General features: G+C 72.0%; 49 protein-coding genes and 3 pseudogenes (2 of these 52 running past the window's edge). 29 read left to right on the top strand and 23 right to left on the bottom strand.

What is annotated here, in order from left to right:
• From ABB07_RS24715 to ABB07_RS42035, 4 genes and pseudogenes are all read left to right on the top strand, one after another.
• A protein-coding gene (locus ABB07_RS24715; protein WP_208900764.1) for a GNAT family N-acetyltransferase crosses the window boundary here: on the top strand, nt 1-381 show its 3' portion. The gene continues 9 nt to the left of window position 1, outside the view; 381 of the gene's 390 nt are visible here — the last part of the coding sequence; its start codon lies beyond the left edge, outside the window; the stop codon is at nt 379-381.
• 121 nt (nt 382-502) lie between these two features.
• A complete protein-coding gene (locus ABB07_RS24710) occupies nt 503-1,513 on the top strand; it encodes a ribokinase (protein ID WP_208900763.1) in 1,011 nt (336 codons plus the stop codon).
• Between the two features lie 14 nt (nt 1,514-1,527).
• Nucleotides 1,528-1,890: pseudogene (gene rbsD, locus ABB07_RS24705) on the top strand (D-ribose pyranase); the annotation flags it as partial.
• 121 nt (nt 1,891-2,011) lie between these two features.
• Nucleotides 2,012-2,377: a DUF397 domain-containing protein gene (locus tag ABB07_RS42035; protein WP_208900762.1), complete on the top strand. Its 366-nt coding sequence runs from the start codon at nt 2,012-2,014 to the stop codon at nt 2,375-2,377.
• Nucleotides 2,378-2,384: 7 nt separating this feature from the next.
• Here ABB07_RS42035 and ABB07_RS24695 read toward each other — a convergent pair whose 3' ends face one another.
• The 3 genes from ABB07_RS24695 to ABB07_RS24685 are packed head-to-tail and all read right to left on the bottom strand — an operon-like array spanning nt 2,385 to nt 5,514.
• Nucleotides 2,385-3,218 (bottom strand): sugar phosphate isomerase/epimerase family protein, encoded by an 834-nt coding sequence (locus ABB07_RS24695; protein WP_208900761.1) that lies wholly within the window; start codon nt 3,216-3,218, stop codon nt 2,385-2,387.
• Nucleotides 3,215-4,366: a dihydrodipicolinate synthase family protein gene (locus tag ABB07_RS24690; protein WP_208900760.1), complete on the bottom strand. Its 1,152-nt coding sequence runs from the start codon at nt 4,364-4,366 to the stop codon at nt 3,215-3,217. Before ABB07_RS24690 ends, ABB07_RS24695 begins: the two co-directional genes overlap by 4 nt.
• Nucleotides 4,363-5,514: a Gfo/Idh/MocA family protein gene (locus ABB07_RS24685; RefSeq protein WP_208900759.1), complete on the bottom strand. Its 1,152-nt coding sequence runs from the start codon at nt 5,512-5,514 to the stop codon at nt 4,363-4,365. The genes ABB07_RS24690 and ABB07_RS24685 overlap by 4 nt, the downstream gene beginning before the upstream one ends.
• A gap of 223 nt (nt 5,515-5,737) precedes the next feature.
• Here ABB07_RS24685 and ABB07_RS24680 point away from each other — a divergent pair, with 223 nt between their 5' ends.
• Nucleotides 5,738-6,796: a LacI family DNA-binding transcriptional regulator gene (locus ABB07_RS24680; RefSeq protein ID WP_208900758.1), complete on the top strand. Its 1,059-nt coding sequence runs from the start codon at nt 5,738-5,740 to the stop codon at nt 6,794-6,796.
• A 21-nt stretch (nt 6,797-6,817) separates the two neighbouring features.
• Nucleotides 6,818-6,985, top strand: a pseudogene (locus tag ABB07_RS40985) (LacI family transcriptional regulator); the annotation flags it as partial.
• Here the strand turns inward: ABB07_RS40985 and ABB07_RS24675 are convergent.
• Both ABB07_RS24675 and ABB07_RS24670 read right to left on the bottom strand, forming a co-directional pair.
• Nucleotides 6,971-8,188: an FAD-dependent monooxygenase gene (locus ABB07_RS24675; RefSeq protein ID WP_208900757.1), complete on the bottom strand. Its 1,218-nt coding sequence runs from the start codon at nt 8,186-8,188 to the stop codon at nt 6,971-6,973. The pseudogene ABB07_RS40985 and the gene ABB07_RS24675 sit on opposite strands and share 15 nt — an antisense overlap.
• 166 nt (nt 8,189-8,354) lie before the next feature.
• Nucleotides 8,355-8,621, bottom strand: coding sequence for a hypothetical protein (locus ABB07_RS24670; RefSeq protein WP_208900756.1), 267 nt, complete (start codon nt 8,619-8,621; stop codon nt 8,355-8,357).
• Between the two features lie 415 nt (nt 8,622-9,036).
• Here ABB07_RS24670 and ABB07_RS24665 point away from each other — a divergent pair, with 415 nt between their 5' ends.
• From ABB07_RS24665 to ABB07_RS24655, 3 genes are all read left to right on the top strand, one after another.
• Nucleotides 9,037-9,969, top strand: coding sequence for a bifunctional helix-turn-helix transcriptional regulator/GNAT family N-acetyltransferase (locus tag ABB07_RS24665; RefSeq protein WP_208900755.1), 933 nt, complete (start codon nt 9,037-9,039; stop codon nt 9,967-9,969).
• Between the two features lie 62 nt (nt 9,970-10,031).
• Nucleotides 10,032-10,832, top strand: coding sequence for a sugar phosphate isomerase/epimerase family protein (locus tag ABB07_RS24660; RefSeq protein WP_208900754.1), 801 nt, complete (start codon nt 10,032-10,034; stop codon nt 10,830-10,832).
• Between the two features lie 160 nt (nt 10,833-10,992).
• Nucleotides 10,993-12,246 carry an MFS transporter gene (locus ABB07_RS24655; RefSeq protein ID WP_208900753.1) on the top strand — a complete coding sequence of 418 codons (1,254 nt, stop codon included), beginning with the start codon at nt 10,993-10,995 and terminating at the stop codon, nt 12,244-12,246.
• A gap of 39 nt (nt 12,247-12,285) precedes the next feature.
• Here the strand turns inward: ABB07_RS24655 and ABB07_RS24650 are convergent, their stop codons facing one another.
• Nucleotides 12,286-12,903 (bottom strand): hypothetical protein, encoded by a 618-nt coding sequence (locus tag ABB07_RS24650; protein WP_208900752.1) that lies wholly within the window; start codon nt 12,901-12,903, stop codon nt 12,286-12,288.
• A 111-nt stretch (nt 12,904-13,014) separates the two neighbouring features.
• Nucleotides 13,015-14,844: a glycoside hydrolase family 3 protein gene (locus ABB07_RS24645; protein WP_244189500.1), complete on the bottom strand. Its 1,830-nt coding sequence runs from the start codon at nt 14,842-14,844 to the stop codon at nt 13,015-13,017.
• A gap of 360 nt (nt 14,845-15,204) precedes the next feature.
• Between ABB07_RS24645 and aroA the strand changes: the two genes are divergently transcribed.
• Nucleotides 15,205-16,440, top strand: coding sequence for a 3-phosphoshikimate 1-carboxyvinyltransferase (aroA, locus tag ABB07_RS24640; RefSeq protein WP_208900750.1), 1,236 nt, complete (start codon nt 15,205-15,207; stop codon nt 16,438-16,440).
• 114 nt (nt 16,441-16,554) lie between these two features.
• Here aroA and ABB07_RS24635 read toward each other — a convergent pair whose 3' ends face one another.
• The 4 genes from ABB07_RS24635 to ABB07_RS24620 all read right to left on the bottom strand — a co-directional run bounded on the left by ABB07_RS24635 (nt 16,555) and on the right by ABB07_RS24620 (nt 23,022).
• Entirely contained in the window at nt 16,555-16,959 is a 405-nt protein-coding gene (locus ABB07_RS24635; protein WP_208900749.1) for a hypothetical protein, read from the bottom strand.
• 136 nt (nt 16,960-17,095) lie between these two features.
• Entirely contained in the window at nt 17,096-20,827 is a 3,732-nt protein-coding gene (locus ABB07_RS24630; protein WP_208900748.1) for an ABC transporter ATP-binding protein, read from the bottom strand.
• Between the two features lie 90 nt (nt 20,828-20,917).
• Entirely contained in the window at nt 20,918-21,949 is a 1,032-nt protein-coding gene (locus tag ABB07_RS24625) for an esterase-like activity of phytase family protein (RefSeq protein ID WP_208900747.1), read from the bottom strand.
• Between the two features lie 149 nt (nt 21,950-22,098).
• On the bottom strand, nt 22,099-23,022 hold the full coding sequence (locus ABB07_RS24620; RefSeq protein WP_208900746.1) for a serine hydrolase: 924 nt from the start codon (nt 23,020-23,022) through the stop codon (nt 22,099-22,101).
• Nucleotides 23,023-23,113: 91 nt separating this feature from the next.
• On the opposite strand from ABB07_RS24620, the gene ABB07_RS24615 reads away from it, so the two are divergent.
• Together ABB07_RS24615 and ABB07_RS24610 are read left to right on the top strand one after the other, a co-directional pair.
• Entirely contained in the window at nt 23,114-23,482 is a 369-nt protein-coding gene (locus tag ABB07_RS24615) for a hypothetical protein (RefSeq protein WP_208900745.1), read from the top strand.
• 72 nt (nt 23,483-23,554) lie between these two features.
• The gene (locus ABB07_RS24610) at nt 23,555-25,792 is read left to right on the top strand and encodes a glycosyltransferase family 39 protein (protein ID WP_208900744.1); all 2,238 of its coding nucleotides are present in this window, start codon (nt 23,555-23,557) and stop codon (nt 25,790-25,792) included.
• 69 nt (nt 25,793-25,861) lie between these two features.
• On the opposite strand, the pseudogene ABB07_RS24605 reads toward ABB07_RS24610, so the two are convergent.
• A pseudogene (locus ABB07_RS24605) lies at nt 25,862-26,158 on the bottom strand (hypothetical protein); the annotation flags it as partial.
• Between the two features lie 62 nt (nt 26,159-26,220).
• Nucleotides 26,221-26,646 carry an ATP-binding protein gene (locus ABB07_RS24600; RefSeq protein ID WP_208900742.1) on the bottom strand — a complete coding sequence of 142 codons (426 nt, stop codon included), beginning with the start codon at nt 26,644-26,646 and terminating at the stop codon, nt 26,221-26,223.
• A 205-nt stretch (nt 26,647-26,851) separates the two neighbouring features.
• Between ABB07_RS24600 and ABB07_RS24595 the strand changes: the two genes are divergently transcribed.
• Nucleotides 26,852-27,703, top strand: coding sequence for a helix-turn-helix domain-containing protein (locus tag ABB07_RS24595; protein WP_208900741.1), 852 nt, complete (start codon nt 26,852-26,854; stop codon nt 27,701-27,703).
• Between the two features lie 8 nt (nt 27,704-27,711).
• Complete coding sequence (locus ABB07_RS24590) at nt 27,712-27,927, top strand: DUF397 domain-containing protein (protein WP_208900740.1); 216 nt, start codon at nt 27,712-27,714, stop codon at nt 27,925-27,927.
• 27 nt (nt 27,928-27,954) lie between these two features.
• On the opposite strand, the gene ABB07_RS24585 is transcribed toward ABB07_RS24590, so the two are convergent.
• Together ABB07_RS24585 and ABB07_RS24580 are read right to left on the bottom strand one after the other, a co-directional pair.
• Complete coding sequence (locus tag ABB07_RS24585) at nt 27,955-28,788, bottom strand: helix-turn-helix domain-containing protein (RefSeq protein ID WP_208900739.1); 834 nt, start codon at nt 28,786-28,788, stop codon at nt 27,955-27,957.
• Nucleotides 28,785-29,597, bottom strand: coding sequence for a helix-turn-helix domain-containing protein (locus ABB07_RS24580; RefSeq protein ID WP_208900738.1), 813 nt, complete (start codon nt 29,595-29,597; stop codon nt 28,785-28,787). Before ABB07_RS24580 ends, ABB07_RS24585 begins: the two co-directional genes overlap by 4 nt.
• Before the next feature lie 361 nt (nt 29,598-29,958).
• On the opposite strand from ABB07_RS24580, the gene ABB07_RS24575 reads away from it, so the two are divergent.
• On the top strand, nt 29,959-30,384 hold the full coding sequence (locus ABB07_RS24575; RefSeq protein ID WP_208900737.1) for a hypothetical protein: 426 nt from the start codon (nt 29,959-29,961) through the stop codon (nt 30,382-30,384).
• 43 nt (nt 30,385-30,427) lie between these two features.
• Here ABB07_RS24575 and ABB07_RS24570 read toward each other — a convergent pair whose 3' ends face one another.
• The 3 genes from ABB07_RS24570 to ABB07_RS24560 form a co-directional block, all read right to left on the bottom strand.
• Nucleotides 30,428-32,116 carry a thiamine pyrophosphate-binding protein gene (locus ABB07_RS24570; protein WP_208900736.1) on the bottom strand — a complete coding sequence of 563 codons (1,689 nt, stop codon included), beginning with the start codon at nt 32,114-32,116 and terminating at the stop codon, nt 30,428-30,430.
• Nucleotides 32,117-32,139: 23 nt separating this feature from the next.
• Entirely contained in the window at nt 32,140-33,108 is a 969-nt protein-coding gene (gene speB, locus ABB07_RS24565) for an agmatinase (RefSeq protein WP_055706451.1), read from the bottom strand.
• Nucleotides 33,109-33,173: 65 nt separating this feature from the next.
• A complete protein-coding gene (locus ABB07_RS24560) occupies nt 33,174-34,634 on the bottom strand; it encodes a sodium:solute symporter family protein (protein WP_208900735.1) in 1,461 nt (486 codons plus the stop codon).
• Between the two features lie 176 nt (nt 34,635-34,810).
• Here ABB07_RS24560 and ABB07_RS24555 point away from each other — a divergent pair, with 176 nt between their 5' ends.
• Complete coding sequence (locus ABB07_RS24555; protein ID WP_425264757.1) at nt 34,811-36,307, top strand: PucR family transcriptional regulator; 1,497 nt, start codon at nt 34,811-34,813, stop codon at nt 36,305-36,307.
• 75 nt (nt 36,308-36,382) lie between these two features.
• Nucleotides 36,383-37,171: a phosphatase gene (locus ABB07_RS24550; protein WP_208900733.1), complete on the top strand. Its 789-nt coding sequence runs from the start codon at nt 36,383-36,385 to the stop codon at nt 37,169-37,171.
• Nucleotides 37,172-37,201: 30 nt separating this feature from the next.
• Here the strand turns inward: ABB07_RS24550 and tesB are convergent, their stop codons facing one another.
• The 3 genes from tesB to ABB07_RS24535 form a co-directional block, all read right to left on the bottom strand.
• Entirely contained in the window at nt 37,202-38,071 is an 870-nt protein-coding gene (gene tesB, locus ABB07_RS24545) for an acyl-CoA thioesterase II (protein WP_208900732.1), read from the bottom strand.
• 36 nt (nt 38,072-38,107) lie between these two features.
• Nucleotides 38,108-39,265 (bottom strand): acyl-CoA dehydrogenase family protein, encoded by a 1,158-nt coding sequence (locus ABB07_RS24540; protein WP_208900731.1) that lies wholly within the window; start codon nt 39,263-39,265, stop codon nt 38,108-38,110.
• 231 nt (nt 39,266-39,496) lie between these two features.
• Complete coding sequence (locus tag ABB07_RS24535) at nt 39,497-40,096, bottom strand: SACE_7040 family transcriptional regulator (RefSeq protein ID WP_208900730.1); 600 nt, start codon at nt 40,094-40,096, stop codon at nt 39,497-39,499.
• Nucleotides 40,097-40,205: 109 nt separating this feature from the next.
• Here ABB07_RS24535 and ABB07_RS24530 point away from each other — a divergent pair, with 109 nt between their 5' ends.
• The 11 genes from ABB07_RS24530 to ABB07_RS24480 all read left to right on the top strand — a co-directional run bounded on the left by ABB07_RS24530 (nt 40,206) and on the right by ABB07_RS24480 (nt 54,085).
• Nucleotides 40,206-41,822 carry a carboxyl transferase domain-containing protein gene (locus ABB07_RS24530; protein ID WP_208900729.1) on the top strand — a complete coding sequence of 539 codons (1,617 nt, stop codon included), beginning with the start codon at nt 40,206-40,208 and terminating at the stop codon, nt 41,820-41,822.
• A gap of 11 nt (nt 41,823-41,833) precedes the next feature.
• Complete coding sequence (locus ABB07_RS24525; protein WP_208900728.1) at nt 41,834-43,750, top strand: acetyl/propionyl/methylcrotonyl-CoA carboxylase subunit alpha; 1,917 nt, start codon at nt 41,834-41,836, stop codon at nt 43,748-43,750.
• Nucleotides 43,747-44,691 carry a hydroxymethylglutaryl-CoA lyase gene (locus ABB07_RS24520; protein WP_244189499.1) on the top strand — a complete coding sequence of 315 codons (945 nt, stop codon included), beginning with the start codon at nt 43,747-43,749 and terminating at the stop codon, nt 44,689-44,691. Before ABB07_RS24525 ends, ABB07_RS24520 begins: the two co-directional genes overlap by 4 nt.
• Nucleotides 44,692-44,696: 5 nt before the next feature.
• Complete coding sequence (locus tag ABB07_RS24515) at nt 44,697-45,857, top strand: acyl-CoA dehydrogenase family protein (protein ID WP_208900727.1); 1,161 nt, start codon at nt 44,697-44,699, stop codon at nt 45,855-45,857.
• Nucleotides 45,858-45,982: 125 nt separating this feature from the next.
• Entirely contained in the window at nt 45,983-47,029 is a 1,047-nt protein-coding gene (locus tag ABB07_RS24510; protein ID WP_208900726.1) for an ABC transporter substrate-binding protein, read from the top strand.
• A gap of 49 nt (nt 47,030-47,078) precedes the next feature.
• A complete protein-coding gene (locus tag ABB07_RS24505) occupies nt 47,079-47,900 on the top strand; it encodes a siderophore-interacting protein (RefSeq protein ID WP_208900725.1) in 822 nt (273 codons plus the stop codon).
• Between the two features lie 162 nt (nt 47,901-48,062).
• Entirely contained in the window at nt 48,063-49,505 is a 1,443-nt protein-coding gene (gene desA / locus ABB07_RS24500; protein ID WP_208900724.1) for a lysine decarboxylase DesA, read from the top strand.
• On the top strand, nt 49,489-50,766 hold the full coding sequence (locus tag ABB07_RS24495; protein WP_208900723.1) for a lysine N(6)-hydroxylase/L-ornithine N(5)-oxygenase family protein: 1,278 nt from the start codon (nt 49,489-49,491) through the stop codon (nt 50,764-50,766). The genes desA and ABB07_RS24495 overlap by 17 nt, the downstream gene beginning before the upstream one ends.
• Nucleotides 50,763-51,293, top strand: coding sequence for a GNAT family N-acetyltransferase (locus tag ABB07_RS24490; protein ID WP_208900722.1), 531 nt, complete (start codon nt 50,763-50,765; stop codon nt 51,291-51,293). Before ABB07_RS24495 ends, ABB07_RS24490 begins: the two co-directional genes overlap by 4 nt.
• Nucleotides 51,290-53,068, top strand: a complete 1,779-nt coding sequence (locus ABB07_RS24485) for an IucA/IucC family protein (protein ID WP_208900721.1) — start codon at nt 51,290-51,292, stop codon at nt 53,066-53,068. Before ABB07_RS24490 ends, ABB07_RS24485 begins: the two co-directional genes overlap by 4 nt.
• A 324-nt stretch (nt 53,069-53,392) precedes the next feature.
• A complete protein-coding gene (locus ABB07_RS24480; RefSeq protein ID WP_208900720.1) occupies nt 53,393-54,085 on the top strand; it encodes a LysM peptidoglycan-binding domain-containing protein in 693 nt (230 codons plus the stop codon).
• Between the two features lie 201 nt (nt 54,086-54,286).
• Here ABB07_RS24480 and ABB07_RS24475 read toward each other — a convergent pair whose 3' ends face one another.
• Nucleotides 54,287-55,888: a beta-N-acetylhexosaminidase gene (locus ABB07_RS24475; RefSeq protein WP_208900719.1), complete on the bottom strand. Its 1,602-nt coding sequence runs from the start codon at nt 55,886-55,888 to the stop codon at nt 54,287-54,289.
• 62 nt (nt 55,889-55,950) lie between these two features.
• Between ABB07_RS24475 and ABB07_RS24470 the strand changes: the two genes are divergently transcribed.
• Nucleotides 55,951-56,826, top strand: coding sequence for a DUF4429 domain-containing protein (locus ABB07_RS24470; protein ID WP_208900718.1), 876 nt, complete (start codon nt 55,951-55,953; stop codon nt 56,824-56,826).
• A gap of 40 nt (nt 56,827-56,866) precedes the next feature.
• On the opposite strand, the gene ABB07_RS24465 is transcribed toward ABB07_RS24470, so the two are convergent.
• Nucleotides 56,867-57,246, bottom strand: partial view of a purple acid phosphatase family protein gene (locus tag ABB07_RS24465; RefSeq protein ID WP_208900717.1) — the 3' portion only. Its footprint extends 1,186 nt past the window's final position; only the last 380 of its 1,566 coding nucleotides appear in the window; its start codon lies beyond the right edge, outside the window; it ends in the stop codon at nt 56,867-56,869.

Here is a 57,246-nt window from a genome sequence, read left to right as displayed (position 1 = left end):
CGCGCCGCCGTCCCCGCCGACGCCGATGACGTCTACCGGCTCCTCAGCGGGTTCGTGACCAGCTACCGGCCCGAGCGTGGCCTCTTCGACCGCGTCACCTTTCCTCGTGTTCTCGATGCCGCCGCGAGCGGCGGTGCCGAGTTCCTGGTCGCCCAACAGAAGGTGCGTGTGGTCGGGTACGTCCTAGGGCTGCGCCTGCCCACCCTTTTCGCCGGCCGGACCGTCCTGGAGGTGCTGGAACTCGCCGTCGACGCGCCCTTGCAGGGGCGCGGTACGGGTTCCGCGCTCATCCGCAAGAAGGTGGAAGCGACGGTGAACGTACCGGTAAAGGTACCGGTGAAGGTGGTCACGAAGGACAACGTGGCCGGCTTCAGCGGCTGACGACGGGCGACGTGGGCGGGCGGTCGTCCACCATGGACACCCAGGGGACACCCGGTATGGGTCACCATGGTGGCGGCCGCCCGCCCGGGGTCGTCTCTCAGGGAGTCAGGGGAGTCAACTGATGTATGACTACGACCTGTTGGTCGTGGGTTCGGCCAATGCCGACCTGGTGATCGACGTCGAGCGGCGACCGGCCGCCGGTGAGACGGTGCTCGGCGGCGACCTGGCCGTCCACCCGGGCGGCAAGGGCGCCAACCAGGCCGTCGCCGCCGCCCGGCTCGGCGCGGACACGGCCCTGCTGGCCCGGGTCGGCGACGACGGTCACGGCCGGCTCCTGCTGGACTCCCTGCACGCGGCGGGCGTCGACACGGTCGGCGTGCTGGTGGGCGGGGCGCCGACGGGCGTCGCGCTGATCACCGTGGACCCCTCCGGCGACAACAGCATCGTGGTGTCGCCGGGCGCCAACGCCCGGCTCACCCCGGCGGACGTCCGGGCGGCCATCAGCCTGTTCCTCGCCTCGCGGGTGGTGTCGGCGCAGCTGGAGATCCCGCTGGAGACGGTCGTGGAGGTCGTACGGAACCTGTCCCCGGACAACCGCTTCGTGCTGAACCCCTCCCCGCCCCGGCCGCTGCCCACGGAGGTGCTCGCGGCCTGCGACCCGCTGATCGTCAACGAGCACGAGGCCCGGGTGATCCTCGGCGGGGCCTGTGTGAGCGAGGACCCGGCGGACTGGGCGCGGCTGCTGCTGGCCAAGGGGCCGCGCTCGGTGGTGGTGACGCTGGGCGCGGAGGGGGCGCTGGTGTGCGACTCCTCCGGTGTGACGCGGGTGGCGCCAGTGAAGGTGGACGCGGTGGACACGACGGGTGCCGGGGACGCGTTCACGGCCGCGCTGGCCTGGCGGCTGGGCACCGGATCCTCTCTGGCCGAGGCGGCGGCCCATGCGGCCCGGGTGGGCGCGGCGGCCGTGACGAAGCGGGGCGCGCAGGAGTCGTATCCGACGGCGGAGCAGGTCGAGGCGCTGTGCCGTGCTGTCCCGGGGGACGCGGCATCCGACAGCGGCTCCGCCGCGCGCCGGACTCCCGGCCGGGGGCCGGACCAGGCGCCCGGAGCGTCGGGGCGAGGCGATTCGTAGGGAAGAAGGCGGGGATCCTCAACCGCCGCCTCTCCGGGGCGCCGGCCGGGCTGGGGCACGGGGACGGGGTGCTGGTGTGCGACGCGGGCATGCCGATCCCGGACGGGCCGCGCGTGGTGGACCTGGCGTTCCGCGCCGGGGTGCCGTCGTTCGCGGAGGTCGTGGACGGGCTGCCGGCCGAGCTGGTGGTGGAGGGCGCCACGGCGGCGGAGGAACTGCGGGGCCGCAACCGGGCCCTGCTGGAGGCCCACTTCCCGGGGCTGTCCCTGGTCCCGCACGAGCGCCTGAAGGACCTGTCGACGAGCGCACGGCTGGTCGTCCGCATGGGCGAGGCCCGGCCGTACGCGAACGTGCTGCCGCGGTGCGGGGTGTTCTTCCAGGCCCCGTCCGGGATGTTTCGAGGGGGCGGCCCCGGCCCGTCGACCTGGGCCGCCCCCTCGGCTTTCCCCTCCGTACCAGAGCCCCGTGAATCCCCCCCGGGTCCCCTCCCGGGCTCTGATGACAGATACGACACCCGGATCGCCAGAAGGGTTGCACGCGTTCGCAAGATTTTCTCCGGGCGGCGGAGGACGATCCCGTCAGCCCCGAAGGCCGCGGAACGCCTCGGGGGTCGCCCAGCCGCGCAGGGGCAGCCAAGGCGAGTGCCTTGAAGTCGCCCGCGGACACGCCACCGTCCCAGTCCGCGACAGCAAAGCCGTGACCGGGCCGGCCCTGCTCTTCGCGGCCGACGGCCGGCAGTTGTTCGTGTCCGGCGTCCGGGACGGGCGGATCGGCAAGGACACCAAGCCCTGCGAGTACAAGCTCAGGCACGGCGAAGCCCGGCCCGCCCGGTGCGTCGGATCGAAGCTGGGTTCACGGGATTGAGCCGTGGTTACTGGAATGCCCTGTGGAAACGGTCCGCCGTCTCCGCCAGTACCTCCCGGCCGTCGCGTGCCCACAGGCCCTCGTTGAACAGTTCGACCTCGATCGGGCCCGTGTAGCCGGCCGCCTCCACGTGACTCCGCCACTCGCGCATGTCGATCGCGCCGTCGCCGATCTGGGCGCGGCCGTTCAGGACGCCCTCCGGCAGCGGGGTCGTCCAGTCGGCCAGTTGGAAGGCGTGGATACGGCCGGCCGCCCCGGCCCGGGCGATCTGCGCGGGGGCCTGGTCGTCCCACCAGATGTGGTACGTGTCCACCGTGACGCCCACTTGGCGAGCCGGGAAGCGTTCGGCGAGGTCCAGGGCCTGGGCCAGCGTGGACACCACGCAGCGGTCGGAGGCGTACATGGGGTGCAGGGGCTCGATGGCCAGGCGGACCCCGTGCGCCTCGGCGTACGGCGCCAGCTCGGCCAGGGCGTCGGCGATGCGTTCGCGCGCCGCCCGCAGGTCCTTGCTGCCGGGCGGGAGGCCACCGGAGACCAGGACCAGGGTGTCGGTGCCGAGGGTGGCCGCTTCGTCCACCGCGCGCCGGTTGTCCGCCAGTGCCGCCGCCCGCTCCTCCGGGTCGATCGCCGTGAAGAAGCCGCCCCGGCACAGCGTCGTCACCGTCAGGCCCGCGTCCCGCACCAGTTTCGCCGCCGCCTCCAGGCCGTACTCCTGGACCGGCTCGCGCCACAGGCCCGCCTGGCTCACCCCCAACTGGCCGCAGGCATCGACAAGTTCAGGCAACGACAGCTGCTTCACCGTCATCTGGTTGATGCTGAAGCGCGCGAGACCGGTCGTCATTGGTCCACCCCGTACAGCGACAGAAGGGTCTTCATGCGCTCCTCGGCCAGCTTCGGGTCCGGGAACAGGCCCAGGCGGTCGGCGAGTTCGTAGGCGCGGGCCAGGTGCGGCAGGGAGCGGGCCGACTGCAGGCCGCCGACCATGGTGAAGTGCGACTGATGGCCCGCGAGCCAGGCCAGGAGGACCACGCCGGTCTTGTAGAAGCGGGTGGGGGGCTGGAAGAGGTGGCGGGAGAGCTCGACGGTCGGGTCCAGCAGCTCCCGGAAGCCCGCCGTGTCCCCCGTGTCCAGCACCCGTACCGCCTCGGCCGCCAGCGGGCCCAGGGGGTCGAAGATGCCGAGCAGGGCGTGGCTGAAGCCCTGGTCGTCGCCCGCGATCAGCTCCGGGTAGTTGAAGTCGTCGCCGGTGTAGCAGCGGACCCCGCGCGGCAGCCGGCGGCGCAGCCCGATCTCCCGCCCCGCGTCCAGCAACGACACCTTGATGCCGTCCACCTTGTCCGGGTGGGCGGCGATGACCTCGAGGAACGTCTCCGTCGCCGCGTCGAGGTCGGCCGAGCCCCAGTAGCCCGCCAGTGCCGGGTCGAACATCGGGCCCAGCCAGTGCAGGATCACCGGCTCGGCGGACTGGCGCAGGAGGTGGCCGTAGATCTCCAGGTAGTCCTCGGGGCCCTTCGCCGCGGAGGCGAGCGCGCGCGACGCCATGAGGATGGCCTGGGCGCCCGACTCCTCCGCCACCGCGAGCTGTTCCTCGTAGGCCGCGCGGATCTCCGGCACGGTGCCGGCCGTGATCTGGTCGGTGCCGACCCCGCAGGCGATCCGGCCGCCCACGCCGCGCGCCTCCGCCGCCGACCGGCGGATCAGCTCGGCCGCGCCCGCCCAGTCCAGGCCCATGCCGCGCTGGGCGGTGTCCATCGCCTCGGCGACGCCGAGCCCGTGGGACCACAGGTGGCGGCGGAAGGCGAGGGTGGCGTCCCAGTCGACGGCGGCGGGCGAGTCGGGGGACACGTCGGCGTACGGGTCGGCGACGACGTGGGCCGCCGAGAAGACCGTACGGGAGGTGAAGGGGGTGCCCGGGGAGAGGAGCAGCGGCTCGGTGCGGGGCTCGTACGTTCGCAACTCGCCCTGTCCGTCGGGGAGTCGGATGGTCACAGCGCGATCTCCGGTACGTCGATGCGGCGGCCCTCGGCCGAGGACCTCAGGCCCAGCTCGGCGAGCTGGACGCCACGGGCGCCGGCCAGCAGGTCCCAGTGGTACGGGGTGTCGGCGTGGACGTGCTTGAGGAACAGCTCCCACTGGGCCTTGAAGCCGTTGTCGAAGTCGCCGTTGTCCGGGACCTCCTGCCACTGGTCGCGGAAGACCTCGGTGGCCGGGACGTCCGGGTCCCAGACCGGCTTGGGCGTCGCCGAGCGGTGCTGGACGCGGCAGGTGCGCAGGCCCGCCACCGCGGAGCCCTCGGTGCCGTCCACCTGGAACTCCACCAGCTCGTCGCGGTTGACGCGGACCGCCCAGGAGGAGTTGATCTGGGCGATGGTGCCGCCCTCCAGCTCGAAGATGCCGTAGGCGGCGTCGTCCGCCGTCGCGTCGTAGGGCTTGCCCTGTTCGTCCCAGCGCTGCGGGACGTGGGTGGTGGCGAGGGCCTGGACGGACTTCACCCGGCCGAACAGTTCGTGCAGGACGTATTCCCAGTGCGGGAACATGTCGACAACGATGCCACCGCCGTCCTCGGCGCGGTAGTTCCAGGAGGGGCGCTGGGCGGGCTGCCAGTCGCCCTCGAACACCCAGTAGCCGAACTCGCCCCGGACGGAGAGGATCCGGCCGAAGAAGCCGCCGTCGACGAGCCGCTTCAGCTTCAGCAGGCCCGGCAGGAAGATCTTGTCCTGGACGACGCCGTGCTTGACGCCCTTCTCCTGTGCCAGGCGGGCCAGTTCCAGGGCGCCCGCCAGGCCCGTCGCCGTCGGCTTCTCGGTGTAGACGTGCTTTCCGGCGGCGATCGCCTTCCTGACGGCCTCCTCGCGGGCGGAGGTGACCTGGGAGTCGAAGTAGATGTCGACACTGTCGTCCGCGAGGACCGCGTCGACGTCCGTCGAGACGTGCTCCAGGCCGTGCCGTTCGGCGATCTCCCGCAGGGCGTGCTCGCGGCGGCCGAGCAGGATCGGCTCCGGCCACAGCACGGTGCCGTCGCCCAGGTCGAGGCCGCCCTGGTCGCGCAGGGCGAGGATCGACCGGACGAGGTGCTGGCGGTAGCCCATGCGCCCGGTCACGCCGTTCATGGCGATACGCACCGTCTTGCGTGTCACAACAGTCCCCTCTGTCCACACCAGCAGCAAGCGCTTTCTATCATTGAGAAGCTAGCCTCTGGACGGTGGTCCGGACAAGACCGTGTCCGCTTCGAGTTGTTCGAGGGGGCGAACAACCGGGGGCCATGGCTTTAAGGTCTGCTCGAAAGATTCTCGGAACCAGCAGCAAGGCCTGGCTGTCTACGAGGGCGTACGACACGATGCGCGACCGGAGGACGACGAGATGACGGTGACCCTGGCGGATGTGGCGGCCCGCGCTCAGGTCTCACCCGCGACGGTGTCGCGCGTGCTGAACGGCAACTATCCGGTGGCCGCCTCCACGCGCGAGCGGGTGCTGCGGGCGGTGGACGAGCTGGACTACGTCCTCAACGGCCCGGCGAGCGCCCTCGCGGCGGCCACCTCCGACCTGGTCGGCATCCTCGTCAACGACATCGCCGATCCCTTCTTCGGCATCATGGCAAGTGCCATTCAGGCCGAGATCGGGGGCGTCGGGGGCGGCCGGGCCGGCGGTGAGCGGCTCGCGGTGGTCTGCAACACGGGCGGTTCGCCGGAGCGTGAGCTGACGTATCTGACCCTGCTCCAGCGGCAGCGGGCGGCGGCCGTGGTGCTGACCGGCGGGGCCGTGGAGGACGCGCCGCACGCGGCGGCGGTCGCGGCGAAGCTGCGCAAGCTCGCCGAGGCCGGGACCCGGGTGGTGCTGTGCGGGCGGCCGCCGGCGCCGGACACCGACGCCGTCGCGCTCACCTTCGACAACCGGGGCGGCGCCCGCCGGCTCTCCGAGCACCTGCTCGGCCTGGGCCACCGCCGCCTCGGCTACATCGCGGGCCCGGAGGAGCGTACGACGACCCGGCACCGGCTGGAGGGCCATCGGGCGGCCCTCGAGGCGGCGGGCGTCGAGGAGGACCCGCGCTGGACGGTGCACGGCCGCTACGACCGGCAGTCGGGGTACGAGGCCACGCTGGAGCTGCTGCGCCGCGACCCGTCCCTGACCGCCGTGGTCGCCGCGAACGACTCCGTCGCGCTGGGGGCGTGCGCGGCCCTGCGGGACTCCGGGCTGGGGATTCCCGAGGACGTGTCGGTCGCCGGGTTCGACGACCTGCCGTTCAGCGTGGACGCGGTGCCCGCGCTGACGACCGTGCGGCTGCCGCTCGCGGAGGCCGGGGCGCGGGCCGGGCGCATCGCCATGGGGCGGGAGGAACCCCCGCCCGGGGGTGTGGCGAGCGTCCGGGGCGAGTTGATGGTGCGGGGGTCCTCAGGGGTGCCCCGGTCAGCCGGGAAGTGACCGCCCCAGCAGCGACAGCGCAGCGTGCCCGCGCTGACGACCGTGCGGCTGCCGCTCGCGGAGGCCGGGGCGCGGGCCGGGCGCATCGCCATGGGGCGGGAGGAACCCCCGCCCGGGGGTGTGGCGAGCGTCCGGGGCGAGTTGATGGTGCGGGGGTCCTCAGGGGTGCCCCGGTCAGCCGGGAAGTGACCGCCCCAGCAGCGGCAGCGGTGCCTCGCCGCGCCTGCGGTCGTGGTACCAGCGCCTGCCGGTGTCGTAGGCCCGGCGGGCCCTGCGTACGGCGGAGATCTGGGTGGCGAGGTGGACCTGGTAGCGCCACGGGCTCTGGTGGCCCTGGCGCACCGACATGGCGTAGGCGAAGGAGACCGGGTCGCGGTCCAGGTAGTCGTCCACGCGCTCGAACCAGGCCATGCTGGAGCGCGCGCCCGCCTGGACGGTGTGCAGTTCGGCGCGGCGGTGCTCGTCGTACGCACGCAGTGCCGCCCGTGGATCGGCGTAACGCGAGAGGCTGTGGGCCAGCACGATCGCGTCGATCATCGCGAGCCGGGTCCCCGACCCGAGCGTGAAGTGGGTGGTGTGCGCGGCGTCGCCGGCCAGGACGACGTTGCCGTCGACCCAGGTCCGGTTGGTGAGGTGCTGGAAGCGCTGCCACTTCGCCGGTTCGCCGCGTGATCTGCTGATCAGGGAGCCGCCGTCGAGGGCGCGGTGGAAGATCTTCTCCAGCAGGGGCACGGCGTCCTCGGGGTCGAGCGTGTCCAGGCCCAGGCCCTGCCAGGTCCGCGGCGAGCACTCCACGATGCAGGTGCTGATCCGCCCCTTGATCGACGGGTAGGCGTGGAACCAGATCCAGCCCGCGGGGGTCTCCTCGAAGTCGAACACGAAGCTCTCGAACTGCCGGTCCGTGCCGAGCCAGATGTAGGGGTTGCGGCCCGTCTCCACCGTGGTGCCGAAGCGCTCGGCGCGGCTGGCCCGGATCCGGCTGCCCGCCCCGTCGGCGGCCAGGATCAGGTCGGCCTCCGGCAGGTCGGCGGGGTCGGCGAGCCACTCCCCGTGCCGGACCTCGACACCGAGCGAGCGTGCGCGGCGGGTCAGGATGTCCAGCAGGGCGGCGCGGCCCATGCTGTAGCCGTAGCCGCCGAAGTACGCGGTGCCGTCGTGCCGGCTGCCGTGCACCCGGATCTCCTGGTCCTGCCAGAGCACCGAGCCGGCGCTCACCGCGCGGGCGCTCTCGGGGTCGTTGGCGTGCAGGATGTCCAGCAGGTCGTTCCAGTACACGACGCCCCAGCCGTACGTCGCCTCCGGCGGGTCCCGCTCGATCACCGTGATCTGATGGCCGGCGTCCCGCAGTTTCGCGGAGATCGCGAAGTACAGCCCGGCCGGGCCTCCACCCACGCAGACGATCCTCATCCGGTACCTCCGTCGTCAGGACCACATCGGACACATCGGAACATCACTTCTGCCAGGGCTTGCGGCACATGGATCCGGGTGCCCGTGGGGTCGGGCACCCGGAGTCCACCCTTCGTTTTTGTTTGTCAGGGGTGGCGATCAGTGCTGGTGCTCAGCAGCCCCAGCCGCCGTCGCCCCAACCCCAGCCGCCTTCGTCTCCCCAGCCCCAGCCGCCGTGGTCGCCCCAGCCCCAGCCGCCGCCGTGGTCTCCCCAACCCCAGCCGCCGCCCCAGCCGCCTTCGTCTCCCCATCCCCAGCCGCCGCCGTCGTGGTGGTACGAGACGACGGTCTGCGGGGCAGCGGAGGTGGTGGCTGCGTGGGCGGCTCCGGCTCCGGCCGCGATGGCCAGGATCGGCGCCGAGCAGACTGCGATGGCCACTCTCTTGATTCGGGTGGTGTGCGCGCGCATGATGAGCCCCTCTCCGGAGGGTGTGATTGATTTTCCGGCGGCCTCGACGGGCCGTCCGCGTGCGCTCCAGAGCCTGCGCGTCGCCCTGTGCGCCGCCCGCCGCCCGCGATACGCGTTCCGGCGACGGACCGCCACTTCCCGAATAAAACGGACATAAGTGACGTTTCCCATTCAACGTACGACGCGATCCCGACGTAGTCAAAAGCAGGACTCGGTCCCGGGCTAAAGAACAGGCAAAGAACCGGACCCTGGTCCGGTCCGTCCAACGACCGTGCCCCGTAAGGACATTTCGTACGCCGCGACCCGGACCGTGGACGCGGACGGGCCGCGGGCCTAGGCTCTGAGGGACGGTATCTCTGACTGAGTCAAACATCCGGGGGCGATCATGACCGTCCAGGACGTCCGCGCCTTCAACCGCTTCTACACCGGCGTCATCGGCGCCCTTGATTACGGCCGCCATCTCTACGCCCCGTACACCCTCACCGAGTCCCGGGTGCTGTACGAACTCGCCCAGGCCCCGCATCTGGACGCGGCCGACCTGCGCGCCGCGCTCGACCTCGACGCGGGCTACCTGAGCCGGATCCTCAACAGGTTCGAGGACGCCGGGCTGCTCGAGCGCGGGCCCTCTCAGAGCGATCCGCGCCGGCGGCAGGTGCGGCTCACCGCGCGGGGCCGGGAGGCCGCGGCCCTGCTCGACGAGCGGGCCAGGGAGACGGTCGGGGCCATGCTCGACACCGTCGACCCGGCCGACCGGCCACGCCTGGCGGAGGCGATGCGGACCATCCGGGACATCCTCGGCGAGGGAGGCGACGCCCGCTCCGGCGAGGTCGTGCTGCGCGAACCGCGCCCCGGCGACCTCGGCTGGATCGTCCAGCGCAACGCGGCCCTGTACGCGGCGGAGTACGGCTGGAACGCCGACTACGAGGGACTGGTGGCCCGGATCGTCGCCGACTTCGCCGAGGACCACGACCCGCATCTGGAGCGGGTGTGGATCGCCGAGCGGGCCGGGCGCCCGGCCGGCTGTGTGATGTGCGTACGGGACGACGCGCCCGGTACCGCGCGGCTGCGGCTGCTGCTCGTCGAGCCGGAGGCACGCGGGCACGGCATCGGCGACCGGCTGGTGCGGGCCGTCATCGACTTCGCGCGCGGGGTCGGCTATCGCGACCTGGTGCTGTGGACCAACGACGTGCTCAGCGGCGCCCGCCGGATCTACCAGCGGCACGGCTTCGTCCTCGTCGCGGAGAAGCCGCACCGCTCCTTCGGCCAGGATCTCGTGGGTCAGGACTGGCGGCTGGATCTGCACGGATCGGGCGAATGACGTGGCACGCGCCGGGCCGGTGAGCGTCCCGCACCGGGCCGCGGACGAGTAGGGTCCGGCCCATGAAGCTGGCGTTCTCCACTCTCGGTGTCCCCGGCCTGCCCGTCCCCGACGTCCTGGCGCTCGCGACCGCGCACGGCTACCACGGCGTCGAACTGCGCGCCCACCCGGAGGAGCCGGTCCATCCCGGCCTCTCCCCCGCCGAACGCGCCGCGGTCGCGGCCGGGTTCAAGGAGGCCGGCGTCGAGGTGCTGGGCCTCGCCGGGTACGCGCGTGTCGCCGCGCCCGGCGACGACGGGCCCGTACTGGTGGAGATCCGGGACCTCCTGCACCTCGCCCACGACCTGGGCGCGCCCCACGTCCGGGTCGTCCCCGGCGCCGACCCCGACCGCCCCCTAGAGGAGTCCGACGCGCTGGCCGCCCGGCGGCTCGGCACCGCCGCGGAGGACGCGGCCGCGCTGGGGGTGCGGATCCTGCTGGAGACGCATGACTCGCATCGCACCGGTGCCGACGCGATCCGGGTGCTGGGCCCGGTCGGACACCGGCAGGTCGGTGCGCTGTGGGACGTCATGCACACCTGGCTGGGCGGCGAGCAGCCCGCCGACACGTACGCGGCGCTCGCTCCGCATCTGGGGTACGTGCAGGTCAAGGACATCGCGTCGGCCCAGGACACGGCGCCGCTGCCGCTGGGCTCGGGGGTGCTTCCGCTCACCGAGTGCGTGGACGTGCTGTGCCGGCACGGGTGGGACGGGTGGCTGTGCTGGGAGTACGAGAAGCGGTGGTATCCGGCTGCCGCCCCGCTCGAGGGGTTGCTGGGGGCGGGGCGGGAGCACTTGCTGAGGCTGCTGGATGAGGCGGCGTAGGCGGGGTGGACGGGCGGCTACTGGCTCGGGGCTGCGCCGCCATTGCCGAGTGCGGGTCCAGTGTGGTTTCTCGCGCCGTTCCCCGCGCCCCTTGCGGGGCGCTGTCCCTGGCCCCCTTAAATCGCTGGCCCAGCCTCGGTGCCCTGGCTAGCCTCCTCCGGTGATTCCGGCGCTCATCGACGTACGCCCCCTGCGCACCTCGCCCCTCTTTCGGCGGCTGTTGGCCGGGCGGGCCGTGTCCATGCTCGGTGGGTTCATGACCATGGTGACGGTCATGTACCAGGTGTGGGACATGACCCGCAGCTCGGCGTGGACCGGTGCGGTGGGGCTCGCGCAGGCGTTGCCGCTGGTGGTGTTCGGGCTGTTCGCGGGCGCCTGGGTGGACCGGGCGGACCGGCGGCGGATCTTTCTGACGGCGACCGTGGGCCAGGCGGCCTGCTCCGTGCTGCTGGCCGTGCAGGGCTTCACCGGGCATGTCCCGGTGGCGGCGGTGCTCGCGCTGGTCGCCGCGCAGTCGGCGTTCGGGGCGCTGGGTGCCCCGGCGGCCGGGGTCTTCGTGCCGCGTCTGCTGCCGAAGGACCAGGTGGCCGCCGGTCTGGCGCTGAACCAGATCACCGGCCAGTCGATGATGCTGCTCGGCCCTGCCCTGGCCGGTGTGCTGCTCGGCCGGCTGGGCATCGGCGCCTGCTATCTGCTGGACGCCCTCAGCTTCGGTGTGGCCTTCTACGGCGCCTTCGGGCTGCCCGCGCTGCCACCGCGGGGCGAGCCGTCGCGGGCGGGCGTGCACGGGGTGCTGGACGGGCTGCGGTTCCTGGCCGGGCACCGTGTGGTGCGGGGCGCGCTGATCACCGACCTCGCCGCGACCGTGCTGTCCTTCCCGGTGAGTCTGTTCCCGCTGGTCAACGCCGAGCGGTTCGGCGGCGACCCGCGCACGCTCGGACTGTTCCTGTCGGCCCTGGCGGTGGGCGGCGTCACGGCGACCGCCCTGTCGGGCACGGTGACCCGGCTCGGCCGGCCGGGGCCGGTCATGCTGGGTGCGGCGGCCGTCTGGGGTTGCGCGCTGGTGCTCTTCGGGCTGACCACCGACCCGTGGCTGGGCCTCGCCCTGCTCGCCGTCGCGGGCGCCGGGGACGCCACCTCGGTCGTCTCCCGGTCCACGATCGTGCAGACCCGCACCCCGGACGCGCTGCTCGGCCGGGTCACGGCGGCCGAGCAGATCGTCGGCCAGGCGGGCCCCAGTCTCGGCAATGTGCGTGGCGGTCTGGTCGCCGGCTGGGCCGGTGGCGCGGGCTCGCTGGTCGCCGGCGGTCTGCTGTGCCTGGTGGCGGTGGGCGCGGTCGCCGTGACGGCACCGGAGTTGCGGGACCGGGCGCCGGGCCTGGCGCCACCCCCGGTCTCTCCGGGCAGTCAGTGAGGTGTTCGCGCCGCACGTCCGGGGTCGGGCGGCTCGGGGTCAGAGCCGTCGCGCGCAGCCCACCGGTTCGGCCCCGCCGAGTTGGACGTAGAGCGCCGTCGACGCCGGGCAGTCCCCGCGCGCCGCTGCCGCCTTGGTGATCCGGTACTGGGGGCGGTGGGCGCCGGTGCCGTCGCAGGGGGTCTCGCGGACCTGGCCCTTGCCGGAGGTGTACACGCAGTCGCCGGGGATCGTGCGGGGGCCGCCTCCGCCGCCGGGGTCGCCGGGGTGCGGGGGTTCCAGGTCGCGCATGCAGGCGTAGCCCTGGGGGACCGCGCCGTCGCCGTCCTCGTCGCCGGTCGCGGACCGGGCGCTGATGTGCAGCACGAAGTCGGTCGTCGCCGGGCACAGGGGGCCGTCGGTGCTCGCGCCGTCGTAGCGGGCGACGACCCTGGCCGCCGCCCGCTCGCTCGTGCAGGGCACCTCGGTGAAGCTCGTCGTGCCGAAGGAGCTGCACTCGCCGACCCCGAGGAACTGGGCGCCGTAGCCGCCGGTCGTGGCCGGGGTGGGGCGGGCGTCACCGACCGGGGTGCCCGCCCCGCTCCGGCAGCCGGACAGCAGCGCGGCCGCCAGCAGGCACGCGAGGCACACCGCCGTCACGGCACCTTTCCCACGCATGGCACCCCCCTGACACCCCGGTCCAGCGTGGCCCCTGGCAACGCCGCCACGCCAGCCGCCCGGGAGGTTTTCCTCCTGTTGGGGGTATTGCGCCCGGTGTGTGGCGTACGTCTAGTACGTCAGCCCGTGCCCGATCGGGTACAGCACCTGCGTGGGGTCGTCGGCCCGCTGCACCGGCACCGGCAGCCTGCCGCGCGGGGTCACCTGCCCGGCGATCACCCGTGCGGCGGCGCGCACCTCGACGTCCGTCCAGCCGTAGGACGTCAGGCAGGCCTTGATGGCGGGGAACTGGGCCACGTCATAGGGGTTGCGGACGGCCAGCGCCGCGAGTGGCCTGCCGGTGGACGACAACCGCTCCACCAGGGTGCGTTGGGCGTTGCCCGCCGTCACGTTGTAGGTCGCGACGACCACCGCGTCCGCGTCCTGCGCGGCCGTGACCGCCCGGGCGATGGCCGTGGCGGAGGGTGCGGTGCCGGTGGGCAGGGCCGTGGCGGTGAAGCCCAGCTCGGTGAGGGCGGCGGCCAGCACCGCGGTGGGCGGGCCGTCGGTGCCGGAGGGGGAGGCCGGGTCGGCGCCGACGACGAGCAGGCGGGGCACGGTGTGCGGGGAGAAGGGGAGGGTGTGGTCCTCGTTGACCAGGAGGGTCGTGGTGCGCTCGGCGATCCGGTCGGCGGCGGCCAGATGCGCCCTGGTGCCCACCGTGCGGTCGACGCCGCCCGGACGGCCGCCGCGCGTGTCGTCGAAGAGGCCGAGCCGGGCCTTCAGGCGCAGGATGCGCAGGATCGATTCGTCGAGGCGGGCCTCGGTCAGCTCGCCGTCCTGGACGGCCTTCAGTACGGCGTTCCAGGCCACGTCGAGGGACGGCGGGTTGAGCAGCTGGTCCACCCCGGCCTTCAGCGCGAGCACCGGCACCCGGTCGTCGCCGTACTTGGTGCGGACGCCCTCCATGCCGAGGGAGTCGGTGATCACGACGCCGTCGTAGCCGAGTTCGCCGCGCAGGATGCCGCTGAGGATCGGGCGGGAGAGGGTGGCCGGGTCACCGGAGTCGTCCAGGGCCGGGAACTGGATGTGCGCGGTCATGACGCAGTCGATGCCCGCGGCGATCGCGGCCCGGAAGGGCACGGCGTCCAGCTTCTCCCACACCTCCCGGCTGTGCGTGATGACCGGGAAGCCGGTGTGGCTGTCGGTGGCGGTGTCGCCGTGGCCGGGGAAGTGCTTGGCGGTCGCCGCGACCCGGGACGCCTGATAGCCCTTCACCTCGGCGGCCACCAGGGCGGCGACCGCGTCCGGGTCGGCGCCGAAGGAGCGCACGCCGATGACCGGGTTGGCCGGGTTGACGTTGACGTCGGCGTCCGGGGAGTAGTCCTGGTTGATGCCCATCGCGCGCAGCTCGGCGCCGGAGATCCGGCCGAGGGTGTGCGCGTCCGCGCGGGAGCCGCCGGCGCCGATCGCCATGGCGCCGGGGAAGAGGGTGGCGGGCTTGCCGACCCGGCAGACCGCGCCGTGCTCCTGGTCGGTGGCGATGAGCACCGGCAGGCCGCGCGGCTGGTCCAGGGAGGCCTGCTGGATGCCGTCGGAGAGGCCGGCGATCTGGTGCGGGTCACGGGTGTTGTGGGCCCAGGTGAAGTAGATGATGCCGCCGACGCGGTACCGGGCGATCAGCTCGGCGGCCGTGCGGACGCCGATCTCCTTGAGGTTGGCGTCGATGTCGGCCTGGTCGGGGTCGGTGGCGGAGTGGCCGTAGACCCGCATCACGAAGAGCTGGCCGACCTTCTCCTGAAGCGTCATCCGGGAGACCAGGGCGCGCAGCCGGCTCTCGTCGCCGGGCGTGGCGGCGCGGGCGGCCGTCGGTACGGTCAGCGCGGCGGTGAGGCCCGCGGTCGCGGCGAGGACGGCGCGTCTGGAGGGTCGCGCGGTGTTTCCCGTGCTGGTGTCGTGCACGTGCGTCGCTCCTTCCGGAGGAGTACCGCTGAAGGAAACTTCCGAGGAGTCACCAATATCCGGGAAGTTTCTTTCCGTCAAGGGAATGCACAGTAACCCCGGCAGGGGCCGCCACCGGCGCATGGAGGGGGGCGCGCCGGTGGCGGCGGGCTGCCGGCCGTGCCGTGGCGAAGAGGGTGGGTCGGCGTTCGCGGCCAGTCGCGAGGGGCCGACACCACGGCACGGAAGACTCGTCCGGCAACTCGCCCGTTGGACGGTCCGGGCGCCCTGCGGGTTCCCCCGCCCGGCGCAACCCTCAGGGATGCGTCCGGCTCCTGGACATCACCGCCCGGGGTGCGGACGAACGGCCATCATGCGGGCATGCCCGCAGTCGACATCCCCGGCTCCAAGTCCCTCACCGCCCGCGCTCTGTTCCTCGCGGCCGCCGCCGACGGCGTCAGCACTCTGCGGCGCCCCCTGGCCTCCGACGACACCGAGGGTTTCGCCGAGGGGCTGACCCGGCTCGGCTACCGGGTGGGCCGTACCGCCGACGCCTGGCAGGTGGACGGCCGCCCGCAGGGACCCGCGCTCGCCGAGGCCGAGGTGTACTGCCGCGACGGCGCCACCACCGCCCGCTTCCTGCCGGTCCTGGCCGCCGCCGGGCACGGCACCTTCCGCTTCGACGCCTCCCCGCAGATGCGCCGCCGCCCGCTCGGGCCGCTCACCCGCGCCCTGCGCGACCTCGGCGTCGACCTGCGGCACGAGGAGGCCGAAGGGCACCATCCGCTCACCGTCCGGGCGGGCGGGGTCCAGGGCGGCGAGGTGGTGCTGGACGCCGGCCAGTCCTCCCAGTACCTGACCGCGCTGCTCCTGCTGGGCCCGCTGACCCGCACCGGCCTCAGGATCCGGGTGACCGACCTGGTCTCGGCGCCGTACGTGGAGATCACGCTCGCGATGATGCGGGCGTTCGGCGTCGAGGTGGTCCGGGACGGCGAGGTGTACGAGGTCCCGGCGGGCGGCTACCGGGCCACCACCTACCCCATCGAGCCGGACGCCTCCACCGCGAGCTACTTCTTCGCCGCGGCCGCTCTCACGCCGGGCCGCGAGGTGACCGTGCCGGGTCTCGGCACCGGCGCGCTCCAGGGCGATCTGCGCTTCGTGGAGGTGCTGCGGCGGATGGGCGCCGAGGTGGAGATCGCGGCGGACCGGACGACCGTGCGCGGCACGGGAGTTCTGCGCGGACTCACCGTGAACATGCGGGACATCTCCGACACCATGCCGACGCTCGCCGCGATCGCGCCCTTCGCCTCGGGCCCGGTCCGCATCGAGGACGTGGCCAACACCCGGGTGAAGGAGTGCGACCGGCTCCAGGCCTGCGCCGACAATCTGCGCGGGCTCGGCGTGCCGGTGACGACCGGCCCCGACTGGATCGAGATCCGGCCCGGCACGCCCGCGCCCGGCACCGGGATCAAGACCTTCGGGGACCACCGCATCGCGATGTCCTTCGCGGTGACCGGCCTGCGCACCCCCGGCCTGTCGTACGACGACCCCGGCTGCGTCCGCAAGACGTTCCCCGGGTTCCACGCGGCGTTCGCGAGGCTCCCGCAGGCGAGCTGACCGGGCCGCCGGACAGACGCCCCGCCGGCACAGGACCCGCTGTCAGCACAGGACCCGCCGACGGCACAGGACCCGGTGTCAGCACAGGACCCGCCGCCGGCCCAGGACCCGCCGTCAGCAGAGGATCCACCCCGAGCTGACCGACCCGTGGGGCCCCACCGCGCCCTTGATCCACACGCAGCGGTGCCCGGCGTAGACCGTCACCGGCCCCGCGTGGTGCCGGTAGGTGCCCGTGTCGACGACCGGGCGGTTGCCGCGGGCCTGGACGCTGACCGACATCGTCTGGGCGGGGCCGGGGTGCCGGGCGACGGTGACGGCGCAGACGTAGCCGTCGCGCTTGTAGACGTGGGTGACCCCGCTGCTGAACGGCAGGGTCCGCACCTCGCGCCCGCCGCAGCCGGCGACCGTGCTCGCCTGGGCGGTGCCGGATGTCACGAGCGCGAGCGCCCCGCTCGCGGCCAGCACCGCGGCGCCGAGCGCCAGCCGCCTGCGTATCCCGCGTATCCCACCACTGTCCACTTCGGTCCTCCCCGTACCACCGTCGTATCCCCCTGTGGCCGTACTGATGTACGGACGCACGACGTATGCCGGATGGTTGCACGGCCGTCAGCGACGCACGTCGCCGGGGGCTGCGGCGGGAGCGGCGACAGGGGCCTCAGCGGGAGGCGGTGACCGGTTCCTCCGGTTCGGGGCGGCCGACGAACGTGCGCCACAGCTCGGCGTACCGGCCGTCGCGGGCGAGGAGTTCGTCGTGGGTGCCGTCCTCCGCGACCCGGCCGCGGTCCATCACCACCACCCGGTCCGCGCGGGCCGCCGTGGTCAGCCGGTGGGCGACCACCAGCGTCGTACGGCGCCCCGCCAGCCGGTCGGTGGCCTGGTTGACCTGGGCCTCCGTGGCCAGGTCCAGGGCGGCCGTGGCCTCGTCCAGCAACAGGACGTCCGGGTCGACCAGTTCGGCGCGGGCGAGCGCGATCAGCTGGCGCTGGCCCGCCGAGAGGTTGCGGCCGCGCTCGGCGACCTCGTGCAGGTAGCCGCCCTCCAGCGTGGCGATCATCTCGTGCGCGCCGACCGCCCGCGCCGCCGCCTCCACCTCGGCGTCGGTGGCGTCCGGACGGCCGTAGGCGATGGCGTCCCGGACGGTGCCGGGGAAGAGGTACGCCTCCTGGGGAACCACCCCGAGCCGGTGCCGGTACGACGTCAGGTCCAGGGCGCGCAGATCCGTGCCGTCGACGGTGACCCGCCCCGCGGTGGGGTCGTAGAACCGCGCGACCAGCTTGACGAGGGTCGACTTGCCGGCGCCGGTCTCGCCGACGAAGGCCACCGTCTGCCCGGCGGGGATCGTCAGGTCGATGCCGGTCAGGGCCTCCTCATCGGCGCCGTACGCGAAGTGCACGCCCTCGAAGGCGATGTCGCCCCGCAGGGACAGCACCTCCCGGGGCTCGTCCGCCGGCCTGGTGGACGTCGGCTCGCGCAGCAGCTCCTGGATGCGGCCCAGGGAGACCGTGGCCTGCTGGTAGCCGTCGAAGACCTGGGACAGCTGCTGGACCGGGGCGAAGAACAGGTCGATGTAGAGCAGGTAGGCGACCAGGGCACCGGTCGTCAGGGTCGCCGCCTCCACCCGGCCCGCGCCCGCGATCAGCACGGCGGCCGAGGCGACGGACGACAGCAGCTGCACGAACGGGAAGTAGACCGATATCAGCCACTGCCCCCGGATCCGGGCGCGCCGGTAGCTGTCGCTCCGCTCGGCGAACCGCCGCCCGCCGTCCCGCTCGCGCCGGAAGGCCTGCACGATCCGCAGCCCGGCGACCGACTCCTGCAGATCGGCGTTGACCAAGGACACGCGCTCACGGGCGAGTTCGTACGCCTTCACGCTCGCCCGGCGGAAGAAGAAGGTCGCGACGATCAGCGGGGGCAGCGTCGCGAAGACCACCAGGGCGAGCTGGAGGTCGATCACCAGCAGGACGCCCATGATGCCGAAGAAGGTGACGACCGAGACGAACGCCGTGACGAGGCCCGTCTGCAAAAATGTCGACAAAGCGTCAACGTCGGTGGTCATGCGCGTCATGATCCGGCCGGTCAGCTCGCGCTCGTAGTAGTCCAGCCCGAGCCGCTGGAGCTGGGCGAAGATCTTCAGCCGCAGCGTGTACAGCACCCGTTCGCCGGTACGGCCGGTCATCCGGGTCTCGCCGATCTGCGCGGCCCACTGCACCAGCACGGTCAGCAGACCGAGCAGCGAGGCCGCCCAGACCGCGCCGAGGGCCATCTTCGTCACGCCCGCGTCGATGCCGTGCCGGATCAGCACCGGGAGCAGCAGGCCCGCGCCCGCGTCCACGGCGACCAGCAGCAGGCTGAGCAGCAGGGGCGGGCCGAAGCCGCGCAGCAGGCGGCGCAGGCCGTAGGAGTCCTCCGGCAGGACCGCCCGGGCCTCGTCGACGCCGGGGGCGTCGGTGGCCGGGGGCAGCGCCTCCACCTGGGCGAGCAGTTCGGGGGTGGCGGGGGTGCCGCTGAGCGCCTGGTCCTTCGGGGTGCGGTCGCCGGTCCACAGCCTGGGGGTCACGCCCCGCTCGGCGTCGAACTCGGCGTCCAGCTCCTCGCGGACGGAGGTGTCCTCCCGCACCGCGGCGGGCTCGGGGTGCCCCGGGGAGACCCCGCCGAGCTCGTCCGGGTCGGTGAGCAGCCGGCGGTAGAGGGCGGACCGCTCCTGGAGCTCCTCGTGGGTGCCGAGGTCGGCGAGCCGGCCGCCGTCCAGCACGGCGATGCGGTCGGCGAGGTTGAGGGTGGAGCGGCGGTGCGCGATGAGCAGGGTGGTGCGGCCCTCCATCACCTGCTTCAGCGCCTCGTGGATCTCGTGCTCCACGCGGGCGTCCACGGCGGAGGTGGCGTCGTCGAGGACGAGGAGCCGCGGGTCGGTGAGCAGGGCGCGGGCGAGCGCGATGCGCTGGCGCTGGCCGCCGGACAGGGTCAGGCCCTGCTCGCCGACCTTGGTGTCGTAGCCGTCGGGAAGCTCGGCGATGAAACGATCCGCCTGTGCGGCGCGGGCGGCTGTGCGGATCTCCTCCTCGGTCGCGTCCGGGCGGCCGTACGCGATGTTGTTGCGCACGGTGTCCGAGAAGAGGAAGGAGTCCTCGGGGACCAGTCCGATCGCCGCCCGCAGGCTGTCCAGGGTGAGCTCGCGGACGTCGTGGCCGCCGATCAGGACCGCGCCGTGGGTGACGTCGTAGAAGCGCGGCAGCAGCAGGGAGAGCGTGGACTTGCCGGAGCCGGAGGAGCCGACGACCGCCAGGGTCTCCCCGGGGCGGATCTCGAAGCTCAGCCCTTGGAGGACCGGGCGGGTGGTGCCGGGGGCGCGGTCGTACGCGAAGGACACGTCGTCGAACTCGACGGTGGCGGGCGCGTCGGCGGGGAGCGTCTTGGTGCCGTCCCTCAGCGTCGGCTCGGTGTCGATCAGCTCCAGGACGCGCTCGGTGCCGGCCCGGGCCTGCTGGCCGACGGTGAGCACCATCGCGAGCATGCGGACCGGGCCGACCAGCTGGGCGAGGTAGCTGGAGAAGGCGACGAAGGTGCCGAGCGTGATGTGCCCGCGCACGGCGAGCCAGCCGCCGAGGGCCAGCATGGCGACCTGGCCGAGGGCGGGTACGGCCTGCAGGGCGGGGGTGTACTTGCTGTTCAGCCGGATGGTGCGCAGCCGCCCCGCGAAGAGCTTGCGCCCGACCTCCCTGAGCTTGCCGGTCTCCTGCTCCTCCTGCCCGAAGCCCTTCACCACGCGTACGCCGCTGACGGCGCCGTCGACCACGCCGGCCACGGCGGCCGCCTGGGCCTGGGCGTACCAGGTGGCGGGGTGCAGCCTGCTGCGGCTCCGCCGGGCGATCCAGCCGAGCGCGGGCGCGACGGCGAGGGCGACCAGGGTCAGCGGCAGCGACAGCCACGCCATGATGACCAGGGAGATCACGAAGAGCAGGACGTTCCCGATGGTCATCGGGAGCATGAAGAGCAGGCCCTGGATCAGCTGCAGGTCGCTGGTGGCCCGGCCGACGACCTGCCCGGTGGACAGCTCGTCCTGGCGGCGGCCGTCGAGGCGGGTGATCGTGCCGTACATCTCGGTCCGCAGGTCGTGCTGGACGTCGAGGGCGAGGCGGCCGCCGTAGTAGCGGCGGACGTAGGTGAAGGCGTAGACGAACAGGGCGGCGCCGATCAGGGCACCGGCCCAGGGGGCCATGGAGCGGGTGTGGTTCCCGATCACGTCGTCGATGATCACCTTGGTGATCAACGGGACCACGGCCATCACGGCCATGCCGCCCAGGGAGGAGCCGAGGGCGAGGACGACGTCCTTCGGATACCGCCAGGCGTATGCCGCCAGCCGTCTTGCCCATCCCCGTTGCGGTGACACGCGGGTGCCTTCCTGTCGGCCTGCTCTACCAGAAGGCACCAACGTCAAAGGAAGCGGATTTCATCCCTCCGCAACAATTCGCTCCGCGGGTCAGATCCGTACCCGGAGGTAGTAGAACCTCGTCGTCTGGCTCGGATTCTGGTTGTCGTCGCTCACCAGGAGGACCTTCAGGCGGCCGGTGTGGTCACGGCCCGTGATCGTCATGCCTTCGATGTTGTCCAGCAGGGGATTCGGCTGGGGCTGCTTCGCCGTGGCGCCGAGGCTCGGGCAGTCGGCGATGTCCGTCAGCAGGGTCTTCCCGACCAGGCGGACGGAGGGCTGACCGGTCAGGTTCTCGACGCCGCTCGTGTCCGTCGCGTGGCGGAGGTCGGCCAGGTAGAGGCGGACGGTGTTGCCGACGCCGGAGGTGAAGCCGCGTTCCAGGACGAGGAGGCGGCCGTCGGGCGTGGCCTGGACCTCGGGGACGCCGAGGCCGGCGTCGGTGCGGTAGCCGTACTGGGCGGAGAGGCGGAAGTGGCCGCCCTTGGTGCGCCGCCAGGTCTGGAAGCGCACGATCCCCGTCGAGTCGCCCGAGATCGCGTCCTCCATGGCGGCCAGCAGGGTGTGGCCGCCGGGCAGCAGGGTCAGGCCCTCGAAGGTCTGGTTGGCGGTGGCGCGGCCGGCCGGGGCGACCAGCAGGGAGGGCGGGACCGGGAGCCGGTCGAGGATCCTGCCGTCGGCGGAGTAGCGGCGGACGGACGGCTCGGTCTCGGAGGTGATCAGCCGGGTGCCGTCCCCGTCGACGGCCAGGCCCTCGGAGTCGAGGTCGGCGCCCTGCTCGTCGGCGAGGTGGACGGCGGACCTCGGCCGGAGGGTCGCCGGGTCCAGGCTGAAGAGGGAGGACCGGTCCTCCAGCGCGGCCAGGGAGCCGTCCCGGTCCGTCGCGAGCGCGGAGAAGTTGCCGACGAAGGTGCCGTCGTACGTCGTCTTGTCGAGCGCGTCGGAGAAGCGGTCGATGGAGACGGACGGCGAACAGGCATGGCCGCTCGCGGAGTTGGCGGCGGTCGCGGGCCCGGCGGTGGTCAGCGAGGCGGCCGCCGCCAGGCCGGCGGTCAGGGAGGCGAGTACGGTTCTCAAGCGCATGCCCGTCACCGTAGGGCGGGCGGGTGTCCCGCGGGAGACCACCTCGTGAACCGCCCCGTGGACCGCTCGGCGCACCGCCCCACGGGCCGCCCCGCGAACCGCCCCACGGGCCGCCCCGCGCACCGCCCCATGGACCGCCGCGTCCGGCGTCAGCCCTGTGGCGGCACCGCGACGAAGGCCTCGCTGGGCCTGCTGGTCGGGGTGTAGACCTGGGTGCCCGCCGTGGTCGGCACGATGTCCTTGTGGATGGCCTTGGCGACGTTCTGGATGGTGGTGACGCCGTAGTCCATGGTGCTGTCGTCCTGGGTCAGCACCGAGATCATGTAGTCGTGCCCGGCGCCGTTGAAGGTGCCGAGGCTGTGCACCCGCCAGCCGTGCGTCGCGCGCTGCAGCCAGCCGTTCTTGACGTGCACGGAGACCGTGGACGGCGCGCCGGCCGGGGTGCCCCAGCGCTGCGAGGAGATGACCTGGCCCATCAGCTTCAGGATGTAGGCGCGGGAGTTGTCGCTGAGCACACTGTTCCTGGCGGTGATCAGCTTGAGCAGCTTCTGCTCGTCGGTGACGTTCTCCTGGGTCAGGCCCCAGTAGCCGTTCGTGCCCGGCACGGTCTTCGTCATCCCGGCGGCGGCCAGGAAGCCCTTGATCTTCGTCATGCCCAGCTGCTTCCACAGCGTGGTCGTGGCGTTGTTGTCCGACTGGGTGATCATGGCCTTGGCGAGGGAGGCCTCACGGTCGGTCAGATAGCGGTTGTGCTTCTTGGCGTCCCACAGCAGCGTGGCGAGCACGGTGACCTTGACAGTGCTGGCCGAGTCGTAGGAGCTGGTGGCGCGCAGGGAGCAGGTGGTGTTGGTGCTGCGGTCGTACAGGCCGAGCGCCACGGTGCTCCTGCGGTTCGCGAGCGCGGCGGTGATGTCCTTCTGCAGCTTGGCGGCGAGGCCCGCCTTGGCGGACGTACAGCTGACGGTGGGCGTGGCCGCGGCGGCGGGGCCGGCGGCGGCCACGGTGGGTATGAGCACGGCGGCGCCGAGCGCGGCGGCGAGCGCGCCGGCGCGTCTTGATGTCCGGGGATTCATGCACCAGTTGACGCACGGGGCCGGCGATAAGTTGCACGGCTGCTGCGGCGGCGGACGTTCGAGAGGTCCGGCGCGTGGCAATGATTCGTTCATGTCGAAACAGCGGGAGGGCCGACTCGGCCAGGCGGGACGGCTGTTCGCGGCGCTCGCGGTTCTCCGCCTGGCCGCCGGAGAGGACACCAGGCTGCGCACGCCGGAGGACCGGCGGCCGGGGGACCACCCACGAGGCCGCATCAACGATGTGCAACGGGACTTGTACGAGCTCCTCACCGCGGCACGCGACAAGGGCGGCGAGCGCTGGGAAGCGGCAGCCACGGCATTCCGGTCGATACCGGACTTCCTGGAGGACGGAAACGTGCCTCACGGCAACTTGAACGACCCGGAGTTCGCCGCGTTCAAGGCAGGCTACGAAGCCCAGATCGCCGTATTCCGGGACAAGTCCCCAAGGCTGCTCACCTGACTCTCACCGCCCCACAGCTCCCACCCAGGTGCGCCACAGCCCGCACCCATCGCCGCTCTGCATGGTGCAGTGGTGACCTCTGCCACCGATCCCCTCCCCCGCACGCCGACCGAGACCCCGCTGCCACCGGCATCGGACGCCGCACCGGGCGCCGCACCGCCGGAGCGCGCGCCCCGCTGGTCGCTGCCCGCGCTGCTCGCGATCCTGCTGCTGGCGGCCGTGCTGTACACCTGGAACCTGTCGGGCTCCGGCCTGAACAGCTTCTACAGCGCGGCCATCTACAGCGGCACGCAGAACTGGAAGGCATGGTTCTTCGGCTCGCTCGACGCCGGGAACTTCCTCACCGTCGACAAACCGCCGTTCGCCGACATGGTCATGAGCCTGTCGTGCCGGATCTTCGGCTTCGGCACCTGGCAGATGATGCTGCCGGAGGTCGCGGCCGGGCTCGCCACGATCTGGATCCTGCACTCCTCCGTGAAGCGGGCCTTCGGGCACGCGGCGGCGGCGGTGGCCGCACTGGTCCTCGCGCTGACCCCGATCACGGTCGCGATCAACCGGGACAACAACCCCGACACGATCCTCGTCCTGCTGATGACCGGCGGCGCGGCCCTGGCCCTGCGCGCGGTGCGGAACGGCCGTCTGCTCCCCCTCCTCGGCTCGGCGGTGTGCTTCGGGCTCGCCTTCAACACGAAGATGCTGGCGGGCTACATCGCGCTGCCCGCCGTCTTCGCGGTGTACCTGCTCGCCGCGCGCCCGAAGCTCGCGCGACGGATCCTGAACCTGCTGATCGCCGGGGTGGTCCTCGCCGTCTCCAGCTTCTGGTGGGCGGTCGCGGTCTCCCTCGTCCCCGCCTCCGAACGGCCGTACATCGGCGGTTCGACGGACGGCACCGCCTGGAACCTGATCATGGGCTACAACGGCCTGGGCCGGATCTTCGGCGGCGAGGGCAACGGCGGCGGAGGCGGGGGTGGCGGAGGCGGCTTCTCCGGCTCCGCGGGGCTCGGCCGGATGTTCAACGACATCCTCGGCGGCCAGATCTCCTGGCTGATCCCCTTCGCGGCGGTGGCGTTGGGCTCCGGCCTGATCCTGTGCGGCCGCGCCCCGCGCACGGACCTCACCCGGGCCGCGCTCGTCCTCTGGGGCGGCTGGACGGTGCTGCACTACGTGACCTTCGCGACCGCCGAGGGCACGATGCACCCGTACTACACGACGGCTCTCGCGCCCGGCATCGCGGCGCTGTGCGGCGGCGGAGGCGTCCTGCTGCTCCGCGCCTTCCGCGCCGACAAGCGCTGGGCGTGGGTCCTGCCGGCGGGTCTCGCCGGCACGGCGATCTGGGCCGTCGTGCTGCTGCGCCGGGCCTCCGGCTGGCACACCTGGCTGTGGCCGGCCGTCGGTGTGGCCATGGCGGCGGCGATCGCCGGTCTGCTCGCCTTCCGCTCCGGGAACCGTGTCCGGCTGCTGGCGGCCTCCGTGGCCGCGGCGGTCGTCGCGGCGCTCGCGGGCCCGGCGGCGTACGCCTGGTCGGTGCCGTCCGGTTCCGGTGGCGGCATGAGCGGGGTGAACCCGACGGCCGGCCCGTCGACGGGCGGCGGCTTCGGCGGGGGCCCTGGCGGGGGCGGCGGCCGGGGTGGCTTCCCCGGCGGCGGCGAGCTGCCCGGGCGGAACGGCGGCCAGGGCGACGGCAACGCCGAGGCCGGCGGCGCCTTCCCCGGCGGCGGAACCGCGCCCGGCGGCGCCCCCGGCGGGCAGATACCGGGCGCCGGCCAGGCCGGCGGCTTCCCGGGCGGCGGCCAGAACGGGGAACTCCCCGGCGGCCAGGGCACATCGGGCGGTACGGCACCGGGTGGCACCGGTGGAGAGCGCGGCCGTATGGGAGCCGGAATGGCTGGCGGCCCCGGCGGCCTGGGTGGCGGCGCGAACAGCGAGCTGATCGCCTACCTGAAGAAGCACCGGGACGGCGCCACCTGGCTGCTCGCGGTCTCCAACTCCCAGAGCGCGGCCCAGATCGAGCTGAGCGCCAGGGCCCCGGTCATCTCCATGTGGGGTTTCACCGGCACCGACGATGCGATGACCGTCGCCAAGCTCAAGGACCTGGTCGAGAAGGGCGAACTGCACTACGTCCAGCTCGGCGGCGGCATGATGGGCGGCGGCCCCGGAGGCACCAACAACAGCGTGTCGTCCCAGGTCACGGCCTGGGTGAAGAAGCACGGGACGCTGGTGAAGGAGAGCGCGTACAGCAAGAGTTCGAGCTCTTCCTCTTCGGCCAACCAGTCCACGATCTACCGCCTGGACCCGTCGGACGCGAGCTGAGCCAACCGTCGGCACGGCGCGCCAAGGGCCTGGGACACCCCTTGGCGCGCCGCGTCGTCAGTCACGTGCTCACTCGTCGGCGAACAACTCCGCCGCGTCCGTGGCATGCACGGCTCGCTGGGCCCAGACCTCCAGCTGATCCAGATCGGCGCAGGCCAGCACGCGCTCACGGAGGGAGTCGGGAACAGAGACGCCGCGCCATTCCAGGATGCGCAGGGTCATCTCGGCCTTGGCCTCGGCCCGGCCTTGTTCTCGTCCCTGCTCCAGGCCTTGCTCCCGGCCTTCCGCCCGTACCTGCTCGGCCAGCGGGTGTCGCCAGAAGTACTGGATCGCCGTCATCAGATCCCTCCACATCTGCTTCGCCTGGGTGATGACAATGAGCACCGGCTCGCAGCGGTACTTCTCTTTCCATCGCGGTGATCAACGAGCTAGGCCGCCGCAAGTTCGCACCACACGAACTTCCCCCGGTCCCCGAACCGGGCCGTCGGCTGCCACCCCCAGTACTCCGCGCACGCCTTGACCAGCCCCAGCCCCCGCCCGTCCTCCAGCTCCAGTTCCGCCACCTGCTCCAGCGGGCGCGGAGGGTCCGGCGGGGCCGGGTCCGTGTCCCACGCCCCGATCCACACCATGCCCTCCGGGGTACGGCGGACCCTCAGCGCGGCCGGCCCCTTCGTGTGCCGTACGGCGTTGGAGACCAGCTCCGCCGCCAGCAGCTCCGCCGTGTCGACCAGGCCGATCAGACCGTGCAGGGTCAGGATCAGGCGCAGGGTGCGGCGGCACACCGTCACCGCTCTGAGGTCGTTCGGGATGTAGAGGGTGTAGTCCCAGGTCTCGATGGGCTCGTTTTCGGGCATGCGTCATCAACTCCGGTCGGTGAAGGGGTATTTCGCGTGCGGTGGCCTGCCGTAGCCGTCATGGCAGGACGGCACGGTGCGCTTCCGCTGCGTGTGCGGTATGTCACTGACGGTAGGTCATAAATTTCATTCGCTGCAAGCGAGTCGCGTAATCTGACCCCGAACGTGGCACCTCACCCAGGCCGTTGAGGAAAGAAGGACTGCCGTGCCAGCACGACGGCACCCCACCGCACGCCAGGTACGCCTGGGCACCGAACTACGCAGGCTGCGAGAGGCCGCCGGGCTCAAGGCGACCGAGGCCGCGAGCCTGTTGGGGGCGAACTCCGTCCAGATGAGTCAGATCGAATCCGGGATCGCCGGTGTCAGCGAGCAGCGAGTGCGTCGGCTTGCCGCCAACTACGCCTGTGGCGACGCAGAGTTGATCGATGCGCTCGTCGGCATGGCGACCGACCGTACGCGAGGGTGGTGGGAGGACTACCGGGGCATCCTTCCCGCCGCCTACCAGGATCTCGCCGAGTTGGACCACCACGCGACGTTCCGCAATGACGTAGCGGTCATCCATGTACCGGGGCTCTTCCAGACGGAGGACTACGCCCGAGCCCTCTTCGCCTACATGAATCCCGAGTTCCCGGACAGCGAAGTGGACCTCCGCGTGGAGCATCGGATGAAACGTCAGGTCGTCATCGACGGGCCCGAGCCCATCCCCTACGAGACCGTGATCCACGAGGCGGCACTCCGCATCCAGGTGGCCGGACAGACCGCGTCCCGGGCCCAGTTGAGCCGCATCCTGGAAGTGTCCGAGGCCGACCACGTCACCGTGCGGGTCATCCCCTTCGCGTTGCACGACTTCGCGGGAGCCGGAAGCACCATGGTGCACCTCGGTGGAGCGGTCCCCCGCCTGGACACCGTCGTACGGGACGCTCCACACGGCACCGCCTTCCTCGACTCCGAAGCACAGCTGGAGCACTTTCGAACGCTCTTCCGTAAGGTGAAGGAACAGGCGCTGCCCCCTGAGCAGTCGCGTGATCTCATCCACCGGATGACGAAGGAGCTGTGAGGACCGGCATGACCACCCCCACCTCGTGGAAGAAGTCGTCCTTCTCCGGCGGAGGCGAGGGGAACGACTGCGTCGAAGTCGCAGACCTGGACACCCACATAGCCATCCGCGACTCCAAGGCCCCCGCCCGAGCCACTCTCACTGTCCCGGTCGGCGCCTTCGCCCACTTCATCAGGGACCTGAAGACGACCCACACCCCGAAGTCGGACCTCACTCCCCGGTGAAGTACCGCCCAGGAGAACCCCGGCCGACTACTCCTGCGGGCCGAAGCAGTGCCGTTCGCCGGCCCGGACCAGGCAGGCTCGTACGTCGTTCAGCTCGGGGCGGGTGGCGGCGACCATCGGGGTCGACAGGGAGTCCTTGGCGTCGTACCGGTCCTTGACCTCGGTCCGCCACGGGGCGTGGTGCGGTACGAGGATCTCCGCGCGGTCCCCCACCTTCCCGAGGTCGATCCGCGCCCACACCGCGCCGCAGGCCGTACTGTGCCGGATCTTCACCACCGTCGGACCGGGGAAGCTCCGCCGACCCAGGGTCACCGGCACGGGGTCGGCTCCGCAGCCGTACATCTCGGGGTCCTTGCCCGTGCAGCCGCTGCCGTGGCATCCCTTCACCGGCGCGGGTGCCGAGGGGGACGGGGAAGAGGACGCGCTCGGGGTGGGCCTGGTGAAGGCGCCGGTGGCCGCGAGGGCCCCGGCGACCGCGAGGGCCGTGAGCCCGACGCCGACTGCGGCGAGCAGGCCGCGGTGGGACGAGCCGCCGACGTCCTCGGCCGGGGGCGGCTCGGCCGGGGCGGAAGCCCGCTCGGCCACGCGGGGGCGCCCGCCCGCCGCCCGCCCGCTGGCCACCGCGTCGGCCAGCTCCCACAGGGCCAGCACCTGCCCGGGATCCTCGCCCGCCAGCTCGCACAGTTGAGCGACCGCCTGCCGGGGCGGGACCGTACGGCCGTTCAGATAGCGGTCCCAGGACGACTTGCTGTACGGCGTCTTCGCGGCCAGCGCGGCCAGGCTCAGCCCGGTCCTGGCCCGCAGCCCGCGCAGGGTCCCGGCCAGGCGCTCGCACTCCAACGGCCGCTCGCCGGACGTCATTTCCGCAGCACCCCCCAGGTGTCCTCGCCGACCACCCCGTCCACCCGGAGGTGCGCCCGCTCCTGCAACCGCTCCACCGCGCGTTCGGTGCGGGAGCCGAACGCCCCGTCGGCGATCCCCGGCGAGAGGCCGTGGTGGCGCAGCAGGCACTGCGCCTCCACGACGGGCCACTGCGCGGATCCCGTCCCGATCAGGGCGACACGGGTCGTGCTGTACCCCGCGTACAGCAGCCCGTCCTGGGCTCGGTGCACCCGGCACGGGTAGTCCTTGCCGGCCCGGTACACGAACGCCCCCTTGTCCGTGCCCGTGCCGGGGGCCGGTGCGGTGGCGTCCGCGGAGACCGGCCGGTCGGTGGTCCGCTTCCGGCCGCCGTCCCAGGGCGCGGCCAGCAGCAGGGCGATCACCGCCGCCACGAGCACGGCCACCGCCAGGACGGCGGTGAGTGTCCGCCGTCTCCCACTCCCTGCCGCCGGTTTCCGCTCGCCCGGCACGGAGTCCGCCCCCGGTTCCGCCTCCGCCGTCGGACCGGCACCGCTCTCTCCGTCCCGCCCCGCCGCCACCGCCACCTCGTGCAGGGCGAGCAGCCGGGCCGGGTCGAGGTCGCAGGCGCGGGCCAGTGCCGCCACCGCCTCCTGCGGCGGTACCGAACGGCCGTTGAGGTAGCGGTCCCAGGAGGCACGGCTGTACCCGGTGCGGGCGGCCAGGGCCTGCAGACCCAGACCGCTGTGGTCCTTGATACGGCGCATCTGTACGGCCAGTTGGCGCACTCGCGGGTCGAGCGAGTCCGGCAACTGCTTCCAACGAGACATGTTCCACCCCATGTCTGTTGCAACTCCCCCGGATGCAACTCCCCCGGACGAGGATGCCCCACCAGGCGCCCGTCGTTCCCGCGAACTGTCTTTCGAGCATCCGGTTTCGGCCACCCCAGCCGGCGTCCTGGCGTCCCGCCGGCGCCTCAGCGTCCGGGGTGTCTCCGCAGGTCGGAGGGTGGGACGTCCCGCACCTACGGCAACCGCCCGGCACCCCTGGCCCCGTCCTGGACCCGGCCCGCACAGTCGGTGGTGCACGACGGGCGGTGCGGTCCACCCCGCACCGCCCCAGGCACTCGGCGGCCCGCCTCCACGGGGGTGGGGCGGGCCGCCGCAAGTCAACCGACACCAAGGAGCAGCCATGCGAATCCGTATCGCGACCGCAGCCGTCCTGACCGCGTGCGCCATGGCCGGGAGCGGTCTCGCCCTCACCGCGCCGTCCGCCGCGGCCTCCGCCCGGCCGGCGTCCAGCGCCCCGCGTGCCGTCTCGGCCGACACCCGTACCGAGACCGGCGCGTCCACCGCCGCCCGCCCGACGTGTCCGTATCCGTACGTCTGCTTCTACAACGGCAACACGATGACGGGGAAGTTCAAGGACACCGGGTACTGGCAGAAGCTCGGCGCGAGCCGCAACGCGAAGGGCGCCGTCAACACGCGGCACGACGACGTGGCCTATGTGCGGTTCTCCGACTACCACACGATCTGCATGAAGCCGGGCGAGGGATGGGCCTTCGGCTCGGCGCACCCCACGTACGTGTACATCAGCAGGTCCAGCACGTGCCACTGAGGAGACCCGGGATCCGCCCGCCGCACGGAGCGCGGCGGGCGGGTCAGGCCGTGCGGTGCGTCGGCGCGAACATCCGCAGTACCGCCGGGAGGACGACCACCGACGGGCCGGGCAGGGCCAGTGCCTTCGCCAGGTCCTCCTCCAGGGTCTCCGGGGTCGTGCGGACCCCGGGGACGCCGAAGGACTCCGCCAGGGCCACGTAGTCGGGGCGGGTCAGTTCCGTCGCCGTCGCCTGGCCGAAGGCGTCCGTCATGTACTCGCGGAGGATGCCGTAGCCGCCGTCGTCGACGATCAGCCAGGTGACCGGCAGGCCGTACTGCCGGGCGGTCGCCAGTTCCGCGATCGAGTACAGGGCGCCTCCGTCGCCCGACACCGCCAGCACCGGGCGCGCCGGGTCGGCCGCCGCCGCGCCCAGCGCCGCCGGGAAGCCGTAGCCGAGGCCGCCGGCGCCCTGCGCGGAGTGCATGAGGTTCGTGCCCCGGGGGTCGAAGGCCGACCACGCCCAGTACGCCAGGATCGTCATGTCCCAGAAGGAGGGGGAGGCGTCGGGGAGGGCGCGGCGGACGGCGCCCAGCACCTGCTGTTCCAGGGTGAGTTCCTGGGCCGCGATGCGGGAGGCCACCTTCTCCAGCAGCTCCCGCACCCGCTCCGGCGCCGAGTCGTCCGCCCGCTCCTCCACCGTCTCCAGCAGCGCCTGCAACGCCAGGCGCGCGTCGGCGTGGATGCCGAGGGCGGGATGGTTGGACTCCAGCTTGCCGAGGTCGGCCTCGATCTGGACGACCCGGCCGCGCGGCTTGAACGTGTGGTAGTTGGAGGAGAGTTCACCGAGGCCCGAGCCCACCACCAGCAGGACGTCCGCGTCCTCCAGGAAGTCGGTCGTGTGGCGGTCCTCCAGCCAGGACTGCAGCGACAGCGGGTGCTCCCACGGGAAGGCGCCCTTGCCGCCGAACGTCGTCACCACCGGCGCGTTCAGCTTCTCGGCCAGCGCCCGCAGCTTCCCGGACGCGTCCGACCGTACGACCCCGCCGCCCGCGATGATCGCCGGGCGGGCGGCCCGGGACAGCAAGTGCGCCGCCACCGCGGTCAGTTCGGGGCGCGGGGCCAGGTCCTCCGGGGTCGCGTCCGGTGCCGTCACCACCGGCAGGGCGGTCTCGGCGAGCAGGACGTCCTGCGGGATCTCCACCCACACCGGGCCGTGCGGCGCGGTCAGCGCCGACTTCCAGGCCGCCGCGATCGCGGACGGGATCTGGGACTGCGTACGGACCGTGTGAACCGACTTCACCACGCCCCGGAACGAGGCCGCCTGGTCGGGGAGTTCATGCAGGTAGCCGTGGCGGCCGCCGCCCAGGCCGGCCGTCGGGACCTGGCTGCTGATCGCCAGCACGGGGGCCGAGGCCGCCGCCGCCTCCTGCAGAGCGGCCAGCGAGGTGAGCGCGCCCGGGCCCGTCGAGAGCAGCAGCGGCGCCGCCTCGCCCGTGATCCGGCCGTACGCGTCCGCCGCGAAGCCCGCGTTGTTCTCCACCCGCAGGCCCACATAGCGCAGAGCGGACCTGCGCAGGGCGTCGAACATGCCGAGCGCGTGCTGGCCGGGCAGTCCGAAGACCGTGGTCGCGCCGAGCCCGGCCAGTGTCTCCACGACCAGGTCTCCGCCGTTGCGGCCCGGGGGAGGATTCAGAGCCGCCGAGATCTGCGTCTCGGTCGGGCGGAGTACCAGGTCGTGGTCGTGGGTCACTGCTCTCGGTCCCCTAAGGAGAATCAGGCGTTGCGGGCCGCCGCGATCTGGCGGCTCATGATGGTGGTCAGTTCGTAGGCCGTGTGGGAGGCCGCGACCGAGGTGATCTCCGCGTGGTCGTACGCGGGCGCCACCTCGACCACGTCCGCCGAGACCAGGTTGCAGGAGGCCAGGCCGCGCAGGATCTCCAGCAGCTCGCGGGAGGTCATGCCGCCGGCCTCCGGGGTGCCGGTGCCAGGGGCGTGCGCCGGGTCCAGGCAGTCGATGTCGATGGAGATGTACAGCGGGCGGTCGCCGATGCGCTGGCGCAGCTGGTCGGCCACCTCGTCGGCGCCCCGGCGGTAGATGTCGGCCGAGGTGACGATGCCGAAGCCCATCTTCTCGTCGTCGGTGAGGTCCTGCTTGCCGTAGAGCGGGCCGCGGGTGCCGACGTGGGAGAGGGCGGAGGTGTCGAGGATGCCCTCCTCCACCGCGCGGCGGAACGGGGTGCCGTGGGTGTACTCGGCGCCGAAGTAGGTGTCCCAGGTGTCCAGGTGGGCGTCGAAGTGGAGCAGCGCCACCGGGCCGTGCTTCTTCGCCACGCTCCTCAGCAGCGGCAGCGCGATGGTGTGGTCGCCGCCCAGGGTCATCAGGCGGGCGCCCGTGCCGAGCAGCTCGTCCGCCGCGGCCTCGATCGTCTCGACGGCCTCGTTGATGTTGAACGGGTTCACGGCGATGTCGCCGCCGTCCGCGACCTGCGCCAGCGCGAACGGGGAGGCGTCCTGCGCGGGGTTGTAGGGGCGCAGCAGCCGGGACGCCTCGCGGATGGCGTTGCCGCCGAAGCGGGCGCCCGGCCGGTACGAGACGCCGGAGTCGAACGGCACGCCCACCACGGCGACGTCGGCGGTGCCGACCTCGTCCAGGCGGGGCAGCCGGGCGAAGGTCGCGGGGCCGGCGTACCGCGGGATGCGGGAGGAGTCGACGGGGCCGCGGGGCGTCTCGTTGCTGCTCATGGTCAATTGCCTTCTTTCTTGCGCTTCATCGCGCATGTACTGCTTGTACTGCTTGTCATACGACTCTACTGGGGAGCCGGGACCGGTTCGGACGCGAGTTCGGGGTTGCGTCCGGCGAGTCGTTCGCGCCAGGTGGCGAGGACCGTCTCGTCGGTGGGCCTGGTCGCCAGGGAGGTGACGACGTAGGCGGCGAGGGAGGCGAGCAGGCCGTAGTAGACGGGCTCGTTGGCGAGGATGCCGTAGCCCGCCATCAGGCCGATGACCGCGAGGCCGCCGACGATCACGGACGCGAGGGCGCCCTGGACGGTGCCGCGCTTCCACAGCAGGCCGCCGAGGATCGGCACGAGCAGGCCGCCGACGAGCAGGTTGTAGGCGACCGTCAGCGCCTCGACCACGTTGTTCAGCGCGATCGCGGTGCCGATCACCGCCACGCCCATGATCAGAATGAAGGCGCGGTTGCCCCTGACCTCGTCGTGCGCGTCGCCGCCCGGCCGTACGGCACCCTTCAGGCGCGACCAGATGTCGTTGTTGGCGACCGTGGCGCACGCGATCAGGGCGCCGGAGGAGGTGGACATCACGGCGGCCAGGGCGGCGGCCAGCACCAGGCCGCGCACACCGACGGGGAGTTCGTCCTTGACGATGGTGGCGAAGGCGTCGTCGGGGCTGCCGAGCTTGGGGTAGAGCACCTTGGCGGCGGTGCCGATCACCGCGCCGGCGAGGGCGTAGGCCAGACAGTAGGTTCCGGCCACCGTGCCGCCCCACTTGGCCGTCCGGTCGCTGCGGGCGGTGAACACGCGCTGCCAGATGTCCTGGCCGATCAGCATGCCGAAGGTGTAGATCAGGACGTAGGTGAAGATCGTCTCGCCGCCGATGCCCAGCGGGTCGAAGTACGAGGTCGGCAGCTTGGCCTTCATCTCGGAGAAGCCGCCCGCCTTGACGACGGCGATGGGCAGCAGGAGCAGCAGCACGCCGATGGTCTTCACCACGAACTGGACCATGTCGGTCAGCGTGATGGACCACATGCCGCCGAGGGTCGAGTACGCGACGACGATCGAGCCGCCGAGGATGATCGCGACGGTCCGGTTCATGTCGAACAGGACGTCGAAGATCGTGGCGTAGGCGATGGTCGAGGTGACGGCCAGCATCAGGGTGTACGCCCACATGACCACGCCGGAGATCAGGCCGGCCCGGCCGCCGTAGCGCAGGTCCAGCATCTCCGAGACGGTGTAGACCTTCAGGCGGGCGATCCGGGCGGAGAAGAAGACCGAGAGCGCCAGCAGGCCGAGGCCGATGGTGAAGACCATCCAGGCGCCGGACAGGCCGTACTGGTAGCCGAGACCCACGCCGCCGATGGTGGAGGCGCCGCCGAGGACGATCGCCGCCATGGTGCCGGAGTACATGGCCGGGCCCAGGCGGCGGCCCGCCACCAGGAACTCGCTCTTCGACCTGGCGCGGCGCATGCCCCACCAGCCCATGGCCAGCATGCCGGCCAGATAGACGACGATCACTGTGTAGTCGACGGCCATGTTGGGGCCCTCCTTCGCGCACTTCTCCGGTGGCGTGTCGTGCAGATGCGTGGGGATGTGCCGGCAGCAGATCGCGGGGACATCCGCCCGTACCCGCGGCCGCCGGTCTGCCTTGACACTAGGTGGCCGGAAAGCGACTGCGAAGTGTACGTTTCATCCATACGGACGGGGGGCGGATGGAGGGAACGCACACCATGCCGGAAACGAGCGCCCCAGCGGTCCCACCGACCCCACCGGTACCGCTCTCGGCCCTGCTGGCCCGGGAGGACCTGGCCCTGCGCCAGATCGCGGGCCCCTCCGATCCCGCGACCGTGATCCACTGGGCGCACACCTCGGAGATGGCCGACCCGTACCCGTATCTGCTGGGCGGCGAGCTGCTGCTCACGGCCGGGGTGCACGTCCCGGAGGCGGCGGGTTCGGGGACGTACTTCGACGACTACGTCTCCCGGATCGTCGAGGCGGGCGGCGCGGCCCTCGGGTTCGGTCTGGCCCCGGTGCACGACACGGTCCCCCGCGCCCTGGTCGCCGCCTGCGACGCCTACGGCCTCCCTCTGCTGGAGGTCCCGCCGCAGACCACCTTCTCCGGGGTCGCCCGCGCGGTGTGGCAGCTGATGGCCCAGGCCCGCCTGGCCGAACTCCGCCGCGTCACGGAGGCCCAGCAGAGCCTGGCGGCGGCGGCCGCCCGCCCGGATCCGGTGCCCTCGGTCCTGCGCCGCCTGGCCCAGCACCTGTCCGGCCAGGCGGTGCTCTACGGCCCCGACGGCACCGCCGTCGCCACGGCGGGCCGGACACCGGCGGAGGGGGTGCGGGGGACGCTCGCGAAGCTCTCGGGCGTGGTGCGGCCCACGGGGGGTACGGCGCCCAGGGCCACCTCCGCCACCGACACCGTCGGCGACACCCACCTGGCCGTCTACGCCCTCGGCGCCGGCGAAGGCTTCGTGCTCGGCGTGGCCACTTCCCGGCGCGGCCCCGGCGACCACACCATCGCCTCCGTCGCCGCCGTACTGCTGGCCCTGCTGACCGGCGAGCACCACAGCGGTGCCGGTGCCGCCCGTTCCTCCGCTCTGGTGCGGCTGTTGCTGGGCTCCCCGCCCGAGGAGGTGGCCCGGCTGCTCGGCACCGGCACATGGCTGGTGGTGCACGCCCGGCAGGAGACCCAGCCGCCCGACGCGGTCGCCGCCTCCGCGCTCGGTGCCGCGCTGGGGTCGCCGCTGGTCGATCTCGGCCGTGATGTCGTACGGGTACTGGTGCCGGGCGGACGGGTGGTGGAGCCGCAGGCCGGGTGGACGCTCGGGGTGAGCGCCGCCGTGGAGCCGCGGGAGTGGGCGGCGGCCGACGCCCAGGCGGGGCGGGCGCTGGCGCGGGCCCGTGCCACCCGGACCCCGCTGGTGCGGCACGGCGCCCGTCCGGGCCTGGAGGATCTGGTGCCGCGCGCCGACGCCGAGGCACACGCCCGCGCGCTGCTCGCCCCGCTCGCCGGCCGGCCCGAGCTCGCCGAGACCCTGCGCAACTGGCTGTCCCTGCACGGCAGTTGGGACCGCACGGCGGTGGCCCTTGAGGTGCACCGCAACACCGTGCGGCAGCGGATCGCCCGCTGCGCCGCCCTGTTGGACACCGACCTGGACGACCCGGACGTGCGGATGGAGCTGTGGTTCGCGCTGCGGCACAGCTGACCGGGGGCGCGTGAGCCACGTCCCAGCGGGCGATATGCCGAGGACGGCCGTGTCGCGCTGCCTCACAATGGAGGCATGCCGATACCCGGGACACCCAGCCGCGCCCAGCTCGTCGACCACCTGGTGAGGACCCGTATCGCGGGGGACGTCGCCACGCCCCGCGAGAACAACCTCTCCCACTACCGTCAGCTCGCCAACGGTGTCCGGGGCTTCTGGCTCGGCCTGGAACTGGGCGACCGCTGGACGGACGAGCAGGACGTGCTCGCGGTGATGGCGGAGCGAGTCGGCGTCAGCGACGACCCCGAGTACCGGTACGGACAGGACACCATCGACCCCGAGCTGACCGTGGACGCGCTGGAGCGGATGGCGGCGCGGCTGCGCAAGGCGGCCGAGGACCGGCAGCGGGTGCTGTTCGCGACCGGCCACCCGGGCGGCCTGCTGGACGTGCACCGGGCCACGGCCGCCGCGCTGCGCGCCGCCGGCTGCGAGATCGTGGTCATCCCGGACGGGCTGCAGACGGACGAGGGGTACGTCATGCAGTTCGCGGACGTCGCGGTGCTGGAGCACGGGGCGACGCTGTGGCACACCCACTCCGGGGAGCCGATGCGGGCCGTTCTCAACGGACTTGAGCGCGAGGGCCGCCCGCTGCCGGACCTGGTCGTCGCCGACCACGGGTGGGCGGGGTACGCCGGACAGCACGGGCTGGACTCCGTCGGGTACGCCGACTCCAACGACCCGGCGCTGTTCCTCGCCGAGTCCGAGGGCACCCTCCAGGTCGTCGTACCGCTCGACGACCATGTGGTGAGCCCGCGCCACTACGACCCCATGACGGCGTATCTGCTGGCGGAGGCGGGGCTTTCCTGACCGGTCCGGCGCGCGGCACCGCCGCGGGCGTCAGCCGCGCGGCACTCGGACGACGCCCTCCTGGATGACGGTGATGGCGAGCCGCCCGTCCTGGGTGTAGATGCGGGCCTGCCCCAGGCCGCGGCCGCCGTGCGCGGACGGCGACTCCTGGTCGTACAGCAGCCAGTCGTCGGCGCGGAAGGGGCGGTGGAACCACATCGCGTGGTCCAGCGAGGCGCCCACGACGTCCCCGACCGCCCAGCCGCCGCGGCCGTGCGCGAGCAGCACGGAGTCGAGGAGGGTCATGTCGGACACGTAGGTGGCGAGGACGACGTGCAGCAACGGGTCGTCGTCCAGCTTGCCGTTGGTGCGGAACCACACCTGCGAGTGCGGCTCACGCGGCTCGCCGAACTGCCCGTACGGCGGCTCCTCCACGTACCTGAGGTCGATCGCCTCGCGGGCCTCGAGGAACCTCTCGACGACCTCGGGGGCGAGGTGGCCGTAGCCACGCAGCCGCTCCTGCGAGGTGGGCAGGGTCGCCGGGTCGGGCGAGGCGGGCATGGGGGCCTGGTGCTCCAGGCCCTCCTCGTACGTCTGGAAGGACGCCGAGAGATGGAAGATCGGCTTGCCGTGCTGGACGGCGACCACGCGGCGGGTGGTGAAGGACCGGCCGTCGCGGATGCGGTCCACCGTGTAGACGATCGGCGCGCCGGGGTCGCCCGGGCGCAGGAAGTACGCGTGGAGGGAGTGCGCGGAGCGGTCGACGGGCACCGTGCGCCCGGCGGCGACCAGCGCCTGCGCCGCGACCTGCCCGCCGAAGACGCGGGGTACGACGGCGGAGCGGGACTGGCCGCGGAAGATGTTCTCCTCGATCTGCTCGAGGTCGAGCAGATCGAGGAGATCCTGGAGTGCCTGGCTCATGAGGAGTAGTTGTACCGGCCAGTGATTACCGGCGTCCTACAGCCCCATGTCCTTCGCGATGATCGTCTTCATGATCTCGCTGGTGCCGCCGTAGATGCGGTTGACGCGGTTGTCCGCGTACAGGCGGGCGATCGGGTACTCGTTCATGTAGCCGTAGCCGCCGTGCAGCTGCAGGCAGCGGTCGATCACGCGGTGGGCGACCTCGGTGCAGAACAGCTTGGCGGAGGCGGCCTCGGCGGGGGTCAGCTCGCCGGCGTCCAGGGCCTCCGTGGCGCGGTCGGCGACGGCCTCGGCGGCGTCGACCTCGGCCTGGCAGGCGGCCAGCTCGAACTTGGTGTTCTGGAAGTGGGCGACCGGCTTGCCGAAGACGGTGCGCTCCTGCACGTACTGCTTGGCGAACCGGACGGCGGCCTTGGCCTGCGCGTAGGCGCCGAAGGCGATGCCCCAGCGCTCGGAGGCCAGGTTGTGGCCGAGGTAGTAGAAGCCCTTGTTCTCCTCGCCGAGCAGGTCCTCGACCGGGACCTTGACGTCGACGAAGGCCAGCTCGGCGGTGTCGGAGGTCTTCAGGCCGAGCTTGTCCAGCTTGCGGCCGACGGAGTAGCCCTCGGACTTGGTGTCCACGGCGAACAGGGAGATGCCGTGGCGGCGGTCCTCGGCGGTCGGCGCGGCGGTACGGGCGCAGACGATCACCTTGTCGGCGTGCACGCCGCCGGTGATGAAGGTCTTGGCGCCGTTGAGGACGTAGTGCGTGCCGTCCTCGCTGAGCTTGGCGGTGGTCTTCATGCCGGCCAGGTCCGAACCGGTGCCCGGCTCGGTCATGGCGATGGCCCACATCTCCTCGCCGGTGACGAACTTCGGCAGGTAGCGCTTCTTCTGCTCGTCGGTGGCCAGCATCTTGATGTAGGGCAGGGCGAGCAGCACGTGCACGCCGGAGCCGCCGAAGCTCACGCCCGCGCGGGCGGTCTCCTCGTAGATCACGGCCTCGAACTTGTGGGTGTCCAGGCCCGCGCCGCCGAACTCCTCCGGCACGCTGATGCCGAAGACGCCCAGCTCGCCGAGCTTGTAGTAGAAGTCGCGCGGCGCCTGACCGGCCGCGAACCACTCGTCGTAGACCGGGACGACCTCGGCCTCGATGAAGGCGCGCAGGGTCTCCCGGAACGCCTCGTGATCCTCGTTGAACACCGTACGGCGCACGCCGCCCACCTCCAGGTACCTGTCTAAGCGCTTGCTCAGACTCGAAGATACCGGCGAGTACGGTGAGGCGTCCAGGGTGAGCTTGACCACGCCCACCGGTCAGCGCGCTTTCCCGCACCCGCGGACCTCGGAGGGCCACCTCCGGCAGAACCACCGCGTCCGGACGGCGCACACGGCCGATCGCCGGGCACCCGATCCGGGGGCTGACGAGCGTCTGGGGGCTGACGAGCGTCAGTCCTCCCCCGCCGCCGCGAACGCCCCCCGGGCCATCCGGTGCAACAAGGCCGCCGTCGCCCCCCGGCCCGGCAGGGTGCCCGCGCGGCCCAGGTGCGGGGTGGAGTTCAGGAGGCCGAAGACCGAGTGGACGGCCGAGCGGGCCGAGGGCTCGGACAGGGCCGGGTAGACCTCGCGGACCACCTCCACCCAGAGCTCGACGTACTGCCGCTGGAGCTGGCGGACCAGCTTGCGGTCGCTGTCGCGGAGGCGGTCCAGCTCGCGGTCGTGCAGGGTGATGAGGGGACGGTCGTCCAGGGCGAAGTCGATGTGGCCCTCGATGAGGGAGTCCAGGACCGCGGCGGGCCGGGTGTCCCCGTCGGCCTCCGCCAGGCGGCGCCTGGCACCGGTGAGCAGCTGGCCGCTGATGCCGACCAGCAGCTCGGCGAGCATCGCGTCCTTGCCCGGGAAGTGCCGGTACAGCCCGGGGCCGCTGATGCCCACCGCGGCGCCTATCTCGTCCACGCCGACGCCGTGGAAACCGCGCTCGGCGAAGAGCCGGGCGGCCTCCTTGAGGATCTGCTCGCGGCGGGTCGGGGCGTCGGTTCTGGTGACCATGCAGGTAATTCTAGACAGCGAGGTTAGCGGTCGTTAACCTGAAGGAAATGGTTAACGCTCATTAACACGTTCGACCTACAGGTTCGATCACCGGTGAGGGGACCGCAGGATGCAGGAGGCACCGGAGCTTCGGAGCGCGGCAGATCCCGCGTCGGAGGCCTGGCGGGCCAATGAACAGGCGCATCTCGCGCTCGTCGAGGAGCTGCGCGGCAAGCTGGCCGCGGCGGCCCTCGGCGGCGGCGAGAAGGCGCGGGCCCGGCACACCGCGCGGGGCAAGCTGCTGCCGAGGGACAGGGTGGACACGCTGCTCGACCCCGGGTCGCCGTTCCTGGAGCTGGCCCCGCTCGCGGCCGACGGGATGTACGACGGGCAGGCCCCGGCCGCCGGGGTGATCGCCGGGATCGGGCGGGTCAGCGGGCGCGAGTGCGTGATCGTCGCCAATGACGCCACGGTCAAGGGCGGCACGTACTACCCGATGACCGTGAAGAAGCACCTGCGCGCCCAGGAGGTGGCCCTCGACAACCGCCTGCCGTGCGTCTACCTCGTGGACTCCGGCGGCGCCTTCCTGCCGATGCAGGACGAGGTGTTCCCCGACCGCGACCACTTCGGGCGGATCTTCTACAACCAGGCCCGGATGTCCGGCGCCGGCATCCCGCAGATCGCGGCCGTCCTCGGCTCCTGCACCGCCGGTGGCGCCTATGTGCCCGCGATGAGCGACGAGGCGGTGATCGTCCGCAACCAGGGCACGATCTTCCTCGGCGGGCCGCCCCTGGTGAAGGCCGCGACCGGCGAGGTCGTCACAGCGGAGGAACTGGGCGGCGGCGAGGTCCACTCGCGGGTCTCCGGTGTCACCGACCACCTCGCCGAGGACGACGCACACGCGCTCAGGATCGTCCGGAACATCGTCGCCACCCTGCCCGCCCGGCGGTCCCTGCCCTGGGAGGTCCAGCCGCAGGTGGAGCCGAAGGTCGACCCGTACGGGCTGTACGGCGCCGTCCCGGTCGACTCCCGCACCCCCTACGACGTGCGCGAGATCATCGCCCGCATCACCGACGGCTCGCGCTTCGCCGAGTTCAAGGCCGAGTTCGGGCAGACCCTCGTCACCGGCTTCGCGCGGATCCACGGCCACCCGGTCGGGATCGTCGCCAACAACGGCATCCTGTTCTCCGAGTCCGCCCAGAAAGGCGCCCACTTCATCGAGCTGTGCGACCAGCGCGGCATCCCCCTGGTGTTCCTGCAGAACATCTCGGGCTTCATGGTCGGCAGGGACTACGAGGCGGGCGGTATCGCCAAGCACGGCGCCAAGATGGTGACGGCGGTGGCCTGCACGCGCGTGCCGAAGCTGACGGTGGTGGTCGGCGGCTCGTACGGCGCGGGCAACTACTCGATGTGCGGCCGGGCCTACTCCCCCCGCTTCCTGTGGATGTGGCCCAACGCCAAGATCTCCGTGATGGGCGGCGAGCAGGCCGCGTCGGTGCTGGCGACCGTCAAGCGGGACCAGCTGGAGGCCCGCGGCGAGGAGTGGCCCGCCGAGGACGAGGAGTCCTTCAAGGCGCCGATCCGCGCGCAGTACGAGCGCCAGGGCAACGCCTACTACGCCACCGCCCGGCTCTGGGACGACGGCGTGATCGACCCGCTGGACACCCGTCAGGTGCTGGGCCTCGCCCTGACCGCCTGCGCCAACGCGCCTCTGGGAGAGCCCCAGTTCGGCGTCTTCCGGATGTGAGGAGGGGAACCGTGTTCGACACAGTGCTGGTCGCCAACCGGGGCGAGATCGCCGTACGCGTCATCCGTACGCTCCGCTCGCTGGGCGTGCGCTCGGTGGCGGTCTTCTCCGACGCCGACGCCGACGCGCGGCACGTCCGGGAGGCCGACACGGCGGTCCGGATCGGTCCGGCGCCGGCCGCCGAGAGCTATCTGTCGGTGGAGCGGCTGCTGGAGGCCGCCGCCCGCACCGGAGCGCAGGCCGTCCACCCCGGCTACGGCTTCCTCGCGGAGAACGCGCGGTTCGCGCGCGCGTGCGAGGAGGCGGGGCTGGTCTTCATCGGCCCGTCGGCCGACGCCATCGCGCTCATGGGCGACAAGATCCGCGCCAAGGAGACGGTCCAGGCGGCCGGGGTGCCGGTGGTGCCCGGCGGCCGGGACCCCGAGCTGGCCGAGGCGGCCCGTGCGCTGGGCGCGCCCGTGCTGCTCAAGCCCTCCGCCGGCGGTGGCGGCAAGGGCATGCGGCTGGTGCGGGACATGACCGTGCTGGAGGAGGAGATCGCCGCCGCCCGCCGCGAGGCCCGCGCCTCCTTCGGCGACGACACCCTGCTGGTGGAGCGGTGGATCGACCGGCCCCGGCACATCGAGATCCAGGTGCTGGCCGACGGCCACGGGGGCGTCGTCCACCTCGGTGAGCGCGAGTGCTCGCTCCAGCGGCGGCACCAGAAGATCATCGAGGAGGCGCCCAGCGTGCTCCTCGACGAGGCCACGCGCGCGTCGATGGGCGAGGCGGCCGTACAGGCGGCCCGCAGCTGCCGCTACCGGGGCGCGGGGACGGTGGAGTTCATCGTGCCGGGCGGGGATCCCTCGCAGTACTACTTCATGGAGATGAACACCCGTCTCCAGGTGGAGCACCCGGTCACCGAGCTCGTCACCGGGGTCGACCTGGTGGAGTGGCAGCTGCGGGTCGCGGCCGGGGAGAAGCTGGGCTTCGGGCAGCAGGACGTGACGCTCACCGGGCACGCGGTCGAGGCCCGCATCTGCGCCGAGGACCCCGCGCGCGGCTTCCTGCCCTCCGGCGGCACCGTCCTGCTGCTGAACGAGCCCCAGGGCGACGGCGTCCGCACCGACTCCGGGCTCAGCGAGGGCACCGAGGTCGGCAGCCTCTACGACCCGATGCTGTCCAAGGTGATCGCGTACGGCCCCGACCGGGAGGGCGCGCTCAGGAAGCTCCGGGCGGCCCTCGCGGAGACGGTCACGCTGGGCGTGCAGACCAACGCCGGTTTCCTGCGGCGGCTGCTGGCCCACCCGGCGGTCGTGGCGGGGGACCTGGACACCGGGCTGGTGGAGCGCGTGGTGGACGAGCTGGTCGCCACGGACGTGCCGGACGAGGTCTACGAGGCGGCGGCGGCCGTACGGCTGGAGGCGCTGAAGCCCCGCGCGGAGGGCTGGACCGACCCGTTCTCGGTGCCGAGCGGCTGGCGCCTCGGCGGCACCCCGAGGCCGCCCGCCTTCCACCTCCGGGTGCAGGACCCGGTGACGTACACGCCCCGGGGCACCCACACCGTCACCGGCGACCACGTGAGCGTCACGCTCGACGGCGTCCGGCACACCTTCCACCGTGCCGCCGACTGGCTGGGCCGCGACGGCGACGCCTGGCAGGTGCGGGACCACGACCCGGTGGCCGCGTCCCTCAGCCGGTCCGCGCACGCCGGCGCCGACTCCCTCACCGCGCCGATGCCCGGCACGGTGACCGTGGTGAAGGTGGCCGTCGGCGACGAGGTGGCCGCCGGGCAGAGCCTGCTGGTGGTGGAGGCGATGAAGATGGAGCACGTCATCTCCGCCCCGCACGCCGGCACGGTCGCCGAGCTGGACGTGACCGCGGGCACCACGGTCGCGATGGACCAGGTGCTGGCCGTCATCGCACCGCACGAGGAGGTGGCGCGGTGACCGCCGAGGGACTGCCCATGGTCGTACCGGCGACGGACCTGCCCGCCCGGGTGCGCATCTACGAGGTCGGCGCGCGCGACGGCCTGCAGAACGAGCAGCGGACCGTACCGGCCGAGGTCAAGGCGGACTTCATCCGCCGGCTCGCCGACGCGGGCCTGACGACCATCGAGGCGACGAGCTTCGTGCACCCCAGGTGGGTGCCCCAACTGGCCGACGCCGAGCAGCTGTTCCCGATGGTCAGCGACCTCCCGGGGGTCGAGCTGCCCGTACTGGTCCCCAACCAGCGCGGCCTGGACCGGGCGCTGGCGCTCGGCGCCGACCGGATCGCCGTCTTCGCCAGCGCCACCGAGTCCTTCGCGAAGGCCAACCTGAACCGCTCGCTGGACGAGTCGCTGGCGGTGTTCGAGCCGGTGGTGCGGCAGGCGAAGGACCGGGGCGTACACGTGCGCGGCTATGTGTCGATGTGCTTCGGCGACCCGTGGGAGGGCGCGGTCCCGCTCCACCAGGTGGCCCGCGTCTGCACGGCCCTGAGGGACATGGGCTGCGACGAGCTGAGCCTGGGCGACACGATCGGCGTGGCCACGCCCGGCCATGTGCTGGAACTGCTCAACCTGCTCAACGAGGAGGGCGTGCCGACCGACGTGATCGGCGTGCACTTCCACGACACCTACGGCCAGGCGCTCGCGAACACCTACGCGGCGCTGGAACACGGCGTGACGACGATCGACGCGTCCGCCGGAGGCCTCGGCGGCTGCCCGTACGCGAAGTCCGCCACCGGCAATCTCGCCACCGAGGATCTCGTGTGGATGCTGCAGGGCCTCGGCATCGAGACCGGGGTCGACCTCGGCCGTCTGACCGCCACGAGCGTGTGGATGGCCGCCCATCTGGACCGGCCCAGCCCGTCCCGTACCGTCCGCGCTCTCTCCCACAAGGACCAGTGATCAGCATGGACCACCGTCTCAGCCCCGAGCTGGAGGAACTCCGCCGTACGGTGGAGGAGTTCGCGCACGATGTCGTGGCGCCGAAGATCGGCGACTTCTACGAGCGGCACGAGTTCCCGTACGAGATCGTCCGCGAGATGGGCCGCATGGGCCTGTTCGGGCTGCCGTTCCCGGAGGAGTACGGCGGCATGGGCGGGGACTATCTGGCGCTCGGCATCGCCCTGGAGGAACTGGCGCGGGTGGACTCGTCCGTGGCGATCACCCTGGAGGCGGGTGTCTCGCTGGGCGCCATGCCCCTGCACCTGTTCGGCACCGAGGAGCAGAAGCGCGAGTGGCTGCCCCGCCTGTGCTCGGGCGAGATGCTGGGCGCGTTCGGCCTGACCGAGCCGGACGGCGGCAGCGACGCGGGCGCGACGCGTACGACGGCCCGCCTGGACCCGGACACGAACGAATGGGTGATCAACGGCACGAAGTGCTTCATCACCAACTCGGGCACGGACATCACGGGGTTGGTGACGGTCACCGCCGTCACCGGCCGCAAGCCGGACGGCAGGCCGCAGATCTCGGCGATCATCGTCCCGTCCGGCACCCCGGGCTTCACGGTGGCGGCACCGTACTCGAAGGTCGGCTGGAACGCCTCCGACACCCGCGAGCTGTCGTTCGCCGACGTCCGGGTCCCCACGGCCAACCTGCTGGGCGAGGAGGGCCGGGGCTACGCCCAGTTCCTGCGCATCCTGGACGAGGGCCGCATCGCCATCGCGGCCCTCGCGACCGGTCTGGCCCAGGGCTGCGTGGACGAGTCGGTGAAGTACGCGAAGGAACGCCACGCCTTCGGCCGTCCCATCGGCGCCAACCAGGCCATCCAGTTCAAGATCGCCGACATGGAGATGAAGGCCCACACGGCCCGCCTCGCCTGGCGCGACGCGGCGAGCCGCCTGGTCGCCGGCGAACCCTTCAAGAAGGAGGCGGCGCTGGCCAAGCTGTACTCCTCCACCGTCGCCGTCGACAACGCCCGCGACGCCACCCAGATCCACGGCGGCTACGGCTTCATGAACGAGTACCCGGTGGCCCGCATGTGGCGCGACTCCAAGATCCTGGAGATCGGCGAGGGCACGAGCGAGGTCCAGCGCATGCTGATCGCACGGGAGTTGGGGCTGGCGGGCTAGGCGCCGGGAGCGGCCGGGACGGCGGGGAGAACGGCACCGCCCGCTGGACATCAAGGAAGGTTAGGCTAACCTTTCTTCGAACCTGTCCGGCGGGCGCTTCGCCCCGTTCGAAAGCAGTCACAGCCATGCCCCATGCCCGTGCCCCCCAGCTCACTCGCCGCGGCCTCCTCGCCGTCGGCGGCGCCGTCGGACTCGGTGCCGCGCTCGCCGCCTGCGGGGACGGCAAGGGCAAGGACAGTGGCTCCGGCACGGGCACGACGGCCGCCAGGCCCGGTCCCTGGTCCTTCAAGGACGACCGCGGCACGACCGTGAAGCTGGACAAGGTCCCCGCGAACGTCGTCGCCTTCACCGGTGTCGGCGCCGCGCTCCACGACTACGGCGTCCAGGTCAAGGGCGTCTTCGGCCCGACAACCACCAAGGACAGCAAGGCCGATGTGCAGGCCGGCGACATGGACGTCAGCAAGGTGACGGTCCTCGGCAACGCCTGGGGCCAGTTCAGCATCGAGAAGTACGCCTCGCTCGCGCCGGACGTGCTGATCACGACGATGTTCGACGGCGCCGGCACCCTCTGGTACGTCCCGGAGGAGTCCAAGAAGAAGATCGCCCAGCTGGCCCCCAGCATCGGCATCTCCGTCTACGACCGCCGGCTCACCCAGCCGCTGCAGCGCATGTGGGACCTGGCCGAATCGCTCGGCGCGGACATGAAGGCCGCCAAGGTGACCGACGCCAGGAAGCGGTTCGAGGCCGCCGCCGGCCGGCTGCGCGCCGCGGCCAAGGCCAGGCCCGACCTCAAGGTGATGGCCGGCAGCGCCAGTGACCAGCTGTTCTACGTCTCCGGCACCAACCTCTCCGTCGACCTGGAGTACTTCAAGGCCCTCGGCGTGAACTTCGTCGAGCCGCCGGAGAGCGCGAAGAAGCAGGGCGGCGGCTGGTACGAGTCGCTGAGCTGGGAGAACGTCGACAAGTACCGGGCCGACATCATCATGATGGACGACCGGTCCTCGGCCCTCCAGCCGGCCGACATCACCAAGCCGACCTGGAAGAAGCTGCCCGCGGTGAAGGCGGGTCAGGTCATCGCGCGGTCGCCCGAGCCGATTCTGTCGTACGACAAGTGCGTGCCGCTGCTCACGAGTCTGGCCGAGGCGCTGGAGAAGGCGAAGAAGGTCGCCTGACCGGCAGAACCCCTGACAAAGCCCTGAATCCGACCCTCAGGAGCATCACATGACGACGGCCGTAGCCGCCCCGTTCCGTTTCTTCTCTCTGCACGTTGTACGGACCCGGCGGCTGGGGCCGTCGCTCGTCCGTGTCACCTTCGGCGGGCCCGATCTGCACGCCTTCCACTCCCTCGGGCGCGACCAGTCCCTGTCCCTCTTCCTGCCGCACCCGGGCCAGCCGGAGCCCGTCGTCCCGCTGGACCTGGGCGACGGCTGGTGGCAGGCCTGGCGGGAACTGCCCGACGACGTGCGGGCGGTGATGCGGTCGTACACCCTGCGGTCCCTGCGCCGGAACCCCGGTGAGATCGACATCGACTTCGTTCTGCACACCCCGGCGGGCCCCGCCTCCCGCTGGGCCTCCCGCGCCACCCCCGGCGACCGGGTGCTGCTGCTCGGGCCCGCCGTCGCCGACAACCGGGCGATCCGCTTCCGCCCGCCCGAGGACACCGGTCTCGTCGTCCTGTGGGGTGACGAGACCGCCGTACCGGCCGCGACCGCGATCCTCGAGTCCCTCCCGGCCGGCGCCCGGGTCCGGGCCTGGCTGGAGGTGCCGCACGCCGGTGACATCCAGGACGTGCGCACGGAGGCGGACGCGGAGATCACGTGGCTCGTACGGCACGACGGGTCCCCCATGACCGTCGACGCCGTACGAGCCGCCCGGCTTCCCGCGGCGGAGCGGCCGTACGTGTGGCTCGCGGGCGAGTCGGGGCGGGTCAAGGCGCTGCGGCGGCACTTCGTCGGCGAGCGCGGGGTGGACCGGCGGCGGGTGACCTTCGTCGGGTACTGGCGGCAGGGGATGACCGAGGAAGAGCTGCGCGTGGCGGAGTAACTCCCTTGGCAGGGAAGACCGTTGACCGGACGGCCCCCCTGCGCGTGACGCCGGTCACGGATGAGGCATGCCTTGATCCAAGAAACTTAGGTTAGGCTAACCTAAGTTAAGACGGACTCCCGTTCAGACCCCCCACGGACTGTCCCCCCGGAGGACCCCCACATGCGCTCGCACCTGCTCAATGGCCTCACCGCGGAGCACTACCGAAGCTCCGTGACCGAAGGAGTCGAGCGGATGGCGGCCAAACTCGCCACGACCCACCGTCCGTTCACCGGCGTCACCGTCGACGCCCTCTCCCCCCGCATCGACGCCATCGACCTGGACCGCCCGCTCGGCGACACCGCCGCCGTCCTGGACGAGCTGGAGGACGTCTACCTCCGCGACGCCGTCTACTTCCACCACCCCCGCTACCTCGCCCACCTCAACTGCCCGGTCGTCATCCCGGCGGTGCTCGGCGAGGCCGTGCTCTCGGCGGTCAACTCCTCCCTCGACACCTGGGACCAGTCGGCCGGCGGCACCCTCATCGAGCGCAGGCTCATCGACTGGACGGCCGCCCGGATCGGCCTCGGACCGGCCGCCGACGGCGTGTTCACCTCCGGCGGCACCCAGTCCAACCTCCAGGCGCTGCTGCTGGCGCGGGAGGAGGCCAAGACCGACGGCCTGGCCGATCTGCGGATCTTCGCCTCCGAGGTCAGCCACTTCAGCGTGCAGAAGTCCGCCAAACTGCTCGGGCTCGGCCCGGACGCGGTCATCGCCGTCCCCGTCGACCACGACAAGCGGCTGCGGACCGTCGCCCTCGCCCACGAGCTGGAGCGCTGCCGGCGCGACGGGCTGGTGCCGATGGCGGTCGTCGCCACCGCCGGCACCACCGACTTCGGCTCCATCGACCCGCTCCCGGAGATCGCCGGGCTGTGCTCCCAGTACGGCGTGTGGATGCACGTCGACGCGGCCTACGGCTGCGGGCTGCTCGCCTCCCGCAAGCACCGCGGCCGTATCGACGGCATCGAGCGCGCCGACTCCGTCACCGTCGACTACCACAAGTCCTTCTTCCAGCCGGTGAGTTCGTCCGCCGTACTGGTGCGGGACGCGGCGACCCTCCGCCATGCCACCTACCACGCGGACTACCTCAACCCGCGCCGCATGGTGACCGAACGCATCCCCAACCAGGTCGACAAGTCCCTGCAGACCACCCGCCGCTTCGACGCCCTGAAGCTGTGGATGACCCTGCGCACCATGGGCGCGGACGGCGTCGGGCAGCTCTTCGACGAGGTCTGCGACCTCGCGGCCGCGGGCTGGAAGCTGCTCGCCGCCGACCCCCGCTTCGACGTCGTCGTCGAGCCCGCCCTGTCCACCCTCGTCTTCCGCTACATCCCGGCGGCCGTCACCGACCCGGCCGAGATCGACCGCGCCAACCTCTACGCCCGCAGGGCCCTGTTCGCCTCCGGTGACGCCGTGGTCGCGGGCACCAGGGTCGGCGGCCGCCACTACCTGAAGTTCACCCTGCTCAACCCCGAGACGACGGCGGCCGACATCGCCGCCGTCCTCGACCTGATCGCCGGCCACGCCGAGCAGTACCTGGGAGAGTCCCTTGACCGCGCGTCCTGAAGCCCTGGAAAAGACCTACGACTTCGTGGGGATCGGGCTCGGCCCCTTCAACCTCGGTCTCGCCTGCCTCACCGAGCCCATCGCGGACCTGGACGGGGTCTTCCTGGAGTCCAAGCCGGACTTCGAGTGGCACGCCGGGATGTTCCTGGACGGCGCCCACCTCCAGACCCCGTTCATGTCGGACCTGGTCACCCTCGCCGACCCGACGTCGCCGTACTCCTTCCTCAACTACCTGAAGGAGAAGGGCAGGCTGTACCCGTTCTACATCCGGGAGAACTTCTATCCGCTGCGGGTGGAGTACGACGACTACTGCCGCTGGGCGGCGGGCAGACTCGGCAGCGTCCGCTTCGGCACGACGGTCACCGAGGTGACGTACGAGGACGAGGTGTACGTCGTCCGCACCGAGCGCGGCGAAACGTATCGCGGCCGGCACCTGGTCCTCGGCACCGGGACGACCCCCTACCTCCCGCCGGCCTGCCGGGACCTGGCCGGGGACTTCCTGCACAACTCCCAGTACCTGCACCGCAAGGCGGAGCTGCAGGCGAAGAAGTCGATCACGATCGTCGGCAGCGGCCAGAGCGCGGCCGAGATCTACCACGAGCTGCTCGCCGAGATCGACGTCCACGGCTACCAGCTCAACTGGGTCACCCGCTCCCCGCGCTTCTTCCCCCTCGAATACACCAAACTGACGCTGGAGATGACCTCCCCGGACTACGTCGACTACTTCCGCGCGCTGCCCGAGGAGACCCGCTACCGGCTGGAGAAGCAGCAGAAGGGCCTGTTCAAGGGCATCAACTCGGACCTGATCGACTCGATCTTCGACCTGCTCTACCAGAAGAACCTCACCGGGCCCGTGCCGACGCGGCTGCTCACCAACTCCAGCCTGCGCAGCGCCGGCCACGCGGACGGCACGTACACCCTCGGCTTCCACCAGGACGAGCAGGACAAGGACTTCGAGATCCGCACCGAGGGCCTGCTGCTGGCCACCGGCTACCACTACGAGCCCCCGGCCTTCCTCGCGCCGATCCGCGACCGGCTCCGGTTCGACGGCCACGGCCGCTTCGACGTCGCCCGCAACTACGCCATCGACGTCACCGGCCGCGGCGTCTTCCTGCAGAACGCCGGCGTCCACACCCACAGCATCACCAGCCCCGACCTGGGCATGGGCGCGTACCGCAACGCGTACATCATCCGCGAGCTGCTCGGCTCCGAGTACTACCCGGTCGAGAAGACGATCGCCTTCCAGGAGTTCGCCGTATGAGGTTCACCTTCCGCCCCCTCGACCCCCTGAAGGACGCCGAGCTGCTGCACCGCTGGGTCACCCATCCCAAGGCGGTCTTCTGGATGATGCAGGACGCCAGGCTCCAGGACGTCGAGCGCGAGTACCTGCGGATCGCGGCCCACGAGCACCACCAGGCCCACCTCGGCCTGCACGAGGGCGAGCCCGCCTTCCTGATGGAGAGGTACGACCCCCGGTACGTCGAGCTGGCCGGCCTGTACGACCCGGAGCCCGGCGACGTCGGCATGCACTTCTTGGTCGCGCCGACCGACCGGCCGGTCCACGGTTTCACCAGGGCCGTCATCACCGCCGTGCTGGACGAGCTGTTCGCCGACCCGCGCACCCGGCGCGTCGTGGTCGAGCCGGACGTGCGCAACAAGGCCGTGCACGCCCTGAACGAAGCGGTGGGCTTCGTGCCCGTGCGCGAGATCCAGAAGCCGGAGAAGAGGGCATTGCTGAGCTTCTGCACCCGGGAACAGTTCCAGGCGGCCCGAGGAGTGGCGGCATGACCCTGTCCGACGCCGTGGCCCACCTCTCCCCCGAACGCTGGGAGCAGGCCAACCGACTCCTGCTCCGCAAGGCCCTCGCCGAGTTCGCGCACGAGCGGCTGATCACTCCCGAGGAGGACGGCGAGCAGTACGTCGTGCGCAGCGACGACGGTCTGACCCGCTACCGCTTCACCGCCACGCGCCGCGCCCTCGACCACTGGCAGGTCGACGCGGACTCGATCACCCGGCACCGCGCCGGGAGCGAACTCCCGCTCGCCGCCCTGGACTTCTTCATCGAGCTGAAGCAGTCCCTGGGCCTGAGCGACGAGATCCTGCCGGTGTACCTGGAGGAGATCTCCTCCACCCTCTCCGGCACCTGCTACAAGCTCGCCAAACCGAAGGTGACCTCCGCCGAGCTGGCCCGCCAGGGCTTCCAGGCCGTCGAGACCGGGATGACCGAGGGCCACCCCTGCTTCGTCGCGAACAACGGGCGGCTCGGGTTCGGCATCCACGAGTACCTGTCGTACGCCCCGGAGACCGCGAACCCGGTCCGGCTGGTGTGGCTGGCCGCGCACCGCTCGCGGGCCGCGTTCACGGCCGGTGCCGGGATCGAGTACGAGTCCTTCCTGCGGGAGGAGCTGGGCGAGCCCACACTGGACCGTTTCCACGCCACCCTCACCGGCCAGGGCCTGGACCCCGCCGACTACCTCCTCATCCCCGTCCACCCCTGGCAGTGGTGGAACAAGCTCTCCGTCACCTTCGCCGCCGAGGTGGCCCGCCGGCACCTGGTCTGCCTCGGCGAGGGCGACGACGAGTACCTGGCCCAGCAGTCCATCCGGACCTTCTTCAACACCTCCCACCCGGAGAAGCACTATGTGAAGACGGCCCTGTCGGTCCTCAACATGGGCTTCATGCGCGGGCTGTCGGCCGCCTACATGGAGGCCACCCCGGCGATCAACGACTGGCTGGCCCAGCTGATCGAGAACGACCCGGTACTGAAGTCCACGGGCCTGAGCGTCATCCGCGAGCGGGCGGCCGTCGGATACCGGCATCTGGAGTACGAGCAGGCCACCGACCGGTACTCGCCGTACCGCAAGATGCTGGCCGCGCTGTGGCGGGAGAGCCCGGTGCCCTCGCTGCGGGACGGCGAGTCGCTCGCGACCATGGCCTCCCTGCTGCACGTCGACCACGAGGGCGCCTCCTTCGCCGGCGCGCTGATCGCCCGCTCGGGCCTGCCGCCGGCGGAGTGGCTGCGCCGCTACCTGCGCGCCTACTACACCCCGCTCCTGCACAGCTTCTACGCCTACGACCTCGTCTTCATGCCGCACGGCGAGAACGTGATCCTGGTGCTGGAGGAGGGGGTCGTGCGGCGGGCGGTCTTCAAGGACATCGCCGAGGAGATAGCGGTGATGGACCCGGACGCGGTCCTGCCCCCGCAGGTGCGGCGGATCCGCGTCGAGGTCCCGGACGACAAGAAGCTGCTGTCGGTCTTCACCGACGTCTTCGACTGCTTCTTCCGCTTCCTCGCCGCGCACCTCGCCACCGAGGGGCTGCTGGCGGAGGACGCCTTCTGGCGCACGGTCGCGGAGGTCACCCGCGAGTACCAGGAGGCGAACCCCGGACTGTCCGACCGGTTCCGGCAGTACGACCTGTTCGCCCCGGAGTTCGCCCTGTCCTGCCTGAACCGCCTCCAGCTGCGCGACAACCGCCAGATGGTGGACCTCGCCGACCCGTCGGGCGCGCTGCAGCTGGTGGGCACCCTGAAGAACCCACTCGCCGACCTTTTGAGTGCTTAATGTCCGAATTGAGCCACTCTGTCGTGAGGTCCGTTTATTTCCCCATTTAAGCAGTTGAGTCGCTTAACCTGTGACACGTGACTCAATTCACTTACGAAGCTCCCTAGGATCGCGAACGGCCCTTTGCTTCCGGGAATACCACTACCCGGACGGATTCCGGCGACCCAGAGAACTAAGCAGGTTAGTAAAACGAGTAATTGCCGAAACTTATTCCCGGCGGCTATGAATATCCCCGCCGCAGCGCACCGCTAAACGAACGTGGTGCAGTTTGCCGAGGGGGACCGGCAACTGCGGGTGATCCAATTCTCGGAAAAGGACCGCTCCATGCCCCGTCATGCCCGCAAGCGCTCTCCCCGGACGCGCCGGTTCCTCACCGGCGGCGCCATCAGCGTCGGCACCCTCGTCATGGCCTGCACGGCCGCGACGGGCAGCGCCCAGGCCGCCACCGCCGCCGCGCCCAGCTACACCGTCAAGGCCGGCGACCACCTGGCCTCGATCGCCCGCGCCCTCAAGGTGCCGGGCGGCTGGCCGGCCATCGCGTCGGCCAACCACCTCAGCAGCCCCTACTCGATCCTGCCGGGCCAGGTCCTCGCCCTGCCCGCCGGCTCGGCGGCCCCGGCCAAGGCGGCCACGACCAAGGCGGCCACGACCAAGGCCGCACCGGCGAGCACCTCGTCCGCCACCGGCAAGACCTACGCCAACAACCTGGACGGCTGGATCAAGCAGGCGCTGGCGGTCATGGCGCAGAACCACATCCCGGGCACCTACAACGGCATCTACCGCAACATCATGCGGGAGTCCTCCGGCAACCCGAACGCCATCAACAACTGGGACTCCAACGCCGCGAAGGGCACCCCGTCCAAGGGTCTGCTGCAGGTGATCCAGCCGACGTTCGACGCCTACCACGTGCCGGGCACCTCGACGAACATCTACGACCCGGTCGCCAACATCACCGCCGCGTGCAACTACGCGTACCACCGCTACGGTTCGATCGACAACGTGTTCAGCGCGTACTGACGGCCGATTCCCGCACGGCCGGATCCGTAATTCAAGAGGGCGGGTACATGCCTCTGAATTGCACCGGCAAGGCATGTCGGGCTGTTGTCCCGGCTGTTCGCCCAGCACGCCCGGGCCGCTCCACACAGCGGCCCGGGCGCGTGCGTTCACCGGTGCGTCAGCGGTGCGTCCACCGGGGCGCTCGCCGGCTGCGTTCGCCGCTCAGTCCGCCGGCCAGGGGACCTGCGGCGAGCGGTAGTAGCCGATGCCCAGGGCGTCCCAGCGGGGCGCCTGGGCGGCCAGGCGGAGCCTGTAGGTGTTCCAGTCGTGCGTGGCCGCAGGGGACCAGCCCAGTTCGGCCGCGCCCGGGAGGCGGGGGAACGCCATGTAGTCGAGGTCGGCGTCCGTCTTCAGGGTCTCCGTCCACAGGGGGGCCTCCACGCCCCGGACGGCCGAGTCCGGGACGCCGGGGAGGTAGCCGCCGGGGTTCCAGTCGTACGACCGCTGCACCTCGACGTATCCGGCCCACTTGGTGCCCAGCACGGTGCCGCTGGTGTACTTCATGTCGAGGTACACCCGGTCCGCCGGGGACAGGATCAGCCCGGTGCCGTTCCGGGCGGCCTGGGCGACCTGTTCCTTCTCGGCCGCGCTGGTGCTGTCCAGGCCCCAGTACTGGGCGAGGGCGCCCTGGGCGGGGTGCGCGCCGGTGAGCTGGTGCCAGCCGATGACCGTCTTGCCGTACCTGGCGACGATCGGCTGCACGCGGTCCATGAACGTCACGTAGTCGGGGTGACTGGTGGAGTGGGCCTCGTCGCCGCCGATGTGGAGGTAGCGGCCGGGGGTGAGCGCGGCCAGCTCCCTGATCACGTCGTCCGCGAAGGTGTACGTGACCTCCTTCGGCACGCACAGCGAGCTGAAGCCGACCTGGGTGCCGGTGTACAGCGGGGGTGCCACGCCGTTGCAGTTGAGGTCGGCGTAGGAGGCGAGGGCCGCGTTGGTGTGGCCGGGCATGTCGATCTCGGGGACGACCTCCAGATAGCGGGAGGCGGCGTAGGAGACGATGTCCCGGTACTGGTCCTTGGTGTAGTAGCCGCCCGCGCCGCCGCCGACCTCGGTGGAGCCGCCATATGTGGCGAGGCGCGGCCAGGAGTCGACGGCGATGCGCCAGCCCTGGTCGTCGCTGAGGTGCAGGTGCAGCTCGTTGATCTTGTAGAGGGCGAGCTGGTCGATGTAGCGCTTGACCTGGGCGACGGTGAAGAAGTGCCGGGAGACGTCCAGCATGGCGCCCCGGTAGGAGTAGCGGGGGCGGTCCTCCACGGTGCCGCCGGCGATCTGCCAGGGGCCCTTCTGCACGGTCTTCTTCTCGACGGCGGCCGGGAGCAGCTGACGCAGCGTCTGGACGCCGTGGAAGAGGCCGGCGGGCGCGCTCGCGGTGATGGTGACGCCGGCCGGGCCGCTGTGCAGCCGGTAGCCCTCGGCTCCGAAGTCGCCCTGGGCCAGGTGCAGCCGGATGCCACCGGTGCCGTGGTCGGTGAGGGGCAGCCGGTAGCCGGTGGAGGGCCGCAGGATGCCGGTGAGGTACGCGCCGATCCGGCGGACCTCGGCGGAGTCGTCGACGCGGACGCGGGTCGCCCAGGTGATGCGGTACGGGGCACCGCCGGGCTCGACCGAGGCGGGCGCGGGGACCACCCGGTCCAGGGGTGTGGGGGCGGCCGCCTGTGCCGCGGGCGCCGCGCCGAGGGAGAAGCCCCCGGCCGCCGCCAGAAGCAGCAGTGATCCGAGGATGCGGGTCGTTCGGGGAGTCGTGCTGTGGTTCCGTCTCACATGCGCTCCCTTCAGATGTGGTCGAGACCACTCTCCCGCAGATCCGGTGAAACAATCCCTCCATGGCGGAAATCATCCAGAAGGACGGCACCTGGGCCTTCGACGGCGATGCCCTGCGGCTCACCCCGGGACGGGACAAGAACGTGAGCCTGCTCCGCCGGGAGCTGGGCGAACTCGTCGTACCGCTGGGGGCGTTGGCCGGTGTCTCCTTCGAGCAGGGGCGGAAGTCGGGACGGCTCAGGCTGCGGCTGCGCGACGGCGCCGATCCGCTGACGCAGGCCACCGGCGGCCGGCTCGCCGAGCCGAACGACCCGTACCAGCTGACGGTGGAGTCCGACCGGTACGGCGTCGCCGAGTACTTCGCGGACGAGGTGCGCAACGCGCTCCTGCTGGACGGGGTTTCACCGGACCCGGTCGCCGAGTACCTGCTGCCGGGACCCCCGCTGCCGGTGTCCGCCTCGGCCGGGGACGGCACGGCGGGCTTCGACGGGGAGCGGGTGCGGCTGGAGTGGAACTGGAAGACCGAGAACGCCAAGGCGAACGCCGGCACCCGGACCATACCGCTCGCGGACGTCCTCGGCGTGGAGTGGCAGCCCGCGGCCGGACTGGAGAACGGGTATCTGCGCTTCCTGGTGCGCGGTGCCCCGGCGACGGCGACGCCCAAGTACGACCCGAACGCGGTCGAGCTGTGGGGCTTCAAGAAGGACCCGCTGATGGCCCTGGTGGCCGCCGCCGTACAGGCGCGGCTGCCGCACCCGGCGGCGGAGGCGGGCGTACGGAAGGAGCCCCCGCGGCTCACCGGGGAGCCGGAGCCCGCCGAGAGCGAGCACGACGCCCTGCTGCGGCGCCTGCGCGAGCTGGGCGAGCTGCACCGCGACGGGGTGCTGACGGACGAGGAGTTCACCCTGGCCAAGCAGGCGGTCCTCAAGCGCATGTGAAAAGCGCGTGTGAGGACCGCCCGCCGCCCGGCTCAGGGTGTCACTTGGCCGTGCGGGACACCGTGAAGTGGTCGATGCGGTCGCCGCTCTCGGCGATGCCCGACACCTTCAGCGTGGTCTGGCGGCCCTTCGGCGCGGGGCACACGTCCACGCGCAGGAAGGAGTAGTTCAGGTAGCGGACCCGGGACCAGGTGACGGTCTCGTTGACCTTGCCGTCCTTGGTGTTGACGAAGGACGCGACCGAGTCGACCTCGTGCTCGTGGCCCTCGTAGGAGTCGGGGGCGGAGAAGGCGTACAGGCTGCGGCCCGCCGCACCCGCCGTGACGTACACCACTCCCTCGGTCTCGGGGTAGGCGGTGCCGCCGATCGGGAGCTTCTTGGTGACCTTGTCGCCCTTGATCACGTCGGTGCGCTCGTACT

The organism is Streptomyces incarnatus, from assembly GCF_001027185.1.
GTDB lineage: Bacteria > Actinomycetota > Actinomycetes > Streptomycetales > Streptomycetaceae > Streptomyces > Streptomyces puniciscabiei.
The sequence above is the reverse complement of the archived record's forward strand: the minus strand, read 5'-3'. Positions and strand labels throughout refer to the sequence as shown.

Coding starts and splice junctions, on each gene's coding strand:
- ABB07_RS24665 (WP_208900755.1), top strand. CDS start 9,037: ATGACCGTCCAGGACGTCCGCGCCTTCAACCGCTTCTACACCGGCGTC.
- aroA (WP_208900750.1), top strand. CDS start 15,205: ATGCCCGCAGTCGACATCCCCGGCTCCAAGTCCCTCACCGCCCGCGCT.
- ABB07_RS24510 (WP_208900726.1), top strand. CDS start 45,983: ATGCCCCATGCCCGTGCCCCCCAGCTCACTCGCCGCGGCCTCCTCGCC.
- ABB07_RS42035 (WP_208900762.1), top strand. CDS start 2,012: ATGACAGATACGACACCCGGATCGCCAGAAGGGTTGCACGCGTTCGCA.
- ABB07_RS24695 (WP_208900761.1), bottom strand. CDS start 3,218: ATGACGACCGGTCTCGCGCGCTTCAGCATCAACCAGATGACGGTGAAG.
- ABB07_RS24535 (WP_208900730.1), bottom strand. CDS start 40,096: ATGGTCACCAGAACCGACGCCCCGACCCGCCGCGAGCAGATCCTCAAG.
- ABB07_RS24490 (WP_208900722.1), top strand. CDS start 50,763: ATGAGGTTCACCTTCCGCCCCCTCGACCCCCTGAAGGACGCCGAGCTG.
- ABB07_RS24480 (WP_208900720.1), top strand. CDS start 53,393: ATGCCCCGTCATGCCCGCAAGCGCTCTCCCCGGACGCGCCGGTTCCTC.
- ABB07_RS24515 (WP_208900727.1), top strand. CDS start 44,697: ATGGACCACCGTCTCAGCCCCGAGCTGGAGGAACTCCGCCGTACGGTG.
- ABB07_RS24575 (WP_208900737.1), top strand. CDS start 29,959: ATGCGAATCCGTATCGCGACCGCAGCCGTCCTGACCGCGTGCGCCATG.
- speB (WP_055706451.1), bottom strand. CDS start 33,108: ATGAGCAGCAACGAGACGCCCCGCGGCCCCGTCGACTCCTCCCGCATC.
- ABB07_RS24530 (WP_208900729.1), top strand. CDS start 40,206: ATGCAGGAGGCACCGGAGCTTCGGAGCGCGGCAGATCCCGCGTCGGAG.
- ABB07_RS24560 (WP_208900735.1), bottom strand. CDS start 34,634: ATGGCCGTCGACTACACAGTGATCGTCGTCTATCTGGCCGGCATGCTG.
- ABB07_RS24660 (WP_208900754.1), top strand. CDS start 10,032: ATGAAGCTGGCGTTCTCCACTCTCGGTGTCCCCGGCCTGCCCGTCCCC.
- ABB07_RS24625 (WP_208900747.1), bottom strand. CDS start 21,949: ATGCGCTTGAGAACCGTACTCGCCTCCCTGACCGCCGGCCTGGCGGCG.
- ABB07_RS24485 (WP_208900721.1), top strand. CDS start 51,290: ATGACCCTGTCCGACGCCGTGGCCCACCTCTCCCCCGAACGCTGGGAG.
- ABB07_RS24550 (WP_208900733.1), top strand. CDS start 36,383: ATGCCGATACCCGGGACACCCAGCCGCGCCCAGCTCGTCGACCACCTG.
- ABB07_RS24615 (WP_208900745.1), top strand. CDS start 23,114: ATGTCGAAACAGCGGGAGGGCCGACTCGGCCAGGCGGGACGGCTGTTC.
- ABB07_RS24600 (WP_208900742.1), bottom strand. CDS start 26,646: ATGCCCGAAAACGAGCCCATCGAGACCTGGGACTACACCCTCTACATC.
- ABB07_RS24680 (WP_208900758.1), top strand. CDS start 5,738: ATGACGGTGACCCTGGCGGATGTGGCGGCCCGCGCTCAGGTCTCACCC.
- ABB07_RS24650 (WP_208900752.1), bottom strand. CDS start 12,903: ATGCGTGGGAAAGGTGCCGTGACGGCGGTGTGCCTCGCGTGCCTGCTG.
- ABB07_RS24580 (WP_208900738.1), bottom strand. CDS start 29,597: ATGTCTCGTTGGAAGCAGTTGCCGGACTCGCTCGACCCGCGAGTGCGC.
- ABB07_RS24505 (WP_208900725.1), top strand. CDS start 47,079: ATGACGACGGCCGTAGCCGCCCCGTTCCGTTTCTTCTCTCTGCACGTT.
- ABB07_RS24710 (WP_208900763.1), top strand. CDS start 503: ATGTATGACTACGACCTGTTGGTCGTGGGTTCGGCCAATGCCGACCTG.
- tesB (WP_208900732.1), bottom strand. CDS start 38,071: ATGAGCCAGGCACTCCAGGATCTCCTCGATCTGCTCGACCTCGAGCAG.
- desA (WP_208900724.1), top strand. CDS start 48,063: ATGCGCTCGCACCTGCTCAATGGCCTCACCGCGGAGCACTACCGAAGC.
- ABB07_RS24590 (WP_208900740.1), top strand. CDS start 27,712: ATGACCACCCCCACCTCGTGGAAGAAGTCGTCCTTCTCCGGCGGAGGC.
- ABB07_RS24470 (WP_208900718.1), top strand. CDS start 55,951: ATGGCGGAAATCATCCAGAAGGACGGCACCTGGGCCTTCGACGGCGAT.
- ABB07_RS24585 (WP_208900739.1), bottom strand. CDS start 28,788: ATGACGTCCGGCGAGCGGCCGTTGGAGTGCGAGCGCCTGGCCGGGACC.
- ABB07_RS24620 (WP_208900746.1), bottom strand. CDS start 23,022: ATGAATCCCCGGACATCAAGACGCGCCGGCGCGCTCGCCGCCGCGCTC.
- ABB07_RS24555 (WP_425264757.1), top strand. CDS start 34,811: ATGGAGGGAACGCACACCATGCCGGAAACGAGCGCCCCAGCGGTCCCA.